This is a genomic window from Clostridiales bacterium (genome assembly GCA_017961515.1).
Lineage (GTDB): Bacteria > Bacillota > Clostridia > Acetivibrionales > RGIG10202 > RGIG10202.
The window spans coordinates 57672-112558 of record JAGCXC010000092.1 but is presented as its reverse complement, the minus strand read 5'-3'; the positions used below and the strand labels follow the sequence as shown (position 1 = coordinate 112558).

Sequence of the window (54887 nt, the reverse complement as noted above, 5' to 3'; positions counted from 1 at the left end):
GAAGGACACACCCGTTCCCATTCCGAACACGGAAGTTAAGCTTCAAACCGCCGACAATACTTGAGTGGAGACGCTCTGGGAAAATAGGTAGTCGCCAGATTTTATGGAGAAACCAAAGGTTATTAACTCTTAAGTTTCTTCAAACGTTCCTCAATAGCTCAGTTGGCAGAGCATGCGGCTGTTAACCGCAGGGTCGTAGGTTCAAGTCCTACTTGAGGAGCCAGAGTGTTCCTAGCACTGCATGATAAGAGGCTGTTCCTTTGAGAGACAGTCTCTTTTTTGCGTAAATATGTGATAATAAATAAAAGAAAATGGTGTATGAAGTAAATATGCACAAAAAATGTAAAAATTTTTTTTTAAAGTTTAGATAATAGAATTTCTAGAGAGTAGGAGATATTTTTTTCTTTATTCTTTGCAAAGCATTATCAACAGATTTCTTGTCTTTGCGTAGTATTTTTGCTATATTGGCATAAGTTTGACCACTTATATACAATTTTAAAATTTTTATTTCAAAAGCGCTTAGTTGAGAAAATACGGTATTTTCTAGTGATTTATAAGACTCTTTACTTATTACTATATCTTCAGGGTTATTACTAATTTTTGCTTCTATTAAATCGACTAATCTTGTTTTATCGTTTTCTTCTTCGTACACAAGACGATTTAGTGATATATAGGAATTTAGAGGAATATGCTTTTGCCTTGTTGCAGATTTTATAGCGGTTAAGATTTGGCGTGTTATGCATATTTCGGCAAACGTCTTAAAGGTATATTCTTTTTCAAATTTATATTTTTTTATTGCAGAGTATAGGCCAAGCATAGCTTCTTGTTCAATATCATTTTTATCTCCACCTATTAAAAAATATATTCGTGATTTAGCTTTTATATATCGTTGATATCTTTTAAATATATGTTCTAGAGCACAGTTGTCTCCTTCATTGATTAAGTGTAATAGTTCTTCATCTTTTAAAGTTTCGTAAGTAACGTCTAAAGTATCGAAAGCGTATTGTAACAAGATATTCACCCTCCAATCTGTATAACCATAATTCCTCATTTGTGCTGGAAGTTGTTAGCAAGAATCAAGTAGTATTTGTTTGATTTGTAGTTAAGTGATGTATTTAGAATATTTTTTTTTGAGTCTACATATGTTTATCGACTGTATATGTAAACTTTATTAGATAAAAAAAACAATTCGAAAAGTTGATGAATAATGTAATAATTTGTTATAATAGCTTTTATACGTGTGTTAAGAGTATTATTTTACAAAAATAAATAATGAGGTGTAAAAAAATGAGAGAGGAAAAATTAATTAAAGATTGTGCGGTAGTAGATACAAATTTAATAAGGAGATCAATAGAAAAGGGAATAAATATTAATATAACAAGTCCTATAAGTTATAATCCCTATTATTTTGCAATTAAAAATAAAGACATGAATATGCTAGATTATTTAGTGCGAAATGGAGATGTAAATTTTAGAGATTCAAATGGAGTAACGATATTGATGATTTCTTGTATTTTAAAAAATGAAGAGGCAATAAAATATTTAGTTGAAAGAGGTGCAGATGTAAATAGAAAAAATTTGGAAGGTAATACGGCACTTATACTAGCTTGTTATATGAATGATATAGTGATGGTAGAGTATCTATTATATAACAAAGCTAATGCTTGCATATGTAATGAAGAAGGATTAACTCCTTTGATGTGGGCATGTAAACATAATAATTTGAATTTAGTAAGAATTTTAATAAATGCTGGAGCGTATACAACTATAAATGCTATAAGTAAGAATAGTAGTACGGCACTTATGATAGCTGGTAAATATGGCAGTGCTGAATTAGTTAAATACTTAGTAGAAAATGGTGCAGATGTAAATTTAATAGAAGAATTTGAACTAGGGATTATGAAAGTATTAAAAGGATTTTATCCAGGAGAACTAGTGGGACATACAGTATTAAGATGTATGTTTGAAAGAAATGATATAAATATGATAAATTATTTATTAAATAAAGGTGCTAGGCTAGATTCAAGAGATTCTTTGGGATGCACAGAATTAATGCAAGCATGCTTAAAAAATGATACAGTTATGGCCAATAGTCTAATAGATTTAAATGCAAACGTAAATGCAGAAAATATTTTTGGAGACACTCCATTAAAATATGCATGTGATAATAACAATATGGAGTTAGTTAATTATCTAGTGGAGACTGGTGCTGATATAAACCAAAAGAATTTGACAGAAGAGACAGTACTAATGTCTGTGTGTGAACAGGGGAATTCAAATTTAGCAAAATATTTAATAGAAAAAGGAGCTAATATTAATTTGAAAGATATTGTGGGAGATACGGCTTTGATAAAGTCGTGTAAAAGTAAAAATACATATTTGGTGAAGTATTTGATTATGAATGGAGCGGATACATCTATTACAGAAGGACAAAGAAATGTTTTGTTAAATGCAGTATCAGATGATTTTGAGCTAACTAATATTATAAACTTGTTTGATAATGAAAAAATGCCAGAAGAGGATAAAAAAATAGTTAATACTATAAGATTGGCAACTATATTTAATAGTGAGAAACCTAAATTAAGGCCTTTAAATGAGATAACAAAAGAAAAGTGTATATTTGTACCATCAGATGATTTGAAAGAAGACAATAAATTGGGGAAAATGGCTTTTGATATGACAAAAAAAGAGATAAATAAAAAAAGAGGTAATTTGGGAGGAAAAGAACCAAAGATACTGAAAAAAAGAAGATCAAATAAAGAAATGCTGTTGTAAAAACAAAAGTTTACAAGACAAATCAAGAGATATAAGTAGGAAATAAGAGCATAAAAGAGATAAACAAATAGCATTTGTGATAAATGCGGAAAAAAGCTATTGACTCGATATTTGCAAAATGATAAAATGACATACTGTATCAAAATGTATTTTTTTCGGGTAGTTTATATAGTAAAAGGATATTAGGTTGATATAATAAGTTACTTTAGATGTGCTTTGGAAGGAGACAAACAGAGTTACGAAGAAGTGGCACTCCAAAAAGAAATAATATGAGGTGATATTTAATGGTACGTCCTGTGCATATGGGTGATGTAGTGCGAATGAGTTATTCTAAGATTAATGAAGTCCTAGATTTACCTAATCTTATTGATATTCAGAAGAAATCCTACAAGTGGTTTTTAGATGAAGGATTAAGGGAAGTATTCAGGGATATTTCTCCGATAACAGATTATGCAGGTAATTTGGTACTTGAGTTTGTGGATTATTTTCTAGACAATAAAATCAAGTACGGAGTGGAGGAATGTAAAGAAAGAGATACTACATATTTTTCTCCATTGAAGGCGAAAGTTAGGCTTATCAATAGAGAGACAGGAGAAGTGAAAGAGCAAGAGATATTCATGGGAGATTTCCCATTGATGACAGAAACAGGAACATTTATTATCAATGGAGCGGAGAGAGTAGTTGTAAGTCAGTTAGTTAGATCTCCAGGAATTTATTATGCTGACAAAATTGATAAGACAGGTAAAAAGCTATATTCGAACACGGTTATACCCAATAGAGGTGCATGGTTAGAGTATGAAATAGATTCCAATGATATTATATCAGTTAGGATAGACAGAACAAGGAAGTTACCAATAACAGTTTTGATTAGAGCGCTTGGAATTAGTACTGATGATGAAATCATTAGATTGTTCGGAGAAACTGAGTATTTGCTTGCGACTATCCAAAAAGATGGTACTAAAACTAGAGAAGAAGGATTAATAGAAATTTATAAAAGATTAAGACCAGGGGAGCCTCCAACTGTTGAAAGTGCAGAAGCGTTGATGAATAGTTTGTTTTTTGAGCCTAAGAGGTACAATTTGGCCAGAGTAGGAAGATATAAATTTAATAAGAAATTATCTTTGGCTACTAGAATAACAGGCTATAAAGTGGCGCAAGATGTAGTAAACAGGGAAACTGGTGAGATCATATTAGAAAAAGGTGAAGCAGTAACAGAGGATATAGCCAAATATATTCAAAATTCTGGAATAGATAGTGTTGTTTTGGACGTAGAAGGCAAAGAAGTAAAAGTAATAGGAAATAACGTTGTTGATGCGAGTGCATTTGTTGATTTTGATCCTAAGGAAGTAGGTATAAATGAGGGTGTAAGGATCGATGTACTAAAAGATATATTAAGCAAAAATACTAAGCAAGAAGATATAAAGAATGCTTTTAAAGAAAGACATGATGAGTTGATACCTAAGTTTATTACTATAGAGGATATAATATCTTCTATAAGTTACATGATCAATTTGACATGCTCGATAGGAGAGACAGACGACATAGACCATCTAGGAAATAGAAGACTTCGTTCTGTAGGTGAGTTATTGCAGAACCAGTTTAGAATTGGATTGTCTAGGTTAGAGAGAGTAGTAAGGGAAAGAATGACAATACAAGACATGGATGTAGTTACACCACAGGCACTCATAAATATAAGGCCGGTTGCAGCTGCGATAAAGGAATTCTTTGGAAGCAGCCAGTTGTCACAGTTTATGGACCAAACAAATCCATTGTCTGAGCTTACTCATAAAAGAAGGTTAAGTGCCTTAGGACCTGGGGGACTTAGCAGGGAAAGAGCGGGGTTTGAGGTACGTGATGTGCATCATACTCACTATGGACGTATGTGCCCAATAGAAACACCAGAGGGACCAAACATAGGTCTTATAGGATCGCTTAGTACATATGCTAGAGTGAATGAGTATGGTTTTATAGAAGCGCCATACAGAAAAGTTGACAAAAAAAATAGAAAAATAACAGATGAAGTTGTTTACTTAACAGCTGATGAAGAAGATAAATATATTATTGCTCAAGCTACAGAGCCGGTAGATGAGCATAATGTAATAAAAAATAAACAGGTTATAGCAAGATATAAAGATGAAATTTTGCAGGTTGATGCAGAGAAGATAGATTTTGTTGATGTATCACCAAGGCAGTTGGTGTCGGTTGCTACTGCGATGATACCATTTTTGGAAAATGATGATGCGAACCGTGCATTGATGGGAGCTAACATGCAACGTCAGGCTGTTCCATTGATAAAACCAGATTCGCCTATTGTAGGTACAGGTATTGAATACAAGGCAGCATGTGATTCGGGTGTTGTTGTTCTTGCAAAGAATGACGGAGTAGTTGAGTATGTATCGGCTGATGAGATAGTTATAAGAACAAAGAATGGAAATAAGGACAGATACAAATTATTAAAGTATAAGCGTTCTAACCAGGGTATGTGTATAAATCAAAGACCTATAATTAGGAAGGATCAAAAAGTTAAAAAAGGTCAGGTTATAGCGGATGGTCCATCCACGTGCAATGGAGAGATATCTTTAGGAAGAAATATACTAATAGGATTTATGACATGGGAAGGTTATAACTACGAGGATGCTATACTAATAAATGAAAAATTAGTAAAAGAGGATGTATTTACATCAATACATATAGAGGAATATGAATCAGAGGCAAGAGATACAAAGCTTGGACCAGAAGAGATAACAAGAGATATACCAAATGTGGGTGACGATTCTTTAAAAGATCTAGATGATAGAGGAATAATAAGAATAGGAGCTGAAGTTAGAGCAGGGGATATTTTAGTAGGAAAGGTAACTCCAAAAGGAGAGACTGAACTTACTGCAGAAGAAAGATTACTTCGTGCGATATTTGGAGAGAAAGCAAGAGAAGTAAGAGATACTTCGCTTAGGGTTCCACACGGAGAGTATGGTATTATAGTAGATGTGAAAGTATTCACAAGAGAAAATGGAGACGAGTTGCCACCAGGGGTAAATGAGTTAGTTAGAGTTTATATAGCGCAAAAAAGAAAAATATCTGTTGGAGATAAAATGGCGGGAAGACATGGTAACAAGGGTGTTATATCCAGAATATTACCAGAAGAGGATATGCCGTTCTTACCGGATGGAACTCCATTACAGATAGTACTAAATCCATTGGGTGTGCCATCTCGTATGAATATCGGACAGGTGTTAGAAGTGCATTTAGGATATGCAGCAAAAGCGTTGGGATGGAAGATAGCAACTCCTGTATTTGATGGTGCTACAGAGCATGATATAGTAGAGACATTGGAAAAGGCAGGATTAGATTCAGATGGAAAGACTGTATTGTATGATGGAAGAACAGGATTGCCATTTGATAATAGAGTTACAGTAGGATACATGTATATGTTGAAGCTAGCTCATTTGGTTGATGACAAAATACACGCAAGATCTACAGGACCATATTCGCTAGTTACACAGCAACCGTTAGGAGGAAAGGCTCAGTTCGGTGGTCAAAGATTTGGAGAGATGGAAGTTTGGGCATTGGAAGCATATGGAGCTGCGTATACATTACAAGAGATTTTGACAGTTAAGTCAGATGATGTAGTAGGAAGAGTGAAGACATATGAGGCAATAGTTAAAGGTGAGAATATACCAGAGCCAGGCATACCAGAGTCATTCAAGGTATTGATAAAAGAACTGCAAAGTTTAGCACTGGATGTAAAGGTTTATTCAGAGGAACAAGAAGAAATAGCTATAAAAGAATCTGTTGAAGACGACCTAGAGGATATGAACATCAATATTGAAGGAGACGAGAGTGATTATTTAGACGAAAGTGATAGCTTCTTCATAGAGGATATGAGCGAAGAAAGTCAAGGTCAACCAGGTGATACTGATTTTGAAGATGATACTATAATAGAGGAAGATTTAAAAAGCGTAGAAGATACATTTTTAAAAGACAGTATAAGTAAGATATCAGATTTTGATAGCGAATTTTAGAGAGAGGAGATAGCCGTATGTTTGAACTTAATAATTTTGATTCAATAAAAATTGGGTTAGCTTCTCCTGAAAAGATACGTGAGTGGTCAAGAGGAGAGGTAAAGAAGCCAGAAACGATAAATTATAGGACACTAAAGCCAGAGAGAGACGGATTATTTTGCGAGAGAATATTCGGACCTCAAAAGGACTGGGAGTGTCACTGTGGTAAATACAAGAGAATAAGGTATAAAGGTATAGTGTGTGATAGGTGTGGAGTTGAGGTTACACGTTCTAAAGTTAGGAGAGAGAGAATGGGACACATAGAGCTAGCAGCTCCAGTGTCTCACATATGGTACTTCAAAGGTATACCAAGTAGAATGGGACTATTACTTGATGTGTCACCGAGATTATTAGAGAAGGTGCTATATTTTGCTGCGTATATTGTGTTAGATCCCGGACAATCGCCACTAACTCAAAAGCAAGTATTGACAGAGAAAGAGTACAGGGAAAGCATAGAGAAATTTGGAAATAGTTTTAGGGCTAATATGGGAGCAGAAGCGGTTAAAGAGTTATTGCAAGATATAGATCTAGACAAACTATCTTCTGAATTAAGAAAAGAGTTAGATGAAGCAACAGGACAAAAGAGAGTACGTATTATAAAAAGACTGGAAGTAGTAGAGGCATTTAGGGTATCTAATAATAGGCCAGAGTGGATGATATTAGATGTAGTGCCAGTTGTGCCACCAGAATTAAGACCAATGGTACAATTGGATGGAGGAAGATTTGCGACATCGGACTTAAATGATTTATATAGAAGAGTTATAAATAGAAATAACAGATTAAAAAGACTATTAGATTTGGGAGCTCCAGATATAATAGTTAGAAATGAAAAGAGAATGCTACAAGAAGCAGTTGATGCGTTGATAGATAATGGTAGAAGAGGAAGACCTGTTACAGGTCCTGGAAATAGACCACTTAAATCATTATCAGATATGCTAAAAGGAAAACAGGGAAGGTTTAGACAGAATTTGCTGGGTAAACGTGTTGACTATTCGGGAAGGTCTGTTATAGTTGTAGGGCCAGAGCTTAAGATATATCAGTGTGGATTACCAAAAGAAATGGCACTAGAGTTGTTTAAGCCATTTGTTATGAAGAATTTGGTAAATAGCGGGATAGCGCATAATATAAAGAATGCCAAGAGAATGGTCGAGAGAGTGAAGCCTGAGGTATGGGATGTGCTAGAAGAAGTAATAAAGGAGCATCCAGTATTATTAAACCGTGCGCCTACATTGCATAGGCTTGGTATACAGGCATTTGAGCCAGTATTAGTTGAGGGAAGAGCGTTGAAGCTACATCCATTGGTTTGTACAGCGTACAATGCTGACTTTGATGGAGACCAAATGGCGGTTCATGTACCATTATCAGCTGAAGCACAGTCTGAGGCTAGGTTCTTAATGTTATCTGCAAACAACTTGCTAAAACCTCAAGATGGAAAGCCAGTGACAGTGCCTACACAGGATATGATATTAGGTAGTTATTATCTAACACTAAAGAAGAAGGGTGAAAAAGGAGAAGGAAGTGTATTTGCGTCGCCAGATGAAGCTATGCTTGCATATGAAGAAGGCGTAATAGGGCTTCATGCAGACATAGTTGTTAGGATGACAAAAGAGTTTGATGGAAAGATCGAACAACAAAGAATTAATACAACTATGGGAAGAATTATATTTAACGAGGCGATACCTCAGGATTTAGGTTTTGTTGATAGGACAAAGCCTGAGAATAAGTTTGCGTTAGAGATAGATGAGTTAGTTGATAAAAAGTTTTTGGGTAAGATAATATATAATTCTATAAGGACTCATGGATTAACAGATACAGCTGTATTGTTGGATAATATAAAGGCATTAGGCTTTAAGTATTCAACAAGAGGAGCAATAACAATAAGTGTATCGGATATGGTTATTCCTGAAGTAAAGCAAAGATATATAAAAGAGACAGAAGATAAAATAGAAAAAACAGTTAGACAATATAAGAGAGGTTTGATGTCAGATGAAGAAAGGTACAATAGTGTTATTGCAGCGTGGACAGAAGCATCAGAGAAAATAACAAAGGCGCTAATTAGTAACTTGTCTGAGTTTAACCCAGTGTATATGATGTCTCAATCAGGAGCGAGAGGTAATATAAATCAGATAAAGCAGTTGGCTGGTATGAGAGGTCTTATGGCAGATACATCAGGTAAAACAATAGAGATACCAATAAAGGCAAACTTTAGAGAAGGTCTTAACGTGTTGGAGTTTTTCATATCTACACACGGAGCGAGAAAAGGATTAGCGGATACAGCCTTAAGAACAGCCGATTCAGGATATCTAACAAGAAGGTTAGTTGATGTATCGCAAGATGTTATAGTAAGAGAAGTAGATTGTGGAACAAGAAAAGGAATAGAAGTATCAGATATTAAAGATGGAAACGAAGTTATAGAAGCCTTATCAGAAAGATTATTAGGAAGGTATTTAGCAGAGCGGGTATTCCATCCAGAAACAGGAGAACTTTTAGTTGATACAGGCAAATTGATAACTGATAAAGATGCTGAAAAGATAGTTAAGGCTGGCATAAAGAAGGTTAAAATAAGATCAGTATTGACATGTCATTCAGAGTACAGTGTGTGTGCGAGATGTTATGGAGCAAACTTGGCGACAGGTGAAGAGTGTAATGTGGGTGAGGCAGTAGGTATAATTGCAGCGCAATCTATAGGAGAGCCAGGAACACAGCTTACAATGAGAACATTCCATACAGGAGGAGTTGCCGGAGATGATATTACTCAAGGTTTGCCTCGTGTAGAGGAGTTGTTTGAAGCAAGGAAACCAAAAGGACTTGCAATTATAACAGAGATTGCGGGTAAGGTTAGGATAATAGAGAATAAAAGAAAGAGAGAAGTGGTTGTAACAAGTAGTGAAGGCGAAGTAATGAACTATATGATACCTTATGGAGCAAGGCTTAAGGTTCATGATGGAGATGAAGTAGAAGCAGGAGATGAATTGACAGAAGGTTCAGTAAATCCACATGATGTTTTGAAGATAAAAGGTGTTAAAGGTGTTCAAGATTACTTGTTACAAGAGGTACAAAGAGTATATAGACTTCAGGGTGTTGATATAAATGATAAGCACATTGAGGTAATAATGAAGCAAATGTTAAGAAAGATAAAAGTTGATGAAGTTGGAGATACGAATTTGTTACCAGGTGCTTTGGTTAATATATTTGACTTTGAGGAAGAAAATGCTCGAGTTGCCAGTGAAGGATTAAGAGAGGCAGAAGGAAAGAGAGTCTTGTTAGGAATAACAAAGGCGTCTTTGGCAACAGATTCATTTTTGTCAGCAGCATCGTTCCAGGAAACAACTAGGGTATTGACAGATGCTGCAATAAATGGAAAAGTCGATCCATTAGTTGGATTGAAAGAAAATGTGCTTATAGGAAAGCTAATACCTGCTGGAACTGGTATGAGTAGGTACAAAGACATAACAATAAGTACAGTGGTTGAATAATAATGATAAAGAATAAAAGTTAATGATAGATAGTGCCCTTAATGTAACATTATTATATTAAGCGGCACTATTAAATAAATATGAGAGGTTTAGTTAACAATTTGATGTTAAAAGTTGAATTTTAAAAATATTTATGATAGAATAAAACTCAATCGACAATGTTTTTAATGAAGAGTAAGTTTGATTTGTAAAATATAATTTTGAAAGGAAGGTAAGTTACTCTTTATAGCTTAGAGGAGTAATTAATAAGAATGAACAATATATTGGGTATAATTCTTGCAGCGGGCGAAGGTAGGAGAATGAAATCTGATAGTGCGAAGATTTTACACAAAGTTTGTGGTAAGCCAATGATTGAACATGTTAGATATTCACTTAGAAAAGCTTTAATTGAGGATGTTATTGTTGTGGTGGGTCACAAAAAAGAGCAAGTTAAGGATTATTTGCAAGATAAAGTAAAGTACGTTGTTCAAAAAGAACAGCTAGGTACGGGGCATGCAGTAAGAGAGGTATTTAATGCTTGTGATATAAATAGTAAGTATGTTTTGGTGCTGTGTGGGGATATGCCATTGATTACAGATGAGACCATATCAGAGACAATAAAGTATCATATAGACAACAAGTTTTCTGTAACTATAATATCTACATGCTTGGATGACCCAAGTGGATATGGCAGAATAGTTAGAAATAGCACAGGGGATGTTGTAAAAATAGTTGAACATAGAGATGCAAATGTTAATGAATTAAATATAAATGAAGTTAATTCGGGTATGTATTGTTTTGATGCAGATTGTCTTAAAAGTGCAATAGAAAAAGTTAAGAGTAATAACAGTCAAGGTGAATATTATTTAACAGATACCATAGAAATTTTAATAAATGATGGCAAGAGAGTTGGAGCAAGAAAGATATCAGATAGCAGGGAAATTTTAGGAGTAAATAACAGGATACAGCTAGAGGAAGCTAATAAGATTATGAGACGTAGAATCAATGAAAGGCATATGCTAAATGGAGTTACATTTATAGATTCGTCTACAACATACATAGAGGATGAAGTTATAATAGGAAAAGACACAACAATATATCCAAATACAATTTTGGAGGGAAGTACAAGAATAGGTGAAGGGTGTGTGATAGGTCCTAGCACAAAGATAATTTCTAGTGAAGTGGGTGATAGTGTAGTTATAAATAATTCGCAAGTGTTGGAGAGCATAATTCAAAATGGTACTAAGGTTGGGCCATTTGCGTATGTTAGGCCAGGTAGCAATATTGGGATGAACGTAAAAATTGGAGATTTTGTAGAGATAAAAAAATCTCAAATAGGGGATAATACAAAGATTTCTCATCTTACCTATGTAGGAGATGCAGAGGTGGGGAGAGGAGTTAACTTAGGTTGTGGAGTTGTTGCTGTAAATTACGATGGTAAGAAAAAAAACAAAACAATTGTAGGAGATAATTCATTTGTTGGATGTAATGTAAACTTGATATCACCGGTGGAGCTAGAAGATAATACATTTGTTGCTGCTGGATCAACAATAACAGATGATGTGCCTAAGAATTCATTGGCAATAGCAAGATCAAGACAAATTATAAAACAAGACTGGGTGACCAATAGAGAAGAGAATTATAAGTAAATTAGAAGAGGAGCATTAAAATGAATATTCATGGAAAAGACATAAAAATTTTTGCAGGTAATTCTAACTTAAAGTTAGCACGCGAAATAGCAGAGAAGATAGGTCTTCCTATAGGTAGTGCCAGCGTGGGTATGTTCAGCGATGGAGAAAGTGCTATAAATATAGAGGAAGTAGTGAGAGGATCTGATGTATTTATAATACAATCTACTAGTAAGCCTGTTAACGATAATTTAATTGAGTTATTGATAATGATTGATGCACTAAAACGTGCATCCGCGGGAAGGATAACAGCGGTTATGCCTTATTTTGGATATGCAAGGCAAGATAGAAAAGCTAAGGCTAGAGATCCAATTTCAGCAAAGTTGGTTGCGAACCTATTGACAGTATCGGGTGCAGATAGAATATTAACTATGGATCTACATGCTGCACAGTTGCAGGGATTTTTTGATATACCAGTGGATCACTTGGTTGGTGTACCAATTCTTGCGCAATATTTTAAAGAAAGATTTAGTGATGATGATGATATAGTTGTTGTTTCTCCAGATGTGGGAAGTGTAACTAGGTCTAGAAAGTTTGCCGAAAGGTTAGAGTGTCCACTTGCCATAATAGATAAACGTAGGCCCAAGGCAAATGTATGTGAAGTTATGAATGTAATAGGTGACATACAAGATAAAAAAGTTATTCTTGTCGATGATATGATAGATACTGCAGGTACTGTAATTAACGCGACTAATGCACTTATAGAGAGAGGTGCAAAAGAGGTTTACGCCTGTTGTACACATGCAGTTTTTTCAGGTCCTGCAATAGATAGAATAAAAAATTCACCTATAAAGGAGATGGTAGTACTAAATACAATAGATTTACCAAAAGAAAAAAGATTAGATAAGATAAAAATATTATCGGTCGCAAGTGTTTTTGCAGAGGCGATTGAAAGAATATATGGAGATATATCCATAAGTACCTTGTTTAATCAGATAGACTAAATATTTTTGTTTTAAGGGGAGAAGTAATTTGAATGATATTGCAGTAAAGAGGAGATCTAGTATTACGAAATTAGTAGTTCTGGTAGCATCAGCATTGATTTTGGCTATAAATATAAATACTTTTGTTACAGCAGGAGAGCTTATACCAGGAGGATTTACAGGACTAACACTTTTTATACAGCGTATATTTGCAGTGTTTATGAAAGTGTCTGTTCCGTACACAGTTATAAATTTTATTTTAAATGCAGTACCAGCGGTAGTATGTTACCAAAAAATAGGGAAGAAATTTACCTTGTATTCATGCTTAGTTGTTGTATTAACAAGTATTTTTACAGATTTGCTACCTAAATTTAATATAACAAGTGATTTAACTTTGATATCAATATTTGGTGGATTGATAAATGGATTTGGTATCAGTTTGTGTTTGATAGTGGGAGCAACAAGCGGAGGATCAGATTTTCTATCTTTATTGATGATGAAAAAAGGTATAACGCATGCATGGTATTACATATTCATAGGAAATGTAATATTGATAGCGGCGGCAGGTGTCACTTTTGGTTGGGAAAAGGCGTTGTATTCTATAATATTTCAGTTTGCTAGTACACAAATTATAAATATGTTGCATCGTAGGTATAAGAGGAATACTTTGTCTATTATTACAGATTACCCGAATGAGGTGTATGAGATAATAAAAAACGTAACACATCACGGTGGGACAATTTTTACTGGGACAGGCTGTTATAAGAAAGAAACTAAGAACATGGTTTATTCAATTGTGGCTAGCGATGAAGTAAAAACTGTAATTAGTAGGGTTAAAGAGATTGATGAGGATGCATTTATTAATATAATAAAAACAGAACAATTAGTGGGGAAATTTTATGAAAGGCCAGAAGAGTAATTAAATTAAAGCAACATTTGGATGTTTAACAAAACCCCCAAATGTTGCTTTAATTTTGCTTTTTAACTGCATTGTACATTAAATCATAGTAAAAATTAGCCTATTATAATCCAATTTTGAAATGTTTTTTTGTGCAAATTGCCAGAAAAATATTTTTTTTTAAAAAATATATATCATTTATACAATATATTGTGTATAATATAATTATAGGCAACAAAATATTGTGTTGTTAACAATTAAGGAGGAAATTGATAATGATTACAAAAATAAAGAAAAGAGATGGGAGAGAAGTTCCTTTTAATAGCGAGAAGATAGTAAACGCAATATTTAAAGCGGCGACATCAATCGGAGGTAAAGATTATAATAAAGCGGTAGAATTGGCAGAGAAGGTTATAGAGGAAGTAGAGAACAAATATAGTAAGGGTGTGCCAACAGTTGAGCAAGTGCAGGACATAGTTGAAAAAGTTTTGATAAACTGTGGCCATGCAAAGACTGCAAAGAAGTACATATTGTATAGAGCAGAGAGATCCAGAGCAAGAGAAATGAATACAAGGCTTATGAAGATATTTGAAGATCTAACTTATAAGGAATCCAGCGAAAATGATTTAAAAAGAGAGAATGCGAATATAGATGGGGATACAGCCATGGGTACTATGCTAAGGTATGGTTCTGAGGCTGCTAAACAATTTTATGAAATGTTTATATTAAACCCTAAGCATTCAGATGCGCATAAAAACGGAGATATCCATATACACGATATGGATTTTTTGACGCTAACAACAACGTGTTGTCAGATAGATATATGTAAACTTTTTGAAAATGGTTTTAGTACAGGGCATGGCTTTTTAAGAGAGCCTAATGATATTCAAAGTTATTCTGCCTTAGCATGCATTGCAATCCAATCTAACCAGAACGATCAGCATGGAGGACAGAGTATACCTAATTTTGATTATGGTATGGCAAAAGGAGTAGCTAAAAGTTATAAAAAGTTATATATAAAAAATTTTAAAAAAGCGTTAGAGCTTTTAAGTGATTTAGAGGATGTAGATATTACAGTAAATGAAATTTGTGAGAAGATGAAAGAAAATCCGACTCTTGCGAATGTAGAAAAATATCAATCCAAAGAAAAGAAGCTATTAAAGGATATATTAGGTGATGACAAAACAGTAGATAAGATTCAACGTTTTGTTTATAAAAATACAGAAAAAGAAATAGATCGGTCTACATATCAAGCAATGGAAGCGTTTATACATAATCTAAATACGATGCATAGTAGAGCAGGAGCGCAGATACCATTTAGTTCAATAAATTATGGAACAGATACGTCAAGAGAGGGAAGGCTTGTAATGAAAAATCTGTTACTTGCGACAAAAGCCGGTTTGGGTAACGGAGAGACACCGATTTTCCCCATACAGATATTCAAAGTAAAAGAAGGTGTAAATTACAATCCAGGGGACCCAAATTACGATTTATTCAAGCTATCGTGTGAAGTAAGTGCAAAGAGATTGTTCCCTAATTTTTCGTTTATAGATGCACCATTTAATTTGCAGTACTATAAACCAAATCATCCTGAAACAGAGATAGCGTATATGGGATGTAGAACAAGGGTTATGTCTAATATACATGATAAAACGAAAGAGATAACATTTGGTAGAGGAAATTTGAGTTTTACTACAATCAATTTACCAAGGCTTGCAATAGAGAGCCATAAAGACATAGGTTTATTTTATGAAAAATTAGATCAGGAGATAGAGTTAGTATGTGATCAGTTGCTAGAGAGATTTGAGATACAGTGTAGAAAGAAAGTTAAGAATTTTCCTTTCCTAATGGGGCAAGGTGTTTGGTTAGATTCAGATGACTTAAAGTGGAACGAAGAAGTAAGAGAGGTGTTAAAGCATGGCACATTATCGATAGGATTTATTGGGCTTGCAGAAGCATTAAAGGCACTCACAGGCAAGCATCATGGTGAGTCAGAGGAGTCACAGAAATTAGGACTTAGAATTATTGGATATATGCGAGAAAAAATGGATAAGAAAGCTGAGAAATATAAGTTGAATTTTTCGGTTATAGCTACACCAGCAGAAGGAACAGCAGGACGTTTTGTAAAAATAGATAAACAAAGATACGGAATAATAGAGGGAGTAACAGATAGAGAATACTACACTAATAGTTTTCACATACCAGTATATTATAAGATTGGTGCGTATCAAAAGATAAACTTGGAGGCGCCATATCACAATCTTACTAATGGTGGTCACATAACATATGTAGAAGTAGATGGAGATCCAACTAAAAATGTGGAAGCATTTGAGAAGATAATAAGAACTATGAAAGAAGCTGGAATAGGTTATGGATCAGTAAATCATCCTGTAGACAGAGATACAGTTTGTGGATTTGTTGGCGTAATTGGAGACACATGTCCAGGTTGCGGAAGAAAAGAAGGGGATATTAAGTTTGATAGGATAAGAAGGATAACTGGATATTTAGTTGGTACATTGGATAGGTTTAATGATGCTAAAAGAGCAGAGGAAAGAGATAGAGTAAAGCATTGCTAGGATGAGGAGATGAGAACAATGGATGAGTTAATAAGGATAGCCGGAATAGTGGATGAATCAATAGTAGATGGTCCAGGTATAAGGTTTGTTGTGTTTACACAAGGATGTAGCCACAATTGTAAAGGGTGTCATAACCCTAAGACTCATTCATATAAAGGAGGGACTCTTGTTAGGGTTGGTGACATAATAGAGAGAATGAAAAAAAATCCGTTGTTAGATGGGTTAACTATTAGCGGGGGTGAGCCATTTGATCAGGCTAATGTAGTCAGCATTTTGGCTCATTGTGCAAAAAAAATGGGTTATAATGTGTGGACCTACACAGGATATCTGTATGAGGATTTGGTAAAGAGAGCTAAGACAGATTTAGGATGCAAAACATTGTTAGAGAATATTGATGTTTTGGTTGATGGAGAGTTTGACCAAACAAAGATGGATGCAAACCTAAAGTTTAAAGGATCTACCAACCAAAGAGAAATACAAATTGGACAGATGTATTGCAATTGATATGACTAAAAAGAGGTGGCGTTAATGTACTACGTAGGAGTAGATTTGGGTGGGACAAATATAAAGGCAGGAGTTGTGTCTTGTGATGGTAAGATAATAAAGAATAGTATAATAAAGACTCAAAAAGGAGCTGATCCACAAGTTATAATAGGGGATATAGCCAATCTTATAAAAAAGATAGTAAAAAATAGTGGATTATCGATGAAACAGATAGAGCGTATAGGTATTGGTGTTCCTGGAGTTGTTGATAATGATAAAGGTGTTATTGTAAGAGCAGTTAACATAAATTTTTTCGAAGTAAAAATAAGTGATGAGTTGAAAAAATATTTCAATATTCCAGTCTACATAGAAAACGATGCTAATTGTGCTGCATTGGCTGAAGCAAAGTTTGGTGTAGCGAAAGGATATAAAGATTCAATTATGGTTACGCTAGGGACAGGAATAGGAGGGGGCATCATAATAAATGAATCTATATATCGGGGTGTGAATTGTGCAGCAGGTGAGCTTGGGCATATGAGTATAGTAATGAGAGGGGAAAAGTGTAGTTGTGGAAGAAGAGGATGTTGGGAGATGTATGCATCTGCAACGGCACTAAAAAATTTAGCAATTAAGTCTATAGAAAATGATAACAGCACAAGTATGTACAGTGCAGTAGATGGAGATATGAGTAGAGTTGAGTCTAGAGTTGTATTTGCCCAAGCAAAAAGAGGGGATATAGCAGCGCAAAAAGTTCTAAATGAGTACATAGGGTATCTATCATTTGGTATAGTGAATCTTATTAACATTTTTCAACCTGGGTTGATAGCTATAGGTGGAGGTATATCAAATGCCGGTAAATATTTTTTGCAAAAGGTGAAAGATGAAGTAGGTAAGTCTAGTGAGATGGGACAAAATTTAAAGGATAGGACAGATATAAAGTTAGCAAAACTAGGAAACAAAGCTGGAATTTTAGGTGCAGCATTTTTGAATGAATATAATAGAAAGGTGTTTTAGGTATTGAATAATATAAAGCTTACAATAGAGTATGATGGCCGAAATTATCATGGATGGCAGATACAACCGGATGTTATTACAGTACAAGGTGTAGTGGCGGATGCAATAAAAAAACTAACGGGTGAGAGTATTGATTTAATCGGTGCTAGTAGAACAGATGAAGGGGTGCATGCATTTGGACAAGTGGCGAATTTTATAACCAATTCGACAATTGCGCCAGAGAAGTTTTGCCTTGCAATAAATGCATACCTTCCTGATGATATAGCTATTGTAAAGTCTGAGCTTATGCCAGATAATTTTAATGCTAGGTATGACTCTTGTGGCAAAAAGTATATATATCTTATACATAACAGATACACAAAAAGTGCATTATTTAAGGATAATGCTTATCACGTTAAGCAAAAGATAGACATTGATATAGTTAATAGGGCAGCTAAATTTTTAATAGGTACACACGATTTTAGTTCATTTAGAGCGAGCGGAGGAGGGGCTAAGACATCAGTTAGGACAATACATGATATAAATATAAAACAAGATGGAGACAGGGTTATTGTAGAAGTAAGAGGAGACGGTTTTTTGTATAATATGGTTAGAATAATTGTGGGGACATTGATTGATATTGGGGTAAAGAGAGTGTCACCTAATAAGATGCTAGAAATTTTAGATGCGAAAGATAGAGTTAAGGCTGGACAGACAGCGCCATCACATGGGCTATATTTGGTGGAGGTTTATTATTAAAAAGTATTACGAAAATTTTGGTTATTAATTTTTGAAAAGTGATGTTTTTTCCCAAGTATACTTAAAAAATACTTTCCAAAAGTGTCCTGGAAGCCTAGGAAAGATTTTCTGCAAAAAAAACGAAAAAAAATATAATTTTTTTATTGACAAAGATATGGGGAGTGTGTATAATGATACATGTTCGGTGAAGCGAGCACCATTAGCTCAGATGGTAGAGCAACTGACTCTTAATCAGTGGGCCCAGGGTTCGAGTCCCTGATGGTGCACCAAAGGCCCCTTTATAGAAAAAGGGGCTTTTTTGTTTTTTATATTTAAGTTGGTGAGGATGTACCGAGTCTATATGTGTGGGGGGTGAACCGCCCCAAAAGTTAAATAGATTAAGTCTTGATAAATGGCTTTAAGTGTGTGTGACTAGAAAAATAAAGTTTTAAGGAGAGAGTTATGAAATCAAAAAAAATGTATGAAGTGCGAAAAATAATTAATTTTAAAGATATGCTAAAACAAAGTAAAGAGCTTTTTGCAAAAAAGCTAGCTTTTGTGAAAAAGATATCTGATGGTAATTATAAAAATATATCATATGAAGAACTATATAATAATGTTGCTTCTCTTGGTACGTCGTTACTTAAGTTAGTGCCAGAAAAGCCTGTAGTATGTATATTGGGTGAAAATAGGTATGAGTGGTGTTTAGCATATCTTGCAACAACAAATTCAGGTGGAGTAGTTGTTCCGATGGATAAAGAGTTGCCAACATCTGAAAAGATTAATCTTATACAGCAAAGTAATGCTAATATTGTGATTTTTTCTGATAAGTATTCAGAGGAGATGAAAGAGATAGCGTCTAATATTTCTACCTTAAAATTTTTTATTAATATGGATTTAGAAGATGATAATGATACGAGATTGTCACTTTATAAGCTTGTGCGCAAGGGAGAAGGCTTGATTGAGAGAGGAGATACATCATTTGAAGAGGTACAGGTGTCTAGCGAAGAGATGAGTATATTATTGTTTACATCAGGTACTATGGACAATGCTAAGGGTGTTATGTTATCGCAGAAGAATGTGTGTGAAGACATAATGTCAGTATGTACTACTGTTGATGTAAAAAAAGAAGATTCAAGTGTTTCGATATTGCCTTTGCATCATACGTATCAGGCTTCTTTAGGATTTATTTTATTATTGTACAGAGGTAGTACAATATATTTTAATGATGGATTAAGATACATACAGAAAAATTTAAAGGAGTACGGTCCAACAATATTGATAACAGTGCCATTGCTCCTAGAAAATATGCATAAGAAAATATGGGAGCAGGCAAAGAAAACAAAAGGATTGACAACTTTTTTGAAAGTGGCAATTGGTGTAACAAATGTTCTAAGAGATGTTTTTAAAATAGATATAAAAAGAAAAGTATTTAGAAAAATTCATTCTACTTTAGGGGGGAACCTAAGGCTTATAATAACCGGAGCTGCGGCAATTGCTCCTGAAGTGTCTAAGTGTTTTTGGGATTTAGGTATAAAAACGCTTCAAGGGTATGGCTTAACAGAATGTGCGCCTCTTCTTATAGGAAATAGAGACAGTGTGTGTAGACATGGTTCTATAGGATTACCTATACCGGGTGTAGATATTACTATAAATAATCCGAATGAAGATGGAATAGGTGAGATATTAGCAAAAGGTCCTAATATAATGCTTGGGTATCTGATAAATGGAGAGGTAGATAAGTCGTGTTTTAAAGATGGATGGTTTTATACAGGAGATTTGGGGTACAAGGATAAAGATGGGTTCTATTATATAACAGGAAGAAACAAGAATGTTATTGTCACTAAAAATGGTAAGAATATATTCCCAGAAGAGTTGGAGACAAAAATTAATAGTAGTCCATATGTGCTTGAATCATTGGTATTTGGAAAGAGTGACGAGGAAACTGGTGAGGTTAGAGTTAATGCGCAAATTTTTCCTAATATAGACGCAATTAAGGAAAGTCTAAAGGCGGTTGTTGTGTCGGCAGAGGATATTAAGAAATTTTTAGGTGATGTTATAAAAAATATTAATAAAGAAATTCCTCTGTATAAGCACATAAAGGAATTTACCATTAGAGATACAGCATTTATAAAGACAACTACGCAAAAAATAAAAAGGTATAAGGAGATACCAAAGTACTAAAGATGGATGATGTTATGATTAAAAGAAGCGATGAGGAAGGTACTTTTTGGGATGAGGCTAGAGCAGTTGCGGTTGCAGCTTTGGTTACATTGCTGGCGATTAGGATGTTTGAGGTTGTTGTTAATAAATTAAGGCAACGTACAATACGACGACAAGAACGAGAGAGGCAAGCACAAGATGTGATAACAGTTGAAGTTGTGATTGATGATGGTAATGTTGATAGCGCTATTATCGAAAGAGTTGGAGAAAGGGATATGGATATAACGGCAGCGCGTCCTTATATGCAGATATAGATATCTATAATTTAGCGAGAGTTCTATTATCTCTAGAGAGCGAGGGATGAATCGCAAAAAATGGTAAGTATAGTATTATTAATGCCGAAAATAGAGTTATAGACAAAAAGAAGAGTGCTGCTATCACTAAAAATAGAAGATTTATTGAGATTTATAGAGGTAATGGCGCATTTGATTATTTACAGATGCGCTGTTAGATTGGTGTACGGTGGAGGAGGAGTAGAGCCTATGAAGGGTTTAAGTGGAGTATATTTTTTAGACAATTTAAAAAAATGTGTTGATGATATGACAAGTGATAGAATAGAGAATCAAATTATGCAGGTTATGGGTCTTGCAGATAATAGACTAGGACTTAAAAAAATAGATATGGAATCCCTTTATTGTAATTTGGCTAGTATTATACTAGAAAATGTGGATACTAAAGATGAGGATTATGATACGTTCGAAGAATCATTTAAGCGTTCGTACGACATTATTTTTAATGGAGAGTACAAAGAAGAATTTAAGGCTTTAAAGGATAACAATGCAAAAAGTTTTGTCATAGTACCTATTTTAGCGAGTACACCAATGGCTAGGGAAGGGCATATGTTTTTTGCAGTTGTTACAAAAGTCCAAGGAGAGTGTGAATGTGTTTTGGTAAACAAGGGATATAGGCCCAAAGGAGCTTTTACATATCAAAAATGTATAAATAAAAAATATGAAGATTTGATGGAGATTTTTACAGAAAGTAAAAAATTAAAAGTTTTTGAGATATATGAAAAACTTTCTGGAGATAGTGTTGATGGAGTAAATGCTATGAACCAAAAAACAGGGAATTGTGCGTGTAAGAATTTAGAGGCTGCTATAAATTGTGCGCTTTGCATTGCTTATCCTAAATATAAAAAATATGAAAGAATACCTGAAGGAGTGTTTGACAAGGCAAAAATGCATAGATTGTATTTGGATAATTTAAAAGATGTTGTTAAAAGTAGTGGAAAGTTTGATGAAGATTTTATCAATTTTGTAGAGGATAAGTGGAAAGAATATATTTATAATAAGATATTTTTAAAGAAGATAAATAGGCTAAAAAATAAGCATATCAGAAGAAAAATGGAGGGAATGGAATTACTAGAATCTTTTGAAAAGAAGTGTTTACAAAAGGAATTAGAGGAAATAGGTGTTGAAGTAAGTGATTTACTACAAGAAGATAAAATGGATGATGAGTGGGCAGAGTATACGTATAATAGGAAATTTAATGAAAAAGTAATCAAACTTAAGGAAAAGTATATGTTAAAAGAGGGTTTCTTTGAAAAGTCATTCTTTAATATATTCAAAGAGATTGATATTAAGTCTAGATTAAAATACGTATCATCTAGAACGTTGTGGGGATGCTATGAGAATTTTTTGTTGCTTGCTAAAAATCGTTCTATGGAAAGGCTGTATAAAATTTTGTATGTGATGGATAAAAATTGGTTGGACAAATATGCTATTTATAAAATTGAGTCTATAGAGTTAGATAAAGCAGTGTATTTTTTGAATTTGTTGGAGGAATATTTTCCTGCAGCTGTAAGAGAGTTAAAGTTAACTTATAGTGAAGCATATGCAAGATATGCAAATGCTGTACCAGAAAAGGAACATAGTGAAAAATTCTTTGAGTTTTATCGAAAGGGAGTTGAGTGTCTTCCTTATAAAAGTGAGTTAGATGAGATATTTGAGAAAAGCTATGGAGAAGTTGTGGATGTTAAATCTTTTGTTAATTATAAATATATTTTAAGTGTACGTGATAGAAAGAATTATGAATTATTAACTAGCGAATTTATGAGAGGAAAGAAAAAGATATTAAAGAGTTTAAGTGATATATTAAAGAAGAATAAAGAAAAAATAAAAGAAGCATTTTTGGTTAGTAACAATAGCGGTAATTTTTTAAAATTTAGTGATATTGATTTTAGTGAAATAAAGACTGATGTAGAAAATATGTCGTTTAAAGATGAGAATGGTCTTATGGATGTGGTATCTAGAATTACCGATAACAATGTACTAAGTTGTATCAATTTTGAAAAAATAGATACTAAGAAATTATTTTTTAAAACATTAAGTAATGGAAATTTTGAATTAACAAAAAATATGTTAGAGTTTGGAGTAGATGTAAATATCGCTACCCCTAGTGGAGATACTGCACTTATGGTAGCGTGCCTTGGAGAAAATGAAGAGGTTGTTAGGTTATTACTTAGTAAAAAGGCTAGGCTTAATGAAAAATACATGCAAGGATTGAGTGCGGTAAAATTTATAGATGACTACGGTATTAGCGAAAATGTAGCGAAAATTGTGTTGGAAGCAGTGCTTGATAAGAAGGATTTAAACAGCAACATGGAAGGGGAGGGGAGTTTGAGCCCGCTAATGTATGCTTTAAGAAGAAGTAATATTAGTTTGGTTAAAGTGTTAATTTCGTTAGGAGTGGACGTTAATTGTGTGGATAAATACGCTAATACGCCCCTAAAAGATATTTGTTCGTCTACTGAAAATATTACCAATATTCGTATTGCAAAGTTGCTTATAGATAATGGTGCAGATATAAATAAAGAAAATTACAGAGGAATTACTGCATTAATGATTGCATGTTGCAGTGACAATATAGGTTTTGTTAAGTTGTTATTAGTAGAAGGTGCAGATGTTTTAAAGAAAAATAAAAATGGAAAAACCGCGTTGGATATGGCGCAGGAAATTGATAATAAAGATATGATTAATCTGTTGCGGAAAAAAACAGTTCCGATAGATAAAGTTGATATAAAAAAGGATAAAGGAATAGAACGACAGAAAATATGATTTTTTATTACATTTTTTTGCATTTTTTGAATTTATATGGTAAAATAAAACGCAAAAAAATTTGAAAAATATGAGGATGATGCTATGAAAGAAAATTTTTATTGGGTATGGCTTAGTTCGTTGCCACATATAGGTGTACTCAAGAAGAAAAAGTTGATAGATGAATTTGGTAGTCCATACAAAATTTTTTACGCAGATGTATTACAATTAAGAGAACTTTCTTATCTTACTTCAAAGAATATAGATGCGTTGATTAATAGGGATTATAGGGAACAGGCTAAAGTTCATTTGGAGAATGTATACAAAAATGATATAAAAATAATAACATTGGATGATGAAGCATATCCAAAGTTACTTAAGAATATATATGATCCGCCTATTGTGTTGTATATAAAGGGTAAAATAAAAAAAGATGATGTAGGAATTGGAATAGTTGGAGCAAGAAGGGCTACTCAGTACGGATTAAATATAGCTTATGATATGGGAGATAATATATCCCAGTGTGGTGTTACAGTGATAAGTGGGCTAGCTCGAGGAATAGATACATACGCACACAAGGGCGCACTGAAAAATGGAGGAAGAACTATTGCGGTGTTAGGAAGTGGATTGGACGTAGTGTATCCGTATGAGAATAAAGAATTGTTTGAAAATATACAAAAAGATGGAATGGTCATAACAGAGTATTTGCCGAAGACTAAGCCTTCGCCGTATAATTTTCCTGCAAGAAATAGAATAATAAGTGGCTTAAGCAGGGGAATACTTGTGGTAGAGGCAGGAATAAAAAGTGGATCTTTAATTACGGCTGATTTTGCGCTAGAACAGGGTAGAGATGTATTTGCAATTCCGGGCAATATAGGGTATAAAAATAGTGAGGGAACGAATACGTTAATAAAAGAAGGAGCAAAACTTGTAACTTGTGCCAGGGATATATTGGAGGATATTGGTTATATAGCTGTAAAAAAAATATCAGAAAATAGTAATAAATATAAAAATTTGAACGAATTAGAGAAAAGTATAATAGAATGTTTAAAAGAAAAGAATATGTGTGTAGATGAAATGGTTAAGTATACTAGTATGGAGTTAAAAAGTATTAACGCAAGTCTTTTGGTGCTTGAGTTAAGAGGTATGATAAGAAAAGATGATAAAAATGTTTATAGAGTTCTTTAATAATATTAATAAGCGTGGAGGAAACATATAATGGTAAAAGTTTTGGTTATAGTTGAGTCACCAGCTAAGGCGAAGACGATAGGAAAGTTTTTGGGGAAAAATTATAAAGTTGAAGCTTCTATGGGGCATATAAGAGATTTGCCTAAGAGTCAGCTTGGAGTGGATTTGGAGAATGACTTTGAGCCTAAGTATATTAATATACGAGGCAAGGGTGATTTAATAAAGAAGCTAAAAAAGTCGGCTAAGGCTCATGATAGAATTTATCTGGCAACCGACCCGGATAGAGAGGGAGAGGCCATATCTTGGCATCTATCACATATATTGGGCATACCGGTTGATGAGGAGTGTAGAATAACCTTCAACGAAATAACGAAGAATGCTGTTAAAGATGCAATAAAAAATCCGAAAAAAATAGATCTAAAGCTTGTAGATGCACAACAGGCGAGAAGAGTTTTGGATAGAGTAGTGGGATACAAAATAAGTCCAATACTTTGGAAAAGAGTAAAAAAAGGTCTAAGTGCAGGTAGAGTTCAATCTGTGGCGACTAAGATTATATGTGATAGAGAAACTGAAATAGAAAATTTTGTTGCGAAAGAGTATTGGTCAATAAAAGCAATCTTACATAAAGACGGGGACAAGACCAAGTTTGAGGCAATGTTTTACGGAGATAAAAAAGGTAAGATCAGTTTAGATGATAAATCTTTGGTTGATAAAATAGTGTCATTTATAAAAAACAAGGATTTTGTTGTGACAAAAGTAAAGCTAGGTACGAAAAAGAAAAATCCATCAGCTCCATTTATAACAAGTACTATGCAGCAGGAGGCATCGAGAAAACTTGGATTTTCTACGAAAAAAACGATGAGTGTTGCGCAACAATTATATGAAGGGATAGATATAAAAGGAAAAGGTGCCGTAGGTTTGGTTACGTACATACGTACAGACTCAACCAGAATATCTACCGATGCACAAAAAGAAGCAAGGGATTACATAAAAAGTAAGTATGGTGAGAAATATTTACCTAAATCGCCTAGAATATATAAGAACAAAAATACGTCTCAAGATGCACATGAGGCAATAAGACCTACATATGTCTCATTTCATCCAGATACAATAAAAGATTCATTGACCAAGGAACAGTATAAACTATATAAACTTGTGTGGGAGAGATTTATAGCAAGCCAGATGGAACAAGCAGTTTATGATGTTATTGCTGCTGATTTTGATGTTGGTGAATATAGATTTAAGGCTAATGGATCAAAAATTTCTTTTGATGGATTTATGGCATTGTATATTGAAGGTAATGATGATAAGGAGAAAGATGATGAGGAAATGAAAGTGCCTATGTTGGAGGAAGGTGAAATTGTAAAACAGAGTAAGATAGAGTCAAAACAGCACTTTACTGAACCACCGCCAAGGTTTACAGAGGCTTCTTTAGTAAAATTCTTGGAAGAGAAGGGAATTGGAAGACCTAGCACATATGCACCAACAATAAGTACTATTTTGGCTAGAGGATATATAGAAAAAGAAAAAAAGGCGATAAAACCAACATTTTTAGGTAATATAGTAAACGAGATTATGAAGAAATATTTTAAAGATATAGTAGATTGCAAGTTTACGGCCAATATGGAAGAAAACTTAGATGATGTGGAAACAGGTAGCAGAGAATGGAAGGATGTAATAAGAAGTTTTTATCCTGCATTTGAAAAAGATCTAAATAGCGCGGAAGAGCATTTAGAAAAAGTTGCATTGCCGCAGGTTGTGACGGATGTTATATGTGATAAGTGCGGAAGGAACATGGTTGAAAAGATAAGTAGATATGGAAAGTTTTTAGCTTGTCCAGGGTTCCCGGAATGCAGGAATATAAAAGCTATAGTTGTAGAAGCGGGAGCGAATTGCCTAAAGTGTGGTGGAAAGATTCTTGTTAAGAAGACTAAAAAAGGTAGAAAATATTTGGGATGTGAGAATAATCCTAAATGTGATTTTATGACGTGGGATAGTATTTCAAAAGAAAAGTGTCCTAAGTGCCAATCATTTATGCTAGAGCATAGCACATCAAAGAAGAAGATAGTTAGATGTGCGAACGAGGAATGTGATTTTATGAGAGAGAGTGATAAGTAATAGTTTTGAGAGGGGCAAAAATTTAATGAAAGATTGTGTAAAAGTGATAGGTGCAGGGCTTGCAGGATGTGAAGCAGCTTGGCAGATAGCTAACCGAGGTATATTTGTTAAACTATATGAAATGAAGCCTAATAAGAAGTCTCCCGCACATCATAGGGAGACATTTGCTGAGCTTGTTTGCAGTAATTCTCTAAGATCTAATCAATTAGAGAATGCGGTAGGATTACTAAAAGAAGAAATGAGAATGTTAAATTCTATAATAATGGAGGCAGCGGACAATACAAAGGTTCCAGCAGGTGGTGCATTGGCTGTTGATAGGGATAAATTTTCGGATTATATTACGGACAAGATACGTAATCATCCCAACATAGAGATTGTGCATCAAGAGGTATGTGATATCGATTTAGATGAGTATGTTGTTGTAGCGACGGGGCCATTAACGTCAGAAAAATTATTTGATGGTTTAAAAAAGATACTAGGTGAAGATTATTTACATTTTTTTGACGCGGCAGCACCTATCGTATATTTAGATAGTGTAGATCAAGAGAAGGCGTTTAAGGCATCAAGGTATAATAAGGGCAGTGATGATTACATAAATTGTTCTATGAATAAACAAGAATACGATGAATTTGTAAATAATTTAATCCATGCAGAACTTGCCGAAGTAAAGCATTTTGAGAAGGAAGTTGTATTTGAAGGGTGTATGCCAATAGAGACAATGGCCAAAAGGGGGTATGACACAATAAGGTTTGGACCACTAAAACCAGTGGGGTTAATTAACCCGAGAACTGGAGCGGAGGATTATGCGGTGGTTCAGTTAAGACAAGATAATAGTGATAAAACGCTGTACAATATAGTGGGTTTTCAAACAAGGCTAAAATGGGGAGAGCAAAAAAGAGTATTTGGTTTAATCCCGGCTCTAAAAAATGCTAAGTACGCGAGGTACGGAGTTATGCACAGAAATACATTTATAAATTCGCCCAAACTTCTTAGTGATGTGTATTCATTAAGGGATAGGGAAAATATATTTTTCGCAGGGCAAATAACAGGAGTAGAAGGTTATATAGAATCAGCATCATCAGGACTTGTAGCGGGTATTAATATTGCAAGGAAATATCGAGATAAAGATAAGATAGTTTTTCCTAAGACTACAGCAATAGGAGCGTTGGCCTTATACGTATCAAATAATACGATTAAAAATTTTCAACCAATGAATATTAATTTTGGATTAATGGATCAACTAAAAGAGAAGATAAAAGATAAAAAAATAAAAAATCAGAAGATAGCGATGTTGGCGATAGAAGAGCTAGTTAAAATCAAAGAAAAGTATGATTTGTGATTATTTGAGTGGGTACCGTATAGTCAATCGGGGTTTGAGATCAAATCTTGATTGGCTATTTGTGATTATTAGTGAATGAAACATGATGGTACGAAATACGAACCGTTGCAAATTCATGTCAAATGTTATATAATAAAAAATCTAAAATTATGAATATGAATCTGAAAATATATTTAAGACAAAAGAAGTAAGATTTAAGAAAGGAAAGTGAGTTTCGTGGACAGAAACGAAAAATTAGAGAAAAAATTTAATGAAAACTTAGAAGATTTATTGAATATTGAAATAACGTTAGAGGATATAGCTCTATCAAATGGGGGAATGCAAGATGTGTTAGAAAGTATAAATAAGGTGGAGTATGAAGATAGAGAATTAGCAAGAACAAAAGATATATTACTGGCAACCCAAGATAAAATAGCACAAGCTAAAATAGCACAAGAATATTTAAAAACCGTACAAGATAGTGCTGAAAAAATAAAGGAAAATATAAGAGGATTAGTGGATAAATTAATAGAAAGGAAAAGAGATATAAGTAATCTTACTGCAACTTGCCAGGATGTAAAAAGAAGTTATGGAAACATACTAAGAGGACTAAGAATAATAGCAGAAGTTTTAAGTAATTCAAAACTAGAGCCAGATATGGTACAGGGTAGTCTTAAGATGATAGCTGACGCTAATAAGGTTTGTATGTCGGGATGCAAGAATATGGTAGTAACACTTCTAACTAATTTTGGTGATGATATTTCAAAAAAATTTAATCATATAGTTAAAATAGATGATGAACAAAATCAACTAAAAAGAGTACTAAAGAATGTATTTTATAAAGCACGTGTCAATGTAGCAAGGAAAGCAATAAATTGTTTTTTTATGGAAAGATTAAAGATAAATACAGAGAATCCACACTATAAAGCTTTATGTACTGAGGTGTTAAATGAGATATATAACTTTAATATTCCGGATATAGATTCAAAAGATACATTTCAAACTGATATTGATAAGGCTAGGATAAAATGGCTTTTTTTAAATTATATAGGTTCAATAAATATATTTAAAATTGTATACGCTGAGGCAATTGAGATTTTTCACAATGAATTTCAGAACAATAGAAAAATGTTTGAGTATCTGGTAATTTGGGGAAACCAATATATCACGAAAAATAAATTGTTAGATCAAGTAGGAGATGTAGTGTTTTTTTTGAGTAGGTACGTGACAAAGGAAGACCATGATTATGAACCAAGATATGCTGCATTAAAAGAGATAATTAGAGATAGTGGTTTTGTTAAAAAGGTGCTAAGTGAAAAAGAATATTTACCTACCCCTAAAGAAATTGGTTTTATTATACATGATATGAGGACTAGTGAGGAGATTTATAAATTTAATCAGACATTTATAGAGAAAATAGATAATGAAAACTTTGTAAAGATTGTTATAGATGGTATTAGCTATACTAAAAATTATGAAATACTAAGTCAGGAGGTCTTGCAAAAACTTATAGAAAAGCAAAGCCAAATTGCAATAGAGTATTTATTAAAGGCAAAAGGCAGGGTAAAAATAGAAAATATAGATAAGTTTAATGTGGACAATGATACAAGAGTATCTGTTACTATATGTTTGGGTAAAGATCAAGAGAAGATACAATTTTTAAAGGAGTATATGAAAGCTTACAAAAGAGATTTTTATAGAGTAAGATCAATGCTGGTATATGCTATTAGCAGAGGATCTAAAGATATAGCAAACTGGTTAATAGAAAATGATGTAGAGTTAAATATTAAAATGGAAAAAGGACAGTCAGTGCTACATTATGCTATTATAAACAAAATGTATAACATCGTAGGTGCTCTAATAGATAGAGGAGTGGATGTAAATATTAGAGATGAATATGGCAAAACAGCACTTTTATACGCTTATGATTTGGATGTACCTAAAGATATATCAAGAAAATTGTTTGAGAAATCGGATATAACACAAGATTTATGCGATAATTATAGGTTGTTGTTAAGTTATGCTATTGAAGTTGGAGCACCTGAAAGAGTAATAAATACACTCATAGAATCGAGACTTGATATGGAAAAGATAAATTTTAAAAAAGTAATATTTAAGAGTGTATTTTTGGGAAAAGTATCATTAAAAATAATAAAGAAATTAGTAGATAAAGGTTTAGATATACATGTAGTAGATGAAAGAACAAAACAAACAGCTTTGATGCAAGCAATATGTAGTGGAGCATCCGAGGACATAGTAAACTATTTTATAAATAAAGAAGTGGATGTGGATGCAACGGATAATAAGGGAAGGACAGCGTTAATGTATGCGCTAATTATGAAAGAACCAATAGAAGTTATAAAAAATTTATTGAAGAAAAAGGCAGCAATCAATAAATTTGATAAAGATAAAATAACTCCTCTTGGTTATGCAATTAAAGAAGGTTATCCAATAGAAGGAATAGAGTTTCTAGTAGAGAAGGGTGCTAAATTAGAGAGTGCATTATCACATAGATCAGTAAGGGAGATATTTACCCAAAATATCAGTGCATTAAATATGTTGCAAGATTATTTGGATAAAGAGGACAGATCAAATAGTAATATAATAAGAACTCATCTTATGCATGCGATTTTGTATAATGTACCTATTGATGTGTTTAAAGAATTATTAAATAAGGGAGAATCAATACAAGAAAAAGACAGTGAAGGTAATACAATATTAATGTATGCTATTTCACAAGATAAATTGGATGATAGAGATGAAATTGTAAAAGAGTTAATATCTCGTGATGTAAGTTTGATAAATGAACAGAATAATGATGGATATACAGCATTAATGACCGCGGTAAGGTATAGACATGAGAAAGTAATAAAAATGTTAATAGATGCTAAAGCTGATGTAAATAAGGTGGACAAAGATGGAAGAACAGAATTATTATTTTTATCAGGGAATGTTTTTAACAGAGATGAAGAAGAATGTGTTAAACGTATTATAGATATGTTATTGGATGCTAAAGCAGATATGTATGTGGAAGATAATAGAGGAGAATCACTTTTTCAAAAAATGAGCAGAATGTATTGGTTCGATGATTCTATGTTTAGAGTGTTTAATAAATTAATGAATAGGCATGATCCTTCTAACAAATATCAAAAAACAGTATTAATGTGTGCAATGGATGCAAAGCAGGATGTTTATAAAATTTTAAAATTAATAAAACAAGAACAGAAAATAGACAAGACTGATATTTATGGTAGAACACTTCTTATGTACGCTGCACGTAATGGATATGGTTCAAAAGTAATGAAAGCTTTGGTAGATAAGGGGCAAAAGATTAGTAGTTTAGATAATAATGGTAAAAGTCTACTTGAATATGCAGTAGATGGAGAAGCAAAAAGTATTATAGATAGTTTGGTAAAAGGTACTAAAAAGGTAAATTTGGAAAAATTACTTATATACGCAGCAAAACAAGGCTCATTAAATATGATGAAATTATTGGTAAAATGTGGAAAGCTAGATATAAATAATAAAGATGAAAATGGATGGACGATTTTAATGCATTTCATTAAAGAGGGGAATTATAAAAGAGGATTATCTTGGGCTCGTTGGTTTAAAGATAATGGTGTCAACATTGAAGAAAAAAATAATGATGGACAGACGGCTGTAGATTTAGCAAAAGGGAAAGAACATTCACATGGGATTCAATATTTGTTTGGTAAAAGAAAAAGGGAAGAAGAGGTGCCAGGAGAAAAATCTTCACATAAAAAAGAAAAATATAAAAGGATAAAATTAGAGTTAGCTCAAAAAAAAGATATATTGCGTATAATAAAAATCTTAGGGGAGAGGAGAGGGACAGAAAAGGAAAAAATACAGAAATCGTGGAAAGTAAGTATTAACTTTAGTGCGTTAACATGGAGAATTAGGAATTTACAGATGCAAAATATAATACGAGAGGTAGTGTTTAACACTCGACAGCTAGGCAGAGTAAGAAATTTACAACAGATTAGGCATCCACAAAGAATAAATATGAATGATATACCTCGTGAAAACATGGAACGAAATGGACGAGAGATGTAAATTAGGTAGAAGTTTTTTGCTTTTGGTAAAAGGTTTCTTATCTTGTTTTGTAAGATGCTGTATTACCAATATTATAGGTTGTAATTTAAATAAGAATTTGATAGAATAGGAATTAGGGGGAATTATCAAGCATTAGAGAGGAGTGCATGTTATGACAAATGAGTTCGATGATGAAATGAAGATACGTGATGACGAGAATAATTTATGTGACAGTGAGGCTAGTGATTTGACAAATGATGTAGCTGATGATATATATAGCAAGGAGCAAGGCAAAGATAATAATGCATGTGATAAAAAGGAAGAAGAGTATAGCAATGTTGTTGATGAATTGTACTCCAATCCAAATGGCAATGAATACGGTAGTGCAACAGATGATTTATATGAAGTTTCAGATGATGGCAGAGAAGAAAAGGATGTAGTAGTGGGTGATAATAGCCGTTATATTAATGAAGGACACGAGAAAGATGAAAATTTCAAAAAGCATTGTTCATATGGTAGTGAATTTGATTATATGAGCTATATGTCAGGGGCTAAAGATTTAAAGGAAGATATATTTGAGGAAGAAAAGGAAGAAGATGAAATAAAATTGAAAAGTGAAAAAAGTATATTTAAGACTATTATTATTTCAATGCTAGTAAGTTTGCTAGTGTCGGCCAGTGTTTGTGGTGGATTTTTGCTTGTGGTATCATATTTTAATAATGGTAGTATTGACTCAAAGTCTAAGGAAGTATTTACAACGCATAAGATGGTTACAATAGAAAATAAATCAGATGAGCTAGTAGCTGAGATAGCCGAAAAGGTTAGCCCGTCTATTGTATGTATAAAAGAGACAATTCTTACGAGAGATTTTTTATTTGGTATTACGGAAGCTAAAGGTCATGGATCAGGAATAGTTTTTAGAGAAGATGGATACATTTTAACTAACAATCATGTTATAGAAAGTGCGTTAGAAAGCAATACGAATAACTTGGCGAAGGGCTGTAAGATAGAGGTTATATTGCCCTCGTCGAGTGATAATAAAACTTATGAAGCAAAGGTTATAGGAAGAGATTCCAAGACAGATTTGGCCGTTATAAAAATAGAAAAGACAGGGCTTGTAGCTGCAACTTTTGGTAATTCAGATGAATTAAGAGTAGGAGAGATTGCTGTTGCGATAGGTAATCCGTATAGTATAGAGTTTATGGGAACTGTTACATCGGGAATAATAAGCGGACTTAATAGGACAATTCAGAGCGAAGATGGAAGACAATTTAAGTTGATACAAACAGATGCAGCAATCAATTCAGGTAATAGTGGAGGAGCGCTTGTTAATTCAAAGGGCGAAGTGATAGGAATAAATACTCTAAAACTTGTGGACTCAGGAATAGAAGGACTAAGTTTTGCAGTTCCATCTAATACTGCAAAGGAGATAGCAGACAACTTAGTTGAATATAAGTATGTTAAGGGAAGACCATTGCTTGGTATAACAATTGATCCAAGGTACACAGAGTCTTTAGCAAAAAGATATGGTATGCCAGCAGGGGTTTATGTTTATAGTGTAGATTTATTGAGCGCAGCCTACAAAGCTGGTGTCGAAGTGGGAGATGTAATTACAGAATTTAATGGAGTAGCAGTTAAGAATATTAATGAATTGAATGCTCAGAAAGAAAAATATAAAGCGGGGGATGAGGTGACGCTTAAGATATATAAAACAAAAGATGGAAAAGCAAAGACTGTGAGAGTGAAGTTAGGAGAAGATGTAGGTACGAGTTCGTAGTAAAATAGATGCTATGTGGTAAGTTTCACATAGCATCTCTAACTAGATAATGGAGTATCGAAAGGGGAAGACATGAAAATTTTATTTGTGACATCAGAGATGTATCCCTTTGTTAGGACAAAGGATATGGCTAATTTTTCGTATGATCTAACTAGGCATTTGGCTAATCAGGATGTTGAGGTTAGGGTAGTAATGCCTAAGTATAAGAACGCCGATATAAAAAAATTGCAATATGTGTGTGATTTTAGTGTTGACATGGCTAATAGACAGGAGACATGTATTATAAAGAAGACTCTTATAGGCCGAGTAGAGGTTTATTTTGTAGAAAATTATCAATATTTCGGTAGAGACTTTATGTATGCATATGAGGATGATTGCGAGAGATTTGCATTTTTTTCAAATGCAGTTGTCAAGATGATAAAACATATAGATTTTAGGCCTTGTGTAATACATCTAAATGACTGGAGTACAGCGCCTGTTAGTATGATAATTAATGAGAATAAGAGAGATGATGCATTTTATAAAAAAATAGCATTAGTGTACACGATACATGATTTAACGTGTCAGGGAATTTGCTCCAAAGGATTTTTGAGATTGATGGGCGTTAACGATACTGCATTTAGTTTTGATAAGGCTGAGTATTATAATATGTTAAATTATGCAAAAATGGGTATTACATATTCAGATATTGTAACTACGGTAAGCGAAACATATGCGCAAGAAATAAAGGAGAGAGCATATGGCAATGGATTAGATGGAGTGCTAAGATCTAGAGGAGCCGATGTTTTGGGTGTGCTAAATGGAATAGATCAGAGAGAATTTAATCCAAGGACAGACAAGGTTTTACACAAGAATTATGACTATATTAGTTGTAGGTCGAAGCTTGCTAATAAATATTTTTTGCAGGATAAGCTAAACCTTCCGCGAAAAGATGTGCCTATGATAGCGTTTATTGCGCCTTTAACGGAAGAAAAAGGTGTAGAGATATTGCTAGAGTCTATGGATGATATATTAAAAAACGATGTGCAATTAGTGATAGTGGGTGTGGGGACTGCGGTGTATGAATATTCAATAAAGTTTGCTATGTCCAAATATAAATATCAGATTTTTGCGTTAATAGGGGAAGACGATGAATTAATAAGACAAATATTTGCAGCAAGTGACATATTTTTAGCACCATATAGAATGAATCCTTGTGGCAAAAATGAATTAATAGCGTTAAGGTATGGAGTGGTTCCAGTAGCAACGGGTGTTGGTAGCCTAAGAGATGTCATAGTAGATGTAAGAAAAGATGAAAAAGGGTATGGGTATATTTTTGAAAGATTTTCGAAATCTAATATGATGGAGGCATTAGCTAGTGCAATTGTTGACTATGAAGATAAAGATAAATGGTATTCTATGGTGGTTCGTGCGCTAAAGAAAAATTTTTCTTGGACTAAGACCACGGCTAGTTATAAAGGTATATATAAGCTTTTTGCTGAAGATGTTCGTAAGCCTATAAATTTTTCTGATTGTAGGCAGATGGATAATGAATTACATCAAGATTTTAGAGAAAGTATCAATTTAATTTAGCCAAGAATAGAAGGAAAAAAGAATTATAGAGAAGGGTAGTTAGAAAAGTGAAAAGAAAAGAAAAAGTTAAAGAGATACTTAAAGTATTGACAAAAGAGTATGGAGATGCTAAGTGTACATTGGAGTATAATACGCCGCTTGAGCTTTTGGTTGCAACTTGTCTTGCAGCGCAGTGCACAGACGCACGTGTGAACATAGTTACAAAAGAGTTATTTAGAAAATACAAAGATATATATGATTTTGCAAAAGCAGATGTTAAGGAGTTAGAGATTGATATAAAACCAACTGGGTTTTACAGAAATAAAGCTAGAAATATTATTGATGCATGCAACAAGATGATTAGTGATTTTGACGCAAAAGTGCCCGATAATATGGAAGATTTATTGACATTGCCAGGAGTAGGTAGAAAGACCGCAAATCTAATACTTGGTGAAGTGTACAATGAAAGTGCGGTCGTAGTGGATACACATTGTATGCGAATTACGACTAAGTTGGGGCTTACAGATAAAACGAGTGCAACAAAAATAGAGTGCGACTTAAAAAACATAATAGAACCTAAAGATCAATTACTTTTTTGCCATTTGATGGTTTCGCATGGAAGAGCAGTGTGTAAGGCAAGGAATCCGAAGTGTAGTAATTGTAGTATAAGAGATCTTTGTGAAAAGATGTTGTTAAAGTAAAAAAATCAATACCTATCCTGTGACACGCTCAATGTATAATGGGTGTGTCAGCCTTTAATTGTAAAAAAAAATAATAATAATACCGATAATTTACTTGATAAATGTGTATAATAACGTAAAACCAATAAGTCGCTTTATGTTGAAGGAGTGAATTCAATGGTAAAAAAATCTTCTTATATGGCAAAAGTGTGTATGGTAACGGTTTGTACCATCCTATTGGGTATTGTTGGATTTAAAGTGTACAAAAGAACAATATCCTATGCAGATTGGTTGGAGAATGGGGTTATAAAAAATAATATACCGGCATCAGAAGATAATATAACTTTAGATTTTTTAGAAGATAAATATAATATTCCAAATAGGACTATAAGCAGGAAAGAGCCTAATAACACAGGCCTTAAATTAGTATATAAAGATAAATCTTGGTTATACATAGATGAATATATTAACATAGGAAAAAATAATGAAGTTGCTGATAATCTTAATTCTAAAGACATAGTAGTTTTTGATTTGGCACCAGGATATGAAGCGATATTAATTGATGGAACCAATGAAACAAGGATATTGGGCCCATTAAGGCTAGTAGGTAAGAATTATGATGAGGATCCAAAAGGAAAATATTCAATTAATTCGGCAGTTACAGATGGGTATATAGTTGATGATTATAACGTTAATAGTATGTACAGTAAAATGTGGGACTATAATGAGACAGATTGTTGGTCTACACCTGGAAATGAAGTAGATGGGGATCCGTATGAGAGAAAAAATGTGAAAATATATAATATGAAAAAGATACGAGTAAAAAGAGTAGCTTTAAGAGATGGAGTTTATCTAATGAGAGATGTATATAACGTAATTAATGGGCCAGATGATTCAAAAGGAAGAGATGGAATGGGAAAAGGCGCATATTGTTATATAGATCCATTAGTTTTTCAGGAAAATTTTGAAAAATATAAAAAAGATGGGAGAACCCCAACATTAGTTTCAAGCGATGAGTTTAAAACTGGATCAATGGTAAATAGTATAATGATTGTAGGTAATTATGAAGTCAGATTAAAAAGGGAAAAAGAGAATACAGGGAAAGGAACATCTGAGCAACGTATATGCATAAAAGGAGGAAAAAATAAGATTGTAAGTGTAGTAGATTTTTGGAGATTACATGATAAAGGAGAAGAAGGAGCACACGGGACTAATGATTTTTCAAGCTTGAGTATAACTAGCATATTAGAAGAAACAGGAGATGAAAAAACAGATAGTAGTTTTTATGAGGGGTGTGTAAAGTTTTACGACGATAACGAATTTAGAAAAATTAAATTTGAGTACAAAAAAGGTAAAGAAAAAGGTTATATTGCAAGATACGAAGATGTAGTTAAAGTGCATGAATTGCCCCAAATTACAGAGGACACAGCTGTTACTGTTTATACAGGGAAAAATTTCACAGGAAATTATATGAAGTTTTATAGAGGAGAGGTATATGATAGAGAATATGCAAATATAGAAAAGATAAAATCCTTAGAAGTGGCTCCTAATGCTAGGATTATATTCTCGAATGTTAAAGATTGTATTCTATCAGAAGAAAATAATGGTAAAATATATAGTGATAAAGGAGACGTGAGAATTGTAATTGATGGTCCGTGTGTCGTAGAGGATTTAGAGAAAAGTTTGAATATGTACTATTTGGATCCGAGTTGGACTGAAGAGGATGATGGGAATAATAAGGTGGTTATAGAGAAGGAAAAAGATACAGATAGTACTAAGAGTAAAGAGAATACCGAGAGCAAAGAAGATGACAATAAAGCTATATGTAGAAGGACATATGAAGATAATACAAGGGCATTTGTAGTGGAGCCGAAAGTAGAATATAATCCATTTGCTGTATTATATATTAAGCCAAATGGTGTAGGAACTTTTAAAGAGTTTAATAAATTAGGGGAAAAAATTAGTTTAGGAGATTATTATCCACAGTCTATAGCAATAAAGGGTAGATATTTTGCTAAATTTTATGATTCGACAGGAAAAATAATTAAGACATTAATAGGACCGATTGAAAATATAAGGACAGATTTACTAAATGCAGAGGAGACTAAAGTATTAGAAAGTACCAATGATAACACAATTGAAGATACTGAAAAATTAATTAAGTTTTATGAAAAATATAAAGATATGAAAGTATTAATCGGAGCTTCTACGCAAAGAGATTCAAAGGGCCGAAGTATTGAAAACGTTGATGGTATAGTTTTGTATAAGGATATAAACTACAATAGTGGTGCAGTAGCGCATGAGAATGTATGGTCATGTTTTAGAGTAGATGCAGATACAGGAAAATTTATAAAAGGAGATTCCGAGGTTTTAGATTTACGGAATAAAGTGGCTACTACAAAGACAGAGGGTGGTGATGGAGAAGATAATAAAGATGTAGAAAATATTGATACTGAAAGTAATGATATAGTTGGAAATGAAGCTACCATGGAGGTAGAAAATGATAATATAGGATCTATAAAGATAAGTGGATCGCTTCTTGGAAAATATAAAATTAAATTGAAATTAAAAGGAAACGAAGAAGAAATAGAGAGTAATAACAGTATAAAAGATCTAAGGGAATTTGTAAAAGCAAAAGAAGATGAGAATGTTATAATTGAAAAGATAACATTAGAAAAACTAGGCGAAAGAGATGAGTTTGAAATTTTAATTGATTCAACAAATAGCACTTTTAATGGAATTATTAAAGATACTAAAAAGCTTATAGCAGTAAAAACCAAAGATGAGCGTGTATCAAAGAACAATGGAACAGATTTAAGTGATGATGTAAATTATGATACAGAAGAGAGAAATGTATACTTAGTGGATTTGTTTGGAGCATATGACAGTAGCGGAAGTACAATACTTAGTAAACTTGGTATAAATTATGAATATGTATACGAATATGATGTAAGTTCACAAAAAGACGATAAGCTAGTGGGCATAAAGCTTATTCGTAATATAGGTATACCCGGTACAACTAATGTAAAATTGAAAAAATCAGGAGATAATATAAAGACTTATAAGGACGTAGATAGTAAAGTAGGAACTATAACAAGGGAGATAGAGGTAAAGTTTAATCAAAATGAAGAGTCTGTTGCTATGGCATTAGCAGGGACTAAAATGGCGTTTGGTTCAAATGGGGTAGTGGGTAAAGCCAGTGTAGGAGAATATATATCAAGTGATGAATATAATCAAACGAGTGAATGCCGGAATTTAGTTATAACTGATCATGGGTATTACTCAGGGAATGCTACAAAAGTAAAAAATGATAGCACGGTGGTATCTAGAAGTTATAGAGATATTATGGAAGTTCCTGTTATGTTGGTAAAAGAAGTGAAAGCGAAACAAAATGGAAAAACAATACAATATTTAGAGATTGCAACAGAGGAGGATGTTGCCAATACAGGAGAAGCAACAATACATTTATATGTACCGGTAAAATATACACAAAACAAAAAGACAGAAAAGAGTTATTTAATGTCGCAACTAGGTTTTTAGTAAATTTGACTTTGTTTAATAATTGTAATATTATTGATGTCAGAGTTTCGACCAAGAAAGAGGTGGCGGGTAGTGATATCAATAAGAGCAACTGATGTTAGTTTCTCATTTGGAGATAGATATATATTAAATAATACAAGTTTTGCGATAGGTGATAGAGATAAAGTGGGGTTAGTTGGAGTAAATGGTGCAGGGAAGACTACATTATTTAAGTTGATTGTGGGGGATTACGTACCGGACTTAGGAAAGATAGATGTAGCTTCTAATACGAGTATATTGCATCTAGATCAGATAATTGTATCGGATTCTTCGAAGACTATTTTGGAGGAAGTGTTAGAAAGTTTTGCAGATTTAATAAGTATGGAGAGAAAGCTTTCGGAATTAGAGCAAGAAATGTTGATTGAGAAAAATGAAGATAAATTACATGCTTTAATAAAAAAACATGCAAGTGTTAGTAATCAATTTAAAGATGATGGTGGTTATGAGTATTTTAGTAGAGCTAAGGGTATACTAAAGGGGCTAGGTTTTAGCGAAAATGATTTTAGTAAAAAAGTAAGTCTATTAAGTGGAGGACAGAAAACGAGGTTAAGACTTGCTAAATTGTTAAACCAAGAGCCTCGGATATTGCTGTTAGATGAGCCGACAAACCACCTAGATATAGAATCAGTAGAGTGGCTTGAGCGTTTCATAAATAGTTACAATGGATGTATAATATTAATATCTCACGATAGATTTTTCTTAGATCAGACAGTCAATAAGATAATGGAGATAGAAAATTCTACAGTGATAACATATGATGGGAATTATAGTGCGTACGCAGCTAAGAAGGAAATAGATAGAGATATACAACAAAGACAACATGATAATCAACAAAAAGAGATAGCCAAGATGGAGGCGTTTATTAGGCAACAGAAGCAGTGGAATAGACAGCGTAATATAGTTGCGGCCGAAAGTAGACAAAAGGTTATAGATCGCATGGTCAAAATAGATAAACCATCCAGGCTACCTGATAGTGTAGGTTTTAGTTTTAAACCAAAGAGAACTAGTGGTACTAGAGTACTTAGTGTGCATAATGTTAGTATGGCATATCCGGGTGTGGATTTGTTTAGGGAGGTAGCGTTTGATATAATTCGTGGTGAGCGTGTATTTCTTTTAGGAGAGAATGGCATAGGTAAGTCGACATTGTTTAAAATAATATTGGGCAAGGTTAGTCCGTTATCAGGAGATATAAATATTGGAACTAATGTGGATGTTGACTATTATTCGCAAGAGCTTGAGGGACTTAATGATACGAATACGGTATACAAAGAGGTGTTGTACGATACTGAAGGGTTCTCTGAAACTGAAATAAGAAATGCACTGGCAAGTTTTTTATTCAAGGGTGATAGCGTAAAAAGAGATATTGCAAGTTTAAGTGGGGGAGAAAAAGGTAGAGTTGTGTTGTGTAAGATTATGTTGAATGGGGCAAATTTTTTGTTATTGGATGAGCCTACAAATCACTTAGATATAAATTCGAAAGAAGTGTTAGAAAAAGTACTTTTAAACTACGATGGAACGCTTTTTATTGTATCACATGATAGATATTTTATAGATAAGCTTGCGACAAGGGTAATAGAACTAACTAAAAATGGTGTAATAGATGTTTCGGGAAATTATTCTTTTTATAAGGAATATAAGAACAATTTGTCACTTAGTGTAGAGGATAAATCGGTGTCTAAAGTGTCAAAGGCGAAAGAGGACTACAATATGGCAAAAGAAGAAAAACGTCTTAAACAAAAGTTAACAAGAAAAATACAAGAGTGTGAGAAAAAGATAGAGGAGATTGAACAACAGATTTGTGAAGTAGAACAAGAGATGGGAAATCCTGATATTATGTCAGATTATATAAGCCTTCAAAAACTAAGTGATAAGGAACAAGAACTACGAAAAATATTGGATGCGACATATACAGAATGGGAAGAGGTTCTTACTAAAGTTAACGAAAATTAGGTTGTATATGTGTGCAAAATATGATAATATTTAACGTAGGTGATATGTGTAAAATTTTAGTTGTGCAAATAAATTTTTACAAAGGGAGGATTCACACATGTTCAAGAGAAAATTCAAGCAGATGATTTTAATGTTAATGTGTGCAATTGTTTGCTTGACACTTATGCAGACAGTTATAGCGGCAAATGGAGAATTCAATTTTGTTGATGAAGAAACAGGAGTTAGGTTTCATGCAGAAGCGGGTATAGTTCCTGAAAATGCTGTTATGGCAATTAGACAGATTATACCAGGTATACATGCAGAGGAAGATGCCGAGTTTTCTGCAATACTAGAGGATCTAGATGAGGCTGTACGTAGTCAAGTAGAGAAATTAGACGCATATATTGTAGATCTGCTAGATGGCGACTCTAAGCCAATACAGCCTGATGGATATATTACAGTGATGATTCCTGTACAGGATGATTTTGACCAGGAGGATTTGGCAGTTTTAAGAGTAATCTCTGGAGATGATGTGATGTATGAAAGTGAGCTTACTACTATAGACGGACAGAAGTATTGCGTGTTTAAAACAAATCATTTTAGCACATATTGTTTAGTAGATAAGATAGGGAAAAACGATTCGGCAAGTGTATATTTGCCGTATATTATATACGCAGCAGTGTTAGTAAGTGTGGTTTGTTTATTTTTTGCAATGCACAGGCCTCAAATTAGAATGTAATGAGAGATTAAGGAGAAATATTATGTTTGATATAGTTATGTTTGTAGGAGATTTTTTGGTAGATTGTGCTATGATATTGTTAAGTCTAATAGGAAGCATAGTGGTGGTAGGATTGGTATTAGGTATACTAAAAAGTTGGATATGCCAGTATATGCAGTATGCATTAGGGTTTGGAGGTGTTTTAATCACTGCTTGGATAGGTACACCAATACATGAATTAGGACATGCCTTGTTATGTTATGTATTTCATCATAAGGTAAGAGAGGTGCGTCTGTTTAATCCTGATATACAAAGTGGCGTATTGGGTTACGTTAACCACTCATACGACAAACGTAGCGTATACCAAAAGATAGGTAATTTTTTTATAGGGATAGCTCCTATATTAAGTGGTACGGGTGTTATAATGTTGCTTATGGCTTTGTTATTACCCAATGAGTGCAATCAAATGATTACTACCGTAAGATCATTTAGTTGGCCAAGTGAAATATCATTAGATGCAGTGATTTTATTGAGAGAGAGTATAGAACAGTTGTTTAGTGTTTTGTTTACGGCGGAAAACATAAGAAGTGTGAGCTTTTGGATATTTATCTATTTAGCCGTGTCTATATCATCGCATATGGCCTTGAGTAAAGCGGATTTAAGAGGTGCATCCAGTGGTATAGGAACTATGTACATACTTATAGTTTTGGCAAACATAGTAATTAGATTGTTTAATATAGACATGACTAGTGTAGCAAATGTATATTTCTTGTGTAATTCGTATTTGATAGCTATGCTTACTATAGCGGTATTTTGTTCATTATGTTCATTTTTAATTAGTATAATTTTGTATGGCATAAGAAGTGCGTTTGTTTAGATAAGAGATTAAAGTAGTGGCCCATTTAGGAAGCCACTACTTTAATCGTAGTAAGGCTAATATAATCAATATTATTCCTGGTATGGATGACATAATTTTAGAATTAATCAATTTAGGTTGATCTTTATTGTTTATTTTATTGCCAATTAAAAGTCCCCAATTTAAGAAAAGCAGTTGACCTAATCCTATAGCGAAGGGAAGTAACATAATACCGCATCCAAGTAAACAAAAGCTTATTCCTGCGCCAATTGAATCGAGAGACAATGCGAATCCTAATATCAAAGATTCACTTAAAGTAGCGTTATTAGATTCGCTAAGTTTTGTTGTAGAAGAGTTGTTTTTTGTATCGAATGCTCGAAACAGCGAATATATTCCCATACAAAAAAGAATACATATGCCTAAATATTTTCCAAAGTTGTAACTTAAATTATTTGACATAAAATGACCGACTAGCAAAGATGCACCTGAGTATATAATAGACAATATGCAAATTGCGTATTGATATATTCGAGGGATGTATTTTCTTTGCATGCCGTATACAAGCCCTGCACCTAAAGAATCAATGTTTAGAGAAATAACTAAAAGTAATGTACTAAAAATCATATAATAACCTCTTAAGCTTTAAAGTATCTATAGTAATTATATGATAATAACATGATTTTGTTTACATAACTTAAATGAAAAATTAGTCATAAATGATGTTAGACAAGAATAATACTAAGACAAGGTCAAAAAAAACAAAGCAAAAGAGGGTGTAGCTAAAGTGATAAATAAGATAGACGGATTAACGAGCAAAGAAGTTTATATGTCTTACAATAGATATGGAGCGAACAAGATTGAAATGAAGAAGAAAATCTCGCCCATAAAAATATTTTTAGATCAGTTTGGTGATTTTATGGTATTGATATTGTTAGCCAGTACAGCTATATCATTGTTCATGGGGGATATACTAGAAGGGGTTACTATAATAAGTATCGTTGTGGTGAATGCTATATTAGGATTTATACAGGAATTTAGAACTGAGCGAACGATAGAAAAGTTAGGTAAGCTTGCATCACCGCACGGGACAGTTATACGAGATGGTAAAGTTATTGTTATTGATGCACAAGACGTAGTAGTTGGAGATGTAATATTGTTGGAGGCTGGAGATAGAGTTCCCGCCGACGGATATATAATTGATGAAACAGATTTAAAAGTAGATGAATCTTTGTTGAGTGGAGAATCATGTGCAGTACAAAAAATAGTTGCTAAAAATGACAAGAATAAGGATGTATGTAGGGTATATATGGGTACACTTGTCAAAAATGGTTGTGGTAAGGTTGTGGTAGACAAGGTTGGAATGGAGACTAGTATGGGTAAAATTGCAAATATGATACAGAATGTAGAAGATGACTTTACTCCATTACAAAAGAGGCTAGAGAGTTTAGGAAAATTTATAGTGTTAATATGCGTAGGAATATGTTTGGTTGTAGCGCTAACAGGAATACTAAGAGGAGAGCCAGTGATGGATATGTTAATATCAGGTATAACGTTAGCAGTTGCAGCAGTGCCAGAAGGATTGCCAGCTGTAGTTACAATAGCATTAGCAATAGGTGTATCTAGGATGGTAAAAAAGAGTGCACTAGTTAAAAAGTTGCCATCAGTTGAGACGTTAGGATGTGCGACGGTTATTTGTTCAGATAAGACAGGGACTATCACAAAGAATATGATGGATGTAAGACGTATTTACATAAACAATAAAAGTATTAATGTTGATGGCGTAAAAGGGATAGATATAAATAAATTATCTAAAGCACTAAAGATAGGAGTGTTGTGCAATAATGTAAGGATAAGCAACAATGAATTAATAGGCGATGCAACAGAGATTGCGTTAATCAAAGTGTATCAAAAATTTTTAAATGATTATGATACGTTTATTAATAGTAAGAATAGGATAAAAGAGATCCCATTTAGTTCAGAAAGAAAATGTATGTCAGTCTTATACGACGACAATGTGATATATACTAAAGGTGCCCCAGAAGTAATATTAGATAAGAGTAGTAAGATATTATTAGAAGGAGAGGAGGTAGCATTGACTTCTAGTATAAAGGCGAGGGTTTTAATGGAGAATAAAAAGATGGCCAACAATGCGCTAAGGGTGATAGCGGTTGCATATGGTAAGTCTTATGATGGCAGTGTAGATGAGAAGAATCTAACATTTGTAGCATTGATGGCAATGATGGATCCACCAAGAGAAGGAGTGCTTGAGGCGGTGAATGAGTGTAGAAATGCTGGAATACGAACAATAATGATTACTGGAGATAATAAAGAGACGGCAATAGCAATAGCAAAAGAGGTAAATATATTAGGTAAAGATGATTTGGCGATATCAGGTAAAGAGTTGGATGCTCTTACAGAACAAGAACTAGATAATAAAATAGAGCATATAGCAGTATTTGCCAGAGTAACATCAAAACATAAATTAAGGATAGTTGGTGCACTAAAAAATAAAGGAGAAATTGTTGCGATGACGGGAGATGGAGTAAACGATGCTCCAGCAATAAAAGAGGCCGATATAGGCATATCAATGGGTATAACAGGGACAGATGTGTCAAAGGAAGCAGCATCTATGATATTAATGGATGACAATTTTTCTACAATAGTGCATGCAGTAGAAGAAGGAAGAGTGATTTATAGCAATATACGAAAATTTATACGATACATGCTAGCTTGTAATATTGGAGAAGTACTTAGTATGTTTCTTGCAATATTGGCAGGGTTACCATTTCCATTAGTTCCAATACAGATATTGTGGGTAAATTTAGCGACAGATGGATTACCTGCTATTGCGTTGGGGTTAGAACCAATGGAGATGGGGATAATGAACAGTCCGCCAAAGAAAGATAGCAGAAACATATTTTCGGATGGGTTGTTAAAAATGATTTTTGTTAGAGGATTAATTATAGGAGTTACAACACTTGCAGTTTTTTATACTATAGTAACAATTACGAATGATATAGACAGAGCAAGGACTGGAGCATTTATGACATTAGTCATTACTCAACTAATACATGTTTTAGAGTGTAAATCAGAGAAAAAGAGCTTTATAAAAATAAATTTGTTGAATAATAAATTTTTACTTTTATCAATATTTATATCTATGGCAATGATGTTGATTGTGGTTTATATACCTAATTTGCAGAGTATATTTAAAACGGTATATATGAGTGCAAGTGACTGGTGTATAGTGTTGGGATTCTCACTTTTAGGCCCTGTCAGTGCAGGTATATCAAGTATGTTTGTTAAAACTAGTGGCGCACATAAGAAGATATAAAAAAATACCTCCTCAGATTAATTGACAAAAAAATAGTGAAAATAAGTCTTCAAATTAAGTTGAATTAAGCTTAATAATATGATAAAATCTAATTTGATATAAGGATTGTTAGAGTGTGGTGCGTTTGCACACGAGATAGAGGTTTGCGATATAAAAAAGTTAATACATGGGAGGCATTTTTTGTGAAAAAAGCAGTAGTAATAGGTATATCTGGTGGATCAGGCTCAGGTAAGACGACGCTTGCGAAAAAACTTAAAGAGCATTTTTATAATGATGTTACATTGTTATGCCAAGATCATTATTATAGGTCGTTTTCTCATTTGACACATGATGAGAGAAGAAAACTAAATTTTGATCATCCTTCGGCGTTCGATATTGATCTTTTGGCTGATCATCTAAACAGTTTGATAAATTTTAAACCAATACAAAGGCCAGTATACTCCTTTATTGAGAATAATAGATTAGAAGATACTGTACTAGAAGAGCCAAGAAGTGTAATTATATTAGAAGGAATTTTGATATTTGAGTTTAAGCAGTTGTTAAGTCTTATGGATATAAAGGTTTACGTTGATACCGATTCTGATATTAGATTTGCGAGAAGAATCACTAGGGATATTCACCAAAGAGGACGAAGTGTGGACAGTATTGTAAACCAGTATTTGCGTACAGTAAAACCTATGCATGAAGCATTTGTTGAACCTAGTAAAAAATACGCAGACATAATTATTCCAGAGGGTGGGCTAAACCATGTGGCCTATTCTATGTTAGTAGATAAAATAAATGGTATTTTAAAGTACGGAGATAAGGATCATATATTTAAGAAGAAGTAGATAGAAAGTTATACTACATACTAGCAAAAACTCTCGATGGTAAGAACATGAAAAATGTGATGGAAGGGTTTTTGCGAACCTGTTTTGCAATTTTGTTAAAAAATGCGTATTTACTTTTTAAATAAAGTGTGATAATATAGCTGTTGCAGAATGGTAAGTAAGTAGGGGGTAAGATTATGAAAAGAATTTTTGGAAATTTGTTGTGTGCAATGGTAGTGTTTTTGTCAGGAGTTAGTAGTGCATTTGCAGCAGATGCAACTGTATTATCAGAAACGAAATCACTTAATGTATTGAAGAGAGTAGAGAATGGCATAGTGTTAGTTCCATTAAGAGAAGTGGTAGAATTTATGGATTATGATGTGTCATGGTATGCATCAACAAAGGAAATAAAAGTTGCCAAGGATTTTAAAGGTGCGGTTTACAAAATTGATAGAAAAAGTGTTATTAGTGATAATGTTTTGAAAAAAATTAATGTTGCACCTAAAATTTTAGATGGAAAAACATATGTTTCGTTAGACGCAATAGAGAAGGGGTTAGGCCTAAAAGTACATAATAGTAAGGATGGTTTAACTTTTACAAGAGATAATTACAAAAATGAGAATTGGTTAAAAATAGTTCCAATTAAAAAGGTCTATAATCATAAAGACAATTCAGGAAAAGTTCTAGCAAGTGTCAGTGTAGAGGTACCTCAAGTAGAAAATTCACAAAATAAAGAAGGCTTAGAAAAAATAAATAATTATTACAGAGATGTCGCTAGAGTATCTTTTGATGAATATAAAAAACTTTTACCATCGGATTTATTAAATCGTATGGGTAAGGAAGTTAGGTATGAAGATAGTTTCTTTGTGACATATAATGCAAATGATGTATTATCAATAGCGACAATACATAGAAACAAGTCAAATGTTACTGTAAAATGTGATGTATTTGACATGAATACAGGAGATAAACTAGTTTTAAACAATATTTTAAAAGGAACACCAAAGGAAGTAGAAAAATTCAAGGTAGATACAATGAGAAAATGTTGTAAAAACACAAATATTACTTCAAAAGATATTGAGTTTTATGTAGATGATAAAGGGGTAGTTCTATTAGTGAACAAGAATGCGGATGTTTTGGAACATAGAATTAATATTTCGGGGAACAGAAGTAAATTCAAGAAAAACTTACAGAACGTTTTCAATTTTGGCCAAGAAGTTTTGACAAAAGAAGTTGCAAGAGAATACGTTGGAAAATCTATAAGATTTATAGATAAGTCGATTATCGAAGGTGACGAGTGTTACGTTTTCCAAGAAAGATCAGGTAATGAAATAGTTGCTGTAGACAAGAATCTTGAGAAAGTTTATATGCTAAACAGAAAAGACAGATTGTATACAGTGCTAAGTAAAGCTAATGTTAGTGATGTGCTAAGTGATAGAATGGCACTAAACAAAGTTAGATCTGCAGTTAATAATGAAGAATATACATACGATTTGTGTGGATATATGAAAAATGATGAAAATGATCATGTGTACAGTTTGGTTAATGTTAAAGATTTAGAGGGTACAGTTGATTATAAGATTGCGGTGAGCAAAGTAGATGGATCTTTATATAAGTGTAAAGGTAAGGTTCAAGGTGAGTTAAAGGCCAATAATGACGGTACAGTATCTGCAGTAGGTTGTTTTGAAATAGATGACAACGTTACTGATATTAGTAATTGGGGAAGAGTATGTCGTAAATTGGGAAGCAAGATGTTAATAAGAAAGGATGGCACTGGAATTTACTACGTGGCTTGTGGTAAAGGAAAAGAAGTTCCTTTTAGATTAATTAATGAAGATGGTAAGACTTATATGGAGATGCAAAATGAAAAGTTTTTAGTTGAGGTAAAAGAAACTAATCAAAATAAGTATTTGTGTGTGCATGAAAATATAGTTGATGCTCAAAAAGGAAATAGCTGCTGGAGAATGGTGACAGACGGATATAGTGTATTTAAATTACTAGATAGTAAGGGAATACAGTAAGATAAGGAAGGGTGTATTATTATGAAAAAAAATCTTAGAGTGATTGCAGTAGTAGTTGCTGCGATTGTATCAATAGGATCAGTAAATGTATTTGCAGAAGGTAAGGAGTCTTTAAAGTCTAGAATTACTGCTTGGAAGCCATGGGAGTATTTTTATTCTCCTAGCGTTAGGGAAGCAAAGAAAGCTAAGAAGGCACAGGATGCAGCAAAAACTAATAATGTAGAATCTAAAAAAGGAAATAAATCAGGATCAAATGTAGCGGTTCAAGAAGATAAGAAAAAGACAAAAAGATCAAGAAGAGGAAGCTCTGTAGGATCAAGTTCAGCTATTAAATCAGTAGAAGAAGTTGTTATGGAAAAAGGAGATATTTGCCTACATGAGTGCAATGAAGAAGGAGCAAAGCAGAAAACTTTAGATGATATATATATTGGTGAGTATCGTTTAAAGAAAAATATGAATATAATAAAATATGAAGATAGAAATTCCATTAGTAGCATTTATAGTGAGGATTTGATAAAAAGATTGAGTACTCTTAAAATAAATGACGATTACACAGGTAGTTTTAAGATTGGAGTTAATGGAGAGGAAATAAAGTTTGTAGTAGAAAGACAAGATAACAATGCATATGTGCAATTAGTATCAAAAAGAGGTGCTAAGTTAAATTACAGATATAAGTTAAGTACAGTAAAGCTTGGGGATAAATACTTTTTGATTTTTGATAATATATGCTGGGAAAAAAGTGGTTTATACGGCATATCTAAGAAATACACAAAAAGAGATGTAAAGATGGGATCATCTAATCAAGGTTTTTCTGTAGAAGTGCCACATATAGGATGTCCAACAAATGGAGAGGCTAAGATAAATACGCATTTTAAAAAAGTTTTGAATGATGAGTATAAAGAGCTAGAAAAATTACTTAAGAATTGTAATTATTATCATGCAGTTAGTGACTATGTTGTTGAGTGTGACAAGAATGACATTCTATCGGTGTTAAGAGAAAGAAATGTACTTACTAGACAAGGTATGAATGGAAGCAATATGCAATACAAAGCTTGTGCTGAAGTTTTTAATAAGGCAACAGGAGAGAAGTTATCATTAAATGATATATTAAAAGGACCAGATGGAGTTATACAAAAATTTGTAGTAGCTTGCTATAGAAATGATTCTGGTGATAGCAAAAGTGTAAGAGCAGATTTTGGTTCAACTAGTGCCAATTTAGAATTTAAAGATGCAGATATATTAAACAAAGTTAATTTTTACGTAGATGGTGAAAATTTAGTGTTTGTATTAGATGTATTTGATGGGTCACATCCAGAAGTAGGTAAGGCTGTACACAAAGTAAATATTGAAAAAAATAAAAATTTATTTACAAGTGATTTTTTGGCTAGGTTAAAAGGATAGAAAGTAAATATTAATGCGCCCTGCAATGACATAGGTCAAGGGAGGGCGCTTATTTTTTTTATGATGATGTAAACCTAATTTTGATTTAAAAATAATAAAATAAAAAAAGAGCACATTAATTTAAATGCTCTTTTTATTAGATTTAAATGTGTTCGTGTATTAACTTTTTAAATGTGTTGCCTCTATCCTCAAAATTTTTAAAATATCCATAACTCGCAGCTGCTGGAGACAATAAACAAATACTATCTTTTTTTGTTTTGGCAAATGCCATATCTACAGCATCGGTCAACGTTTCTACTATAAATACTCTAGAGGATAAGGTAGGATCTGTATTTAGTATCATTTTGGCAATTTTTTTACCAGTTTCATATAAACAAATTATGTGTTCAATGTTAGAATCTATAAGAAATTGCGCAAAATCCGTGTAACTTATTCCTCGATCCATACCACCAATAATTAAAGTATTTACTTTATTAAGTGTGTTGACAGCATTAATAACTGCAGCAGGTATTGTAGCAATTGAATCATTATAAAAATGAATTCCATTAAAACACCCTACGTATTCCATACGATGAGGTATACCTGCAAATTCTTTTAAGCTTAATATAATATAATTATCATCTATATTTAATGCTTTACATGCAGCGAATGCAAACATAATATCATAAAAATGATGATTGCCCAAAAGATGTTTATTTAAATTTTTTACACATATGTTTGATTTGTATGTAGGAGTAGTTATAACAAAATTCTTGTCTAGATACAATGAAGCATTTTTTGCGTGATTTAAGCTAATAGCTATTTCATTTGAGCATATACAAGATTTTATCTTTGCAGTATATTGAGGTTGATCTAATCCAAATATGGAATAAGCATTGTTTTTCTGAAACTTAAAAATATTTAGCTTAGCATTTATATAATGTTGATAGCTAAGATAGTGATCCAGGTGCTCTGGATATAAATTGGTCAATATAGCTATATTGGGTGAATGAGTCATAAATTCAAGTTGATGTGAAGACATTTCAACAACAGCGATAGAATCATTTGTAATATTTTCAAGACATTCAAACACTGGAACACCAATATTTCCAAGTAAAAAGCAAGATTTGTTTGCTTTTTTTAAAATATTGTATATCAACGTAGATGTTGTAGTTTTTCCTTTGGTACCTGTAATTCCAATTGTAGTTATAGAACTATAACGCAAGAAAAGATCAAGCTGGGAAGATATTTTACTTGTGTCAACGTCAACATTTTTTAAAGATATGCCAGGACTTTTTAGTATTATGTCAAACTCATTTAAAGAGTTAAGATAGTCCTCATCACTAATAACACGTACGTTATCATCGGTTGATATATCAACCTTATTTTTATCAGCAATACAAACGTTTGCAGTATTTAAATATTTCTTTATAAAAGAGAAAGATGAACGTCCTTCTCTACCAAAACCTAGAATCAAAATTTTTTTATTTTGCAAATGTGAAACAATGGCATTAATCATGTTGTAAGTCACCTACAATTCTTAATAGATTATCTGGTATGTTATTTTCATTAAAACTAATCAATGAAGTACTATTTATATATTTGTTACCAGTGTAATTTTTTATATAGTAATCAAGCAAAATAGGAAGATTAGAATCTTTGTAATGTCTATCATATGCAAGATTTAGTGCAAGATTTACTTCCTCAATAGTTCCAACACATTCAAAAGGTTTTACTGGGTCCATACCAATTAGCCCACGAAATATTGATAATAGGTTGTAATCATCAAGCATATCTTTCCCAAAAATTGTTTTCAAATCAGATAGTTCCATAAAAGGTAACATGATAATATAAACAAACATACATTTAGGACAATTACCGCACCAAATATCTTTTTTACTACCAACATTACAGCTTTTAAATACACTATAGTATTTCTTGTGCTTTGAGAAAAGCTGTGCAATTTTTATCTCAGAGAATGGACGTAAAAGACTAAAGTAATTTATATCACAAGAGATATATTTTTTTATGTAATTAGAAAAGTCTAACTCAAACTCAAGACTTTTAGAGTATTGATGATTTATATTAGTACCTTGTATATTAGACTCATTGGCACTAGATTCATTTGACAAGACAATATTGGTTATTCCCATAATATAGCCTACCAACAAAGATGTAAATCCTAACATAGCAGAAAATGGAGTGTGCCCATTCAAGAAACCTTTTTTATTTAACGAAAGCAAATTAGGATCAATAGCTCTCGATATAGTAAATATCTTGTCGTTTGTATATCCAGCTATATGTGCACTCTCGATTGAAGCTCCACGAGGATTAATAATAAGAGGTAGGTTTTTATCTTTTAGCGACTTTAATAATTCCAATGTCACAATAGAGTCTTTGCCACCTCCAACAGGAATTAAGTTGGAATAAGTATCATTTTTGTTGAAGGAATAATCATTAATATCGAAAGTGTCCTTACTAGTGCAAATTATATTTACAAATGAGTCGAATTTGGGGGTTATACTATTTGTGTAAAAGAATTCCCCAAGTCCTAGGAAATATAACTTTTTCCACCAAAGGATTTCTTCTTGATCAATATAAGCGCAATTTATAAATATATTTGGTGGACAAACGCATTTCCAGTAGCTTATAAGTTCTACCATCCCCATGCAAAAAACGATTCTTTTAGCGGTGCTATTATTTAAGTTATTAAAAAATTTAAATTTTTTCTTATCTATAGTTAGTGAAGGATTAAATTTTGTTAATCCTTCTATACTGAATTCGAAAGATATTTTGATGATATTGTCTAAAGTTTCTATTGTATAATTTTCATAATAAAAATTTTTGTAGTTATATTGTTTCATAAAAAAATCCTTTCGTAAAAAAATGTTTCTAAAGTATATGCCTAATTGTTGGCGATTAATTCGCTAAACAATGTCTCTCTAGAATAAGACCTGTTTTTAAAAGGTATAGCAGGAGCATCGGTATTACTAAAGTCCAACAAATCTATTCCGTTTGTGCTAATTGAGAAATCCGAATTAGATGCGTTTAGCACTGTTAGAGCAATATCTAAGAAAGATGCTACCTTTGAACGTTCAGTATAAGTTTTATTGTCAGGAGTTATGATCAACAAAGGAACAAACTCAAAATATTTTTTATCGTACGACAAAGATGCCTGTGAGTATAAAGGTTTATTTATTGCAGGGGTATGATCGCCCCAGACAAATACATAAGTGTTAGGCATTGTTTCTCTAACAGAAGTAATAAAATCTTTTAGTACCATGTCAACGTATGATACAGAATTAAAATAGTTTTTGACAACTTCGTCTTCTATATCATCATATAAGTTGTTGTTGTAGTAATGACTAGCATTAGTGAAAGATGCATGACTGGTCATTGTTATAATGTATGCCAAAAAAGGCGATTTAGTTTTAGTTAATTTGTTGAAAGTAAAATCTAATACATCACCATCAGAAGCGCCCCAACCTTTATTACTTAATCTCATCTTGAATATATCATAAAATTTTGAAAAGCCCATTTTAGGAAAGGCATTTAATCTATTAAAATACTTTGCAACATTTCCGTGAAAAGCAAGACACGTATAGTCATTTGCATTTAGGCTTTTTAAAAACGAATTTGGATAGTCATAACTTTTAAGTTTCATAGCAGGATAATGTTGTAGAGGCTCAATACTATTTAAAATAGAAAATTCAGAATCAGAAGTTCCTCCT

33 protein-coding genes, 2 tRNA genes and 1 rRNA gene (1 of these 36 only partly in view) are annotated in these 54887 nt (G+C 33.0%); 31 read left to right on the top strand and 5 right to left on the bottom strand.

The window, feature by feature from the left end; translation table 11 throughout:
* Positions 1–100 (top strand): 5S ribosomal RNA (rrf, locus tag J6Y29_06850); the annotation flags it as partial.
* Positions 101–147: 47 nt separating this feature from the next.
* A tRNA-Asn gene (locus tag J6Y29_06845) sits at positions 148–223 on the top strand.
* 156 nt (positions 224–379) lie between these two features.
* Here J6Y29_06845 and sigH read toward each other — a convergent pair.
* Entirely contained in the window at positions 380–1051 is a 672-nt protein-coding gene (gene sigH, locus J6Y29_06840) for an RNA polymerase sporulation sigma factor SigH (protein ID MBP5427581.1), read from the bottom strand.
* Positions 1052–1287: 236 nt separating this feature from the next.
* Here sigH and J6Y29_06835 point away from each other — a divergent pair, with 236 nt between their 5' ends.
* The 25 genes from J6Y29_06835 (at position 1288) to J6Y29_06715 (ending at position 43633) form a co-directional block, all read left to right on the top strand.
* Positions 1288–2775, top strand: a complete 1488-nt coding sequence (locus J6Y29_06835; GenBank protein MBP5427580.1) for an ankyrin repeat domain-containing protein — start codon at positions 1288–1290, stop codon at positions 2773–2775.
* Positions 2776–3059: 284 nt separating this feature from the next.
* Positions 3060–6794 (top strand): DNA-directed RNA polymerase subunit beta, encoded by a 3735-nt coding sequence (gene rpoB, locus J6Y29_06830; protein ID MBP5427579.1) that lies wholly within the window; start codon positions 3060–3062, stop codon positions 6792–6794.
* A 17-nt stretch (positions 6795–6811) separates the two neighbouring features.
* The gene (gene rpoC / locus J6Y29_06825; GenBank protein ID MBP5427578.1) at positions 6812–10309 is read left to right on the top strand and encodes a DNA-directed RNA polymerase subunit beta'; all 3498 of its coding nucleotides are present in this window, start codon (positions 6812–6814) and stop codon (positions 10307–10309) included.
* Positions 10310–10560: 251 nt separating this feature from the next.
* The gene (glmU, locus tag J6Y29_06820) at positions 10561–11937 is read left to right on the top strand and encodes a bifunctional UDP-N-acetylglucosamine diphosphorylase/glucosamine-1-phosphate N-acetyltransferase GlmU (GenBank protein MBP5427577.1); all 1377 of its coding nucleotides are present in this window, start codon (positions 10561–10563) and stop codon (positions 11935–11937) included.
* Between the two features lie 20 nt (positions 11938–11957).
* A complete protein-coding gene (locus J6Y29_06815; protein ID MBP5427576.1) occupies positions 11958–12920 on the top strand; it encodes a ribose-phosphate diphosphokinase in 963 nt (320 codons plus the stop codon).
* A gap of 37 nt (positions 12921–12957) precedes the next feature.
* Positions 12958–13818, top strand: coding sequence for a YitT family protein (locus J6Y29_06810; GenBank protein ID MBP5427575.1), 861 nt, complete (start codon positions 12958–12960; stop codon positions 13816–13818).
* A 254-nt stretch (positions 13819–14072) separates the two neighbouring features.
* Positions 14073–16373, top strand: a complete 2301-nt coding sequence (locus tag J6Y29_06805; GenBank protein ID MBP5427574.1) for an anaerobic ribonucleoside triphosphate reductase — start codon at positions 14073–14075, stop codon at positions 16371–16373.
* Positions 16374–16391: 18 nt separating this feature from the next.
* Positions 16392–16877 (top strand): anaerobic ribonucleoside-triphosphate reductase activating protein, encoded by a 486-nt coding sequence (nrdG, locus tag J6Y29_06800; GenBank protein MBP5427573.1) that lies wholly within the window; start codon positions 16392–16394, stop codon positions 16875–16877.
* 24 nt (positions 16878–16901) lie between these two features.
* On the top strand, positions 16902–17870 hold the full coding sequence (locus J6Y29_06795; protein MBP5427572.1) for an ROK family protein: 969 nt from the start codon (positions 16902–16904) through the stop codon (positions 17868–17870).
* 3 nt (positions 17871–17873) lie between these two features.
* Positions 17874–18608 (top strand): tRNA pseudouridine(38-40) synthase TruA, encoded by a 735-nt coding sequence (truA, locus tag J6Y29_06790; protein MBP5427571.1) that lies wholly within the window; start codon positions 17874–17876, stop codon positions 18606–18608.
* A gap of 193 nt (positions 18609–18801) precedes the next feature.
* Positions 18802–18877: transfer RNA gene (locus tag J6Y29_06785), tRNA-Lys, on the top strand.
* Between the two features lie 172 nt (positions 18878–19049).
* On the top strand, positions 19050–20771 hold the full coding sequence (locus tag J6Y29_06780) for an AMP-binding protein (protein ID MBP5427570.1): 1722 nt from the start codon (positions 19050–19052) through the stop codon (positions 20769–20771).
* Between the two features lie 14 nt (positions 20772–20785).
* The gene (locus J6Y29_06775; GenBank protein ID MBP5427569.1) at positions 20786–21064 is read left to right on the top strand and encodes a hypothetical protein; all 279 of its coding nucleotides are present in this window, start codon (positions 20786–20788) and stop codon (positions 21062–21064) included.
* 114 nt (positions 21065–21178) lie between these two features.
* Entirely contained in the window at positions 21179–23866 is a 2688-nt protein-coding gene (locus J6Y29_06770; GenBank protein ID MBP5427568.1) for an ankyrin repeat domain-containing protein, read from the top strand.
* An 84-nt stretch (positions 23867–23950) separates the two neighbouring features.
* Positions 23951–25033, top strand: a complete 1083-nt coding sequence (gene dprA / locus J6Y29_06765) for a DNA-processing protein DprA (GenBank protein MBP5427567.1) — start codon at positions 23951–23953, stop codon at positions 25031–25033.
* 30 nt (positions 25034–25063) lie between these two features.
* Entirely contained in the window at positions 25064–27151 is a 2088-nt protein-coding gene (topA, locus tag J6Y29_06760; protein MBP5427566.1) for a type I DNA topoisomerase, read from the top strand.
* A gap of 25 nt (positions 27152–27176) precedes the next feature.
* On the top strand, positions 27177–28490 hold the full coding sequence (gene trmFO, locus J6Y29_06755; GenBank protein MBP5427565.1) for a methylenetetrahydrofolate--tRNA-(uracil(54)-C(5))-methyltransferase (FADH(2)-oxidizing) TrmFO: 1314 nt from the start codon (positions 27177–27179) through the stop codon (positions 28488–28490).
* A gap of 216 nt (positions 28491–28706) precedes the next feature.
* Positions 28707–32543, top strand: a complete 3837-nt coding sequence (locus J6Y29_06750; GenBank protein MBP5427564.1) for an ankyrin repeat domain-containing protein — start codon at positions 28707–28709, stop codon at positions 32541–32543.
* 511 nt (positions 32544–33054) lie between these two features.
* Positions 33055–34299, top strand: coding sequence for a trypsin-like peptidase domain-containing protein (locus tag J6Y29_06745; GenBank protein MBP5427563.1), 1245 nt, complete (start codon positions 33055–33057; stop codon positions 34297–34299).
* A 72-nt stretch (positions 34300–34371) separates the two neighbouring features.
* On the top strand, positions 34372–35871 hold the full coding sequence (locus J6Y29_06740) for a glycogen synthase (GenBank protein ID MBP5427562.1): 1500 nt from the start codon (positions 34372–34374) through the stop codon (positions 35869–35871).
* Positions 35872–35918: 47 nt separating this feature from the next.
* Positions 35919–36551, top strand: coding sequence for an endonuclease III (nth, locus tag J6Y29_06735; GenBank protein ID MBP5427561.1), 633 nt, complete (start codon positions 35919–35921; stop codon positions 36549–36551).
* Positions 36552–36707: 156 nt separating this feature from the next.
* Positions 36708–40070, top strand: a complete 3363-nt coding sequence (locus J6Y29_06730; GenBank protein ID MBP5427560.1) for a hypothetical protein — start codon at positions 36708–36710, stop codon at positions 40068–40070.
* 36 nt (positions 40071–40106) lie between these two features.
* The gene (locus J6Y29_06725) at positions 40107–42059 is read left to right on the top strand and encodes an ABC-F family ATP-binding cassette domain-containing protein (GenBank protein MBP5427559.1); all 1953 of its coding nucleotides are present in this window, start codon (positions 40107–40109) and stop codon (positions 42057–42059) included.
* 97 nt (positions 42060–42156) lie between these two features.
* The gene (locus J6Y29_06720) at positions 42157–42777 is read left to right on the top strand and encodes a hypothetical protein (protein ID MBP5427558.1); all 621 of its coding nucleotides are present in this window, start codon (positions 42157–42159) and stop codon (positions 42775–42777) included.
* Positions 42778–42799: 22 nt separating this feature from the next.
* On the top strand, positions 42800–43633 hold the full coding sequence (locus tag J6Y29_06715) for a hypothetical protein (protein ID MBP5427557.1): 834 nt from the start codon (positions 42800–42802) through the stop codon (positions 43631–43633).
* A 36-nt stretch (positions 43634–43669) separates the two neighbouring features.
* On the opposite strand, the gene J6Y29_06710 is transcribed toward J6Y29_06715, so the two are convergent.
* The gene (locus tag J6Y29_06710) at positions 43670–44236 is read right to left on the bottom strand and encodes a manganese efflux pump (GenBank protein MBP5427556.1); all 567 of its coding nucleotides are present in this window, start codon (positions 44234–44236) and stop codon (positions 43670–43672) included.
* A 160-nt stretch (positions 44237–44396) separates the two neighbouring features.
* Between J6Y29_06710 and J6Y29_06705 the strand changes: the two genes are divergently transcribed.
* The 4 genes from J6Y29_06705 to J6Y29_06690 all read left to right on the top strand — a co-directional run bounded on the left by J6Y29_06705 (position 44397) and on the right by J6Y29_06690 (position 51177).
* Positions 44397–46946: a calcium-translocating P-type ATPase, PMCA-type gene (locus tag J6Y29_06705; protein ID MBP5427555.1), complete on the top strand. Its 2550-nt coding sequence runs from the start codon at positions 44397–44399 to the stop codon at positions 46944–46946.
* Positions 46947–47128: 182 nt separating this feature from the next.
* Positions 47129–47776, top strand: a complete 648-nt coding sequence (gene udk, locus J6Y29_06700; GenBank protein MBP5427554.1) for a uridine kinase — start codon at positions 47129–47131, stop codon at positions 47774–47776.
* A gap of 176 nt (positions 47777–47952) precedes the next feature.
* A complete protein-coding gene (locus J6Y29_06695) occupies positions 47953–49776 on the top strand; it encodes a hypothetical protein (protein ID MBP5427553.1) in 1824 nt (607 codons plus the stop codon).
* 21 nt (positions 49777–49797) lie between these two features.
* The gene (locus J6Y29_06690) at positions 49798–51177 is read left to right on the top strand and encodes a hypothetical protein (GenBank protein MBP5427552.1); all 1380 of its coding nucleotides are present in this window, start codon (positions 49798–49800) and stop codon (positions 51175–51177) included.
* Between the two features lie 142 nt (positions 51178–51319).
* Here the strand turns inward: J6Y29_06690 and murD are convergent, their stop codons facing one another.
* The 3 genes in view from murD to J6Y29_06675 are tightly spaced (at most 41 nt apart) and all read right to left on the bottom strand, a layout consistent with a single transcriptional unit that may run on beyond the window.
* Positions 51320–52675: a UDP-N-acetylmuramoyl-L-alanine--D-glutamate ligase gene (murD, locus tag J6Y29_06685; protein MBP5427551.1), complete on the bottom strand. Its 1356-nt coding sequence runs from the start codon at positions 52673–52675 to the stop codon at positions 51320–51322.
* Entirely contained in the window at positions 52668–54020 is a 1353-nt protein-coding gene (locus J6Y29_06680) for a hypothetical protein (protein ID MBP5427550.1), read from the bottom strand. The genes murD and J6Y29_06680 overlap by 8 nt, the downstream gene beginning before the upstream one ends.
* A 41-nt stretch (positions 54021–54061) precedes the next feature.
* Positions 54062–54887: the 3' portion of an LTA synthase family protein gene (locus J6Y29_06675; GenBank protein ID MBP5427549.1), read on the bottom strand. It continues 827 nt past the right edge of the window; only the last 826 of its 1653 coding nucleotides appear in the window; its start codon lies beyond the right edge, outside the window; its stop codon occupies positions 54062–54064.

Bases quoted from the DNA above. Each gene is read 5' to 3' on its own strand.
- J6Y29_06725 (MBP5427559.1), top strand. From the start codon at position 40,107: ATGTCAGAGTTTCGACCAAGAAAGAGGTGGCGGGTAGTGATATCAATA.
- J6Y29_06780 (MBP5427570.1), top strand. From the start codon at position 19,050: ATGAAATCAAAAAAAATGTATGAAGTGCGAAAAATAATTAATTTTAAA.
- J6Y29_06815 (MBP5427576.1), top strand. From the start codon at position 11,958: ATGAATATTCATGGAAAAGACATAAAAATTTTTGCAGGTAATTCTAAC.
- dprA (MBP5427567.1), top strand. From the start codon at position 23,951: ATGAAAGAAAATTTTTATTGGGTATGGCTTAGTTCGTTGCCACATATA.
- sigH (MBP5427581.1), bottom strand. From the start codon at position 1,051: ATGAGGAATTATGGTTATACAGATTGGAGGGTGAATATCTTGTTACAA.
- rpoC (MBP5427578.1), top strand. From the start codon at position 6,812: ATGTTTGAACTTAATAATTTTGATTCAATAAAAATTGGGTTAGCTTCT.
- J6Y29_06730 (MBP5427560.1), top strand. From the start codon at position 36,708: ATGGTAAAAAAATCTTCTTATATGGCAAAAGTGTGTATGGTAACGGTT.
- J6Y29_06720 (MBP5427558.1), top strand. From the start codon at position 42,157: ATGTTCAAGAGAAAATTCAAGCAGATGATTTTAATGTTAATGTGTGCA.
- J6Y29_06745 (MBP5427563.1), top strand. From the start codon at position 33,055: ATGAGCTATATGTCAGGGGCTAAAGATTTAAAGGAAGATATATTTGAG.
- J6Y29_06690 (MBP5427552.1), top strand. From the start codon at position 49,798: ATGAAAAAAAATCTTAGAGTGATTGCAGTAGTAGTTGCTGCGATTGTA.
- J6Y29_06710 (MBP5427556.1), bottom strand. From the start codon at position 44,236: ATGATTTTTAGTACATTACTTTTAGTTATTTCTCTAAACATTGATTCT.
- nrdG (MBP5427573.1), top strand. From the start codon at position 16,392: ATGGATGAGTTAATAAGGATAGCCGGAATAGTGGATGAATCAATAGTA.
- J6Y29_06695 (MBP5427553.1), top strand. From the start codon at position 47,953: ATGAAAAGAATTTTTGGAAATTTGTTGTGTGCAATGGTAGTGTTTTTG.
- J6Y29_06775 (MBP5427569.1), top strand. From the start codon at position 20,786: ATGATTAAAAGAAGCGATGAGGAAGGTACTTTTTGGGATGAGGCTAGA.
- topA (MBP5427566.1), top strand. From the start codon at position 25,064: ATGGTAAAAGTTTTGGTTATAGTTGAGTCACCAGCTAAGGCGAAGACG.
- rpoB (MBP5427579.1), top strand. From the start codon at position 3,060: ATGGTACGTCCTGTGCATATGGGTGATGTAGTGCGAATGAGTTATTCT.
- trmFO (MBP5427565.1), top strand. From the start codon at position 27,177: ATGAAAGATTGTGTAAAAGTGATAGGTGCAGGGCTTGCAGGATGTGAA.
- J6Y29_06680 (MBP5427550.1), bottom strand. From the start codon at position 54,020: ATGAAACAATATAACTACAAAAATTTTTATTATGAAAATTATACAATA.
- J6Y29_06795 (MBP5427572.1), top strand. From the start codon at position 16,902: ATGTACTACGTAGGAGTAGATTTGGGTGGGACAAATATAAAGGCAGGA.
- J6Y29_06805 (MBP5427574.1), top strand. From the start codon at position 14,073: ATGATTACAAAAATAAAGAAAAGAGATGGGAGAGAAGTTCCTTTTAAT.
- glmU (MBP5427577.1), top strand. From the start codon at position 10,561: ATGAACAATATATTGGGTATAATTCTTGCAGCGGGCGAAGGTAGGAGA.
- J6Y29_06740 (MBP5427562.1), top strand. From the start codon at position 34,372: ATGAAAATTTTATTTGTGACATCAGAGATGTATCCCTTTGTTAGGACA.
- J6Y29_06835 (MBP5427580.1), top strand. From the start codon at position 1,288: ATGAGAGAGGAAAAATTAATTAAAGATTGTGCGGTAGTAGATACAAAT.
- murD (MBP5427551.1), bottom strand. From the start codon at position 52,675: ATGATTAATGCCATTGTTTCACATTTGCAAAATAAAAAAATTTTGATT.
- J6Y29_06715 (MBP5427557.1), top strand. From the start codon at position 42,800: ATGTTTGATATAGTTATGTTTGTAGGAGATTTTTTGGTAGATTGTGCT.